54 protein-coding genes, 1 tRNA gene and 1 riboswitch (2 of these 56 running past the window's edge) are annotated in these 55,576 nt (G+C 72.1%); of the genes, 31 read left to right on the top strand and 24 right to left on the bottom strand.

Going from position 1 to position 55,576, the window contains the following annotated elements:
- On the top strand, positions 1-367 hold the 3' portion of the coding sequence (locus BTM25_RS17900; RefSeq protein ID WP_103564003.1) for a PPOX class F420-dependent oxidoreductase. 11 nt of this gene lie to the left of the window's left edge; only the last 367 of its 378 coding nucleotides appear in the window; its start codon lies beyond the left edge, outside the window; its stop codon occupies positions 365-367.
- Here BTM25_RS17900 and BTM25_RS17895 read toward each other — a convergent pair.
- From BTM25_RS17895 to BTM25_RS17885, 3 genes are read right to left on the bottom strand one after another with little or no spacing between them, the layout of a single operon-like run.
- On the bottom strand, positions 336-1,133 hold the full coding sequence (locus BTM25_RS17895) for an SGNH/GDSL hydrolase family protein (RefSeq protein ID WP_103564002.1): 798 nt from the start codon (positions 1,131-1,133) through the stop codon (positions 336-338). The genes BTM25_RS17900 and BTM25_RS17895 overlap by 32 nt on opposite strands.
- Positions 1,130-1,600, bottom strand: coding sequence for an Lrp/AsnC family transcriptional regulator (locus BTM25_RS17890; protein ID WP_103564001.1), 471 nt, complete (start codon positions 1,598-1,600; stop codon positions 1,130-1,132). Before BTM25_RS17890 ends, BTM25_RS17895 begins: the two co-directional genes overlap by 4 nt.
- The gene (locus BTM25_RS17885) at positions 1,597-2,517 is read right to left on the bottom strand and encodes a DMT family transporter (RefSeq protein WP_103564000.1); all 921 of its coding nucleotides are present in this window, start codon (positions 2,515-2,517) and stop codon (positions 1,597-1,599) included. The genes BTM25_RS17890 and BTM25_RS17885 overlap by 4 nt, the downstream gene beginning before the upstream one ends.
- Positions 2,518-2,776: 259 nt before the next feature.
- Between BTM25_RS17885 and BTM25_RS17880 the strand changes: the two genes are divergently transcribed.
- The 4 genes from BTM25_RS17880 (at position 2,777) to BTM25_RS17865 (ending at position 6,658) form a co-directional block, all read left to right on the top strand.
- Positions 2,777-3,880 carry a cytochrome P450 gene (locus tag BTM25_RS17880; RefSeq protein WP_103563999.1) on the top strand — a complete coding sequence of 368 codons (1,104 nt, stop codon included), beginning with the start codon at positions 2,777-2,779 and terminating at the stop codon, positions 3,878-3,880.
- 89 nt (positions 3,881-3,969) lie between these two features.
- On the top strand, positions 3,970-5,196 hold the full coding sequence (locus BTM25_RS30005) for a TetR/AcrR family transcriptional regulator (protein ID WP_205648135.1): 1,227 nt from the start codon (positions 3,970-3,972) through the stop codon (positions 5,194-5,196).
- An 87-nt stretch (positions 5,197-5,283) separates the two neighbouring features.
- Entirely contained in the window at positions 5,284-6,006 is a 723-nt protein-coding gene (locus tag BTM25_RS17870) for a maleylpyruvate isomerase family mycothiol-dependent enzyme (RefSeq protein WP_103563998.1), read from the top strand.
- A gap of 10 nt (positions 6,007-6,016) precedes the next feature.
- Entirely contained in the window at positions 6,017-6,658 is a 642-nt protein-coding gene (locus tag BTM25_RS17865) for an MBL fold metallo-hydrolase (protein WP_103563997.1), read from the top strand.
- 3 nt (positions 6,659-6,661) lie between these two features.
- On the opposite strand, the gene BTM25_RS17860 is transcribed toward BTM25_RS17865, so the two are convergent.
- Positions 6,662-7,540, bottom strand: coding sequence for a LysR family transcriptional regulator (locus BTM25_RS17860; RefSeq protein ID WP_103564705.1), 879 nt, complete (start codon positions 7,538-7,540; stop codon positions 6,662-6,664).
- An 83-nt stretch (positions 7,541-7,623) separates the two neighbouring features.
- On the opposite strand from BTM25_RS17860, the gene BTM25_RS17855 reads away from it, so the two are divergent.
- Positions 7,624-8,427 carry an SDR family NAD(P)-dependent oxidoreductase gene (locus BTM25_RS17855; RefSeq protein WP_103563996.1) on the top strand — a complete coding sequence of 268 codons (804 nt, stop codon included), beginning with the start codon at positions 7,624-7,626 and terminating at the stop codon, positions 8,425-8,427.
- 1 nt (position 8,428) lies between these two features.
- Here the strand turns inward: BTM25_RS17855 and BTM25_RS17850 are convergent, their stop codons facing one another.
- The 3 genes from BTM25_RS17850 to BTM25_RS17840 form a co-directional block, all read right to left on the bottom strand.
- The gene (locus tag BTM25_RS17850; protein WP_103563995.1) at positions 8,429-9,265 is read right to left on the bottom strand and encodes a phosphoribosylaminoimidazolesuccinocarboxamide synthase; all 837 of its coding nucleotides are present in this window, start codon (positions 9,263-9,265) and stop codon (positions 8,429-8,431) included.
- Between the two features lie 171 nt (positions 9,266-9,436).
- Positions 9,437-10,033, bottom strand: coding sequence for a restriction endonuclease (locus tag BTM25_RS17845; protein WP_168212147.1), 597 nt, complete (start codon positions 10,031-10,033; stop codon positions 9,437-9,439).
- A 95-nt stretch (positions 10,034-10,128) separates the two neighbouring features.
- Positions 10,129-11,019: a DMT family transporter gene (locus tag BTM25_RS17840; RefSeq protein ID WP_168212146.1), complete on the bottom strand. Its 891-nt coding sequence runs from the start codon at positions 11,017-11,019 to the stop codon at positions 10,129-10,131.
- 72 nt (positions 11,020-11,091) lie between these two features.
- Here BTM25_RS17840 and BTM25_RS17835 point away from each other — a divergent pair, with 72 nt between their 5' ends.
- On the top strand, positions 11,092-11,946 hold the full coding sequence (locus tag BTM25_RS17835) for a LysR family transcriptional regulator (RefSeq protein ID WP_103563992.1): 855 nt from the start codon (positions 11,092-11,094) through the stop codon (positions 11,944-11,946).
- Here BTM25_RS17835 and BTM25_RS17830 read toward each other — a convergent pair.
- Complete coding sequence (locus tag BTM25_RS17830) at positions 11,943-13,802, bottom strand: HAD-IIIC family phosphatase (RefSeq protein WP_103563991.1); 1,860 nt, start codon at positions 13,800-13,802, stop codon at positions 11,943-11,945. The genes BTM25_RS17835 and BTM25_RS17830 overlap by 4 nt on opposite strands.
- A 229-nt stretch (positions 13,803-14,031) precedes the next feature.
- Positions 14,032-14,152, top strand: a riboswitch (cyclic di-AMP (ydaO/yuaA leader).
- 1 nt (position 14,153) lies between these two features.
- On the opposite strand from BTM25_RS17830, the gene BTM25_RS17825 reads away from it, so the two are divergent.
- On the top strand, positions 14,154-15,233 hold the full coding sequence (locus BTM25_RS17825) for a CHAP domain-containing protein (protein WP_103563990.1): 1,080 nt from the start codon (positions 14,154-14,156) through the stop codon (positions 15,231-15,233).
- A 66-nt stretch (positions 15,234-15,299) separates the two neighbouring features.
- Here the strand turns inward: BTM25_RS17825 and BTM25_RS17820 are convergent, their stop codons facing one another.
- Complete coding sequence (locus tag BTM25_RS17820) at positions 15,300-16,568, bottom strand: acyltransferase family protein (RefSeq protein ID WP_168212145.1); 1,269 nt, start codon at positions 16,566-16,568, stop codon at positions 15,300-15,302.
- Positions 16,568-18,979 carry a glycosyltransferase gene (locus BTM25_RS17815; protein WP_205648134.1) on the bottom strand — a complete coding sequence of 804 codons (2,412 nt, stop codon included), beginning with the start codon at positions 18,977-18,979 and terminating at the stop codon, positions 16,568-16,570. Before BTM25_RS17815 ends, BTM25_RS17820 begins: the two co-directional genes overlap by 1 nt.
- 718 nt (positions 18,980-19,697) lie before the next feature.
- On the opposite strand from BTM25_RS17815, the gene BTM25_RS17810 reads away from it, so the two are divergent.
- The 4 genes from BTM25_RS17810 to BTM25_RS17795 all read left to right on the top strand — a co-directional run bounded on the left by BTM25_RS17810 (position 19,698) and on the right by BTM25_RS17795 (position 23,726).
- A complete protein-coding gene (locus BTM25_RS17810; protein WP_103563987.1) occupies positions 19,698-20,534 on the top strand; it encodes a M23 family metallopeptidase in 837 nt (278 codons plus the stop codon).
- Positions 20,535-20,590: 56 nt separating this feature from the next.
- Positions 20,591-21,355, top strand: coding sequence for a peptidoglycan-binding domain-containing protein (locus tag BTM25_RS17805; protein WP_235828459.1), 765 nt, complete (start codon positions 20,591-20,593; stop codon positions 21,353-21,355).
- A 164-nt stretch (positions 21,356-21,519) separates the two neighbouring features.
- On the top strand, positions 21,520-22,095 hold the full coding sequence (locus BTM25_RS29260) for a hypothetical protein (protein ID WP_146059072.1): 576 nt from the start codon (positions 21,520-21,522) through the stop codon (positions 22,093-22,095).
- 626 nt (positions 22,096-22,721) lie between these two features.
- Entirely contained in the window at positions 22,722-23,726 is a 1,005-nt protein-coding gene (locus tag BTM25_RS17795) for a hypothetical protein (RefSeq protein ID WP_103563984.1), read from the top strand.
- A 173-nt stretch (positions 23,727-23,899) separates the two neighbouring features.
- On the opposite strand, the gene BTM25_RS29740 is transcribed toward BTM25_RS17795, so the two are convergent.
- Positions 23,900-24,046 (bottom strand): hypothetical protein, encoded by a 147-nt coding sequence (locus BTM25_RS29740; RefSeq protein WP_168212144.1) that lies wholly within the window; start codon positions 24,044-24,046, stop codon positions 23,900-23,902.
- An 86-nt stretch (positions 24,047-24,132) separates the two neighbouring features.
- On the opposite strand from BTM25_RS29740, the gene BTM25_RS17790 reads away from it, so the two are divergent.
- Positions 24,133-24,363: a tyrosine-type recombinase/integrase gene (locus BTM25_RS17790; RefSeq protein WP_168212143.1), complete on the top strand. Its 231-nt coding sequence runs from the start codon at positions 24,133-24,135 to the stop codon at positions 24,361-24,363.
- A 63-nt stretch (positions 24,364-24,426) separates the two neighbouring features.
- Here BTM25_RS17790 and BTM25_RS17785 read toward each other — a convergent pair.
- A tRNA-Lys gene (locus tag BTM25_RS17785) sits at positions 24,427-24,499 on the bottom strand.
- Between the two features lie 451 nt (positions 24,500-24,950).
- Between BTM25_RS17785 and BTM25_RS29255 the strand changes: the two genes are divergently transcribed.
- From BTM25_RS29255 to BTM25_RS17770, 3 genes are read left to right on the top strand one after another with little or no spacing between them, the layout of a single operon-like run.
- Positions 24,951-25,844, top strand: coding sequence for a glycosyltransferase family protein (locus tag BTM25_RS29255; protein ID WP_146059071.1), 894 nt, complete (start codon positions 24,951-24,953; stop codon positions 25,842-25,844).
- Positions 25,841-26,971, top strand: a complete 1,131-nt coding sequence (locus BTM25_RS17775; RefSeq protein WP_103563981.1) for a hypothetical protein — start codon at positions 25,841-25,843, stop codon at positions 26,969-26,971. Before BTM25_RS29255 ends, BTM25_RS17775 begins: the two co-directional genes overlap by 4 nt.
- Positions 26,968-27,717, top strand: coding sequence for a TIGR04282 family arsenosugar biosynthesis glycosyltransferase (locus BTM25_RS17770; protein ID WP_328589651.1), 750 nt, complete (start codon positions 26,968-26,970; stop codon positions 27,715-27,717). The genes BTM25_RS17775 and BTM25_RS17770 overlap by 4 nt, the downstream gene beginning before the upstream one ends.
- Before the next feature lie 4 nt (positions 27,718-27,721).
- On the opposite strand, the gene BTM25_RS17765 is transcribed toward BTM25_RS17770, so the two are convergent.
- Entirely contained in the window at positions 27,722-28,930 is a 1,209-nt protein-coding gene (locus BTM25_RS17765) for a hypothetical protein (protein WP_103563980.1), read from the bottom strand.
- Between the two features lie 80 nt (positions 28,931-29,010).
- On the opposite strand from BTM25_RS17765, the gene BTM25_RS17760 reads away from it, so the two are divergent.
- Positions 29,011-29,580 (top strand): hemerythrin domain-containing protein, encoded by a 570-nt coding sequence (locus BTM25_RS17760; RefSeq protein ID WP_103563979.1) that lies wholly within the window; start codon positions 29,011-29,013, stop codon positions 29,578-29,580.
- Between the two features lie 48 nt (positions 29,581-29,628).
- Here the strand turns inward: BTM25_RS17760 and BTM25_RS17755 are convergent, their stop codons facing one another.
- The 6 genes from BTM25_RS17755 to qcrB form a co-directional block, all read right to left on the bottom strand.
- Positions 29,629-30,057, bottom strand: coding sequence for a ChaB family protein (locus BTM25_RS17755; protein ID WP_103563978.1), 429 nt, complete (start codon positions 30,055-30,057; stop codon positions 29,629-29,631).
- A 15-nt stretch (positions 30,058-30,072) separates the two neighbouring features.
- Complete coding sequence (nrfD, locus tag BTM25_RS17750) at positions 30,073-31,104, bottom strand: NrfD/PsrC family molybdoenzyme membrane anchor subunit (RefSeq protein WP_103563977.1); 1,032 nt, start codon at positions 31,102-31,104, stop codon at positions 30,073-30,075.
- Positions 31,101-31,892, bottom strand: a complete 792-nt coding sequence (locus BTM25_RS17745; protein WP_103564703.1) for a 4Fe-4S dicluster domain-containing protein — start codon at positions 31,890-31,892, stop codon at positions 31,101-31,103. Before BTM25_RS17745 ends, nrfD begins: the two co-directional genes overlap by 4 nt.
- 83 nt (positions 31,893-31,975) lie before the next feature.
- Positions 31,976-35,239, bottom strand: a complete 3,264-nt coding sequence (fdh, locus tag BTM25_RS17740; RefSeq protein ID WP_103563976.1) for a formate dehydrogenase — start codon at positions 35,237-35,239, stop codon at positions 31,976-31,978.
- Complete coding sequence (gene ctaD, locus BTM25_RS17735; protein WP_103563975.1) at positions 35,240-36,901, bottom strand: aa3-type cytochrome oxidase subunit I; 1,662 nt, start codon at positions 36,899-36,901, stop codon at positions 35,240-35,242.
- Positions 36,898-38,493, bottom strand: coding sequence for a cytochrome bc1 complex cytochrome b subunit (qcrB, locus tag BTM25_RS30000; RefSeq protein ID WP_103563974.1), 1,596 nt, complete (start codon positions 38,491-38,493; stop codon positions 36,898-36,900). Before qcrB ends, ctaD begins: the two co-directional genes overlap by 4 nt.
- 268 nt (positions 38,494-38,761) lie before the next feature.
- Between qcrB and BTM25_RS17725 the strand changes: the two genes are divergently transcribed.
- Positions 38,762-39,163, top strand: coding sequence for a four-helix bundle copper-binding protein (locus BTM25_RS17725; RefSeq protein ID WP_103564702.1), 402 nt, complete (start codon positions 38,762-38,764; stop codon positions 39,161-39,163).
- A 7-nt stretch (positions 39,164-39,170) separates the two neighbouring features.
- On the opposite strand, the gene BTM25_RS17720 is transcribed toward BTM25_RS17725, so the two are convergent.
- From BTM25_RS17720 to BTM25_RS17710, 3 genes are read right to left on the bottom strand one after another with little or no spacing between them, the layout of a single operon-like run.
- Positions 39,171-40,331 (bottom strand): hypothetical protein, encoded by a 1,161-nt coding sequence (locus tag BTM25_RS17720; RefSeq protein ID WP_103563973.1) that lies wholly within the window; start codon positions 40,329-40,331, stop codon positions 39,171-39,173.
- Positions 40,324-40,914 carry an RNA polymerase sigma factor gene (locus tag BTM25_RS17715; RefSeq protein WP_103563972.1) on the bottom strand — a complete coding sequence of 197 codons (591 nt, stop codon included), beginning with the start codon at positions 40,912-40,914 and terminating at the stop codon, positions 40,324-40,326. The genes BTM25_RS17720 and BTM25_RS17715 overlap by 8 nt, the downstream gene beginning before the upstream one ends.
- Positions 40,915-40,954: 40 nt before the next feature.
- Positions 40,955-41,311 (bottom strand): MmcQ/YjbR family DNA-binding protein, encoded by a 357-nt coding sequence (locus tag BTM25_RS17710; protein ID WP_103563971.1) that lies wholly within the window; start codon positions 41,309-41,311, stop codon positions 40,955-40,957.
- A gap of 167 nt (positions 41,312-41,478) precedes the next feature.
- Here BTM25_RS17710 and BTM25_RS17705 point away from each other — a divergent pair, with 167 nt between their 5' ends.
- The 4 genes from BTM25_RS17705 (at position 41,479) to BTM25_RS17690 (ending at position 46,129) form a co-directional block, all read left to right on the top strand.
- Positions 41,479-41,925, top strand: a complete 447-nt coding sequence (locus BTM25_RS17705) for a BP74-related protein (RefSeq protein ID WP_103563970.1) — start codon at positions 41,479-41,481, stop codon at positions 41,923-41,925.
- Positions 41,926-41,983: 58 nt separating this feature from the next.
- Complete coding sequence (locus BTM25_RS17700) at positions 41,984-43,180, top strand: sensor histidine kinase (protein WP_103563969.1); 1,197 nt, start codon at positions 41,984-41,986, stop codon at positions 43,178-43,180.
- Positions 43,177-43,845 carry a response regulator transcription factor gene (locus BTM25_RS17695; RefSeq protein ID WP_103563968.1) on the top strand — a complete coding sequence of 223 codons (669 nt, stop codon included), beginning with the start codon at positions 43,177-43,179 and terminating at the stop codon, positions 43,843-43,845. Before BTM25_RS17700 ends, BTM25_RS17695 begins: the two co-directional genes overlap by 4 nt.
- Positions 43,846-43,960: 115 nt before the next feature.
- Positions 43,961-46,129 carry an MMPL family transporter gene (locus BTM25_RS17690; protein WP_103563967.1) on the top strand — a complete coding sequence of 723 codons (2,169 nt, stop codon included), beginning with the start codon at positions 43,961-43,963 and terminating at the stop codon, positions 46,127-46,129.
- Positions 46,130-46,177: 48 nt separating this feature from the next.
- On the opposite strand, the gene BTM25_RS17685 is transcribed toward BTM25_RS17690, so the two are convergent.
- Complete coding sequence (locus BTM25_RS17685) at positions 46,178-47,842, bottom strand: MDR family MFS transporter (RefSeq protein WP_103563966.1); 1,665 nt, start codon at positions 47,840-47,842, stop codon at positions 46,178-46,180.
- A 318-nt stretch (positions 47,843-48,160) separates the two neighbouring features.
- Here BTM25_RS17685 and BTM25_RS17680 point away from each other — a divergent pair, with 318 nt between their 5' ends.
- Positions 48,161-48,751, top strand: coding sequence for an LOG family protein (locus BTM25_RS17680; protein ID WP_103563965.1), 591 nt, complete (start codon positions 48,161-48,163; stop codon positions 48,749-48,751).
- Between the two features lie 4 nt (positions 48,752-48,755).
- Here BTM25_RS17680 and BTM25_RS17675 read toward each other — a convergent pair whose 3' ends face one another.
- Entirely contained in the window at positions 48,756-49,061 is a 306-nt protein-coding gene (locus BTM25_RS17675; RefSeq protein ID WP_103563964.1) for a hypothetical protein, read from the bottom strand.
- Positions 49,062-49,140: 79 nt separating this feature from the next.
- Between BTM25_RS17675 and BTM25_RS17670 the strand changes: the two genes are divergently transcribed.
- The 8 genes from BTM25_RS17670 to BTM25_RS17635 all read left to right on the top strand — a co-directional run.
- On the top strand, positions 49,141-49,473 hold the full coding sequence (locus BTM25_RS17670) for a DivIVA domain protein (protein WP_103563963.1): 333 nt from the start codon (positions 49,141-49,143) through the stop codon (positions 49,471-49,473).
- A 50-nt stretch (positions 49,474-49,523) separates the two neighbouring features.
- Entirely contained in the window at positions 49,524-50,099 is a 576-nt protein-coding gene (locus BTM25_RS17665; RefSeq protein ID WP_205648133.1) for a DNA-3-methyladenine glycosylase I, read from the top strand.
- A 642-nt stretch (positions 50,100-50,741) separates the two neighbouring features.
- Complete coding sequence (locus BTM25_RS17660; RefSeq protein WP_103563961.1) at positions 50,742-50,909, top strand: DUF3117 domain-containing protein; 168 nt, start codon at positions 50,742-50,744, stop codon at positions 50,907-50,909.
- A gap of 95 nt (positions 50,910-51,004) precedes the next feature.
- Positions 51,005-52,450, top strand: coding sequence for a leucyl aminopeptidase (locus tag BTM25_RS17655; RefSeq protein WP_103563960.1), 1,446 nt, complete (start codon positions 51,005-51,007; stop codon positions 52,448-52,450).
- 50 nt (positions 52,451-52,500) lie between these two features.
- Positions 52,501-53,469: a GNAT family N-acetyltransferase gene (locus BTM25_RS17650; protein WP_103563959.1), complete on the top strand. Its 969-nt coding sequence runs from the start codon at positions 52,501-52,503 to the stop codon at positions 53,467-53,469.
- Positions 53,470-53,616: 147 nt separating this feature from the next.
- Positions 53,617-55,140 carry a molybdopterin-dependent oxidoreductase gene (locus BTM25_RS17645; protein ID WP_103563958.1) on the top strand — a complete coding sequence of 508 codons (1,524 nt, stop codon included), beginning with the start codon at positions 53,617-53,619 and terminating at the stop codon, positions 55,138-55,140.
- Between the two features lie 8 nt (positions 55,141-55,148).
- Positions 55,149-55,412, top strand: coding sequence for a hypothetical protein (locus BTM25_RS17640; RefSeq protein WP_103563957.1), 264 nt, complete (start codon positions 55,149-55,151; stop codon positions 55,410-55,412).
- Positions 55,409-55,576, top strand: the beginning of a protein-coding gene (locus BTM25_RS17635) for a sigma-70 family RNA polymerase sigma factor (protein WP_103563956.1). Its footprint extends 417 nt past the window's final position; only the first 168 of its 585 coding nucleotides appear in the window; the start codon lies at positions 55,409-55,411; its stop codon lies beyond the right edge, outside the window. Before BTM25_RS17640 ends, BTM25_RS17635 begins: the two co-directional genes overlap by 4 nt.

Genomic DNA, 55,576 nt, shown 5'->3' with positions numbered 1-55,576 from the left:
CGACGTCCGCCGTGTCCTCGACGGCACCGCGCTGGCCCACCTCGCGACCGTCCTGCCGGACGGCGCTCCGCACAGCGTCCCGCTCTGGGTCGGGACGCACGGCGATCACATCGTCATCCTCACCGGCCCGCAGTCGCAGAAGGCGCGCAACCTGCGCCTGGATCCCCGCGTCGCGCTGTCCCTCACGCCGCCGGACGACCCGTTCCGGCCCGTGCTCGTGCGCGGCCGGGTCGTCGAATGGCTCGACGGCGACGCGGGCTGGGAGATCGTCGACCGCATCGCAATGAAGTACATCGGCCGTCCCTACGGGCGGGACGAGGAACGCGTCGTCGCCCTCATCGAGCCGGAGCGGCAGAGCGCCGGCTGACGTGGTCCACGACGAGACGGGCCACGGCCGCCATTCCGTCCGCGTTCGGATGGAACGGGATCGGTCCGCCGGCGAACGGAACACCGACGGTCAGTCCGGTCACCCACGGGTCGGACGTGCCCGCCTCATGGCCCTCGCCCGCCACCGACGCCCGGACGAGATCCGCACCGGTCGTCCGCGCAGCCTCCGCGAACGCCGCCGCCAGGGCCGTGGCGGCGGCGCGGAACCGGCGCGTCTCGTCGGCGTCCAGCGGCAGGCCGACGTCGTGCGCGGCGAGAATCGGAAGGTAGTCGACCAGCACGATCCGCGCCTCGGGCGCGCGTTCCCCGACGGCGGCCACGACGCGCGCCAGCGCGCCGGCCACCGCGGCGCACCGGTCCGTCGTCGGAATCGGCGGGATCCGTTCGCGCAGCCTGCGCTTCGGGAGGCCGGGGCAGCGGCGCAGCGCGGCGTTCGCCAGGGCGCGTCCGGTCAGCGTCCCGAGGTATCCCGCGTCGTTGCCGCCCGCCGTGATCGTCACGAGCCGGGTGTCGGCGGTGACGGCGCCGATCTGGGCGGGGAGCGTCCCGGCGATCGTGCGTTGCGGATCGGTCAGCAGATGATCGGTCGTCGCGCCCGACGCGGTGACGTCCGCGAGCGGCAGCGCCAGCGCCCGCGCCACCAGGTGCGGGTAGTTGCGCGCCGAGCGCAGCGCGCCGCGATGCGCCACCGGACGGATCCCCGGCCCGGCGGCGAACGAACTGCCCAGCGCGACGTAGGCCGTCACGGGCGGTCCGGCGCCGGGTCGATGTGCGGGGCCCGGACGTGCTCGTAGACCATCGAGGTCTGGACGTCCGCGACCTCGCGGCGTTCGGTGAGCCGGTCGATGACGAACGCGTACAGGCCGTCGGGATCGGGCACCGCGACATGGATGAGGAAATCGCTCGAACCGCTGGTGACGAACAGCCCGATCGTCTCGGGGAGCGCCGCCGCCCATTCCCGGAAACCCTCGATCACCCTCCTGGACGGCGGACGGATCCGCACCGCGATCAGCGCCTGCACGGGCCGTCCGATCGCCGCCAGATCGAGTTCGGCGCGGTAGCCGCGAATGACGCCTCGCTCCCGCAGCGCGCGGACGCGTTCCAGCGCGGTCGACGGCGACACGCCCGCCGCCGCCGCGAGGTCCCGGTTCTTCGCCCGCGCGTCCTTCTGGAGAGCGCGCAGGAGCCTGCGGTCGGTCGCATCCACTTTCATATCCGGGACCCATCGTCGGACAAGACGTCAACGCGTGAGCGTAGCGTTCCGCCGGTGACGGCGACGGCGAGGCCGCCGAGCAGCAGCGCCAGCCCCGCGCCGGACGCGGCCGTCATCCGCTCGCCCAGCACGGTCAGGCCGAGGACGGCGGCGACCAGCGGCTCGGCCAGGCTCAACGTCCCCGCCGTGCTCGCCGGCACCCGCTCCAGGCCCGCGACGAACAGCAGGTAGGCCGCCGCCGTCGCGGCCACGCCGAGCCAGGCCAGCAGCGCCAAGGTCGGGCCGTCCAGCAGCGCGTGCGGACGGGCCGCGAGCGCCGGGCTGATCGCCAGCCCGCCCGCCAGCAGCGTCGCGCTGACGGCGGCGGACATCGGGACGCGCCGCTCGGTGAGCCGCTTGGCCGCCACGGTGTAGAGGCCGTAGCAGGCGCCGGAGACGATGCCGAGGACGATCCCGGCGGTGTCGACGCGTCCGGCGCCCGGCGCGAGCAGCAGCGCGCAGCCCGCGACGGCGCCGAGCGTGCCCGCCGTCCAGCCCGGGCCCGGCCGGTCGCCGCCGAGCAGCCGGGCGAGCGCGCCCGTCGCCACCGGCGCCGTGCCGAGCGCGATCGCCGTGGCGAGGGCGGCGCCCGTCCGGCTGACCGCGAACATGAATCCGGCCTGGTAGACGGCGGTGGCGAGGGCGGCGAGCAGCAGCCACGGCCACACGTCGCGCCTGGCGAGCGGCGAGAGACCGGCGCGCGAGCGCGCGGCGACGAGCGCGAGGATCAGGCCGCCGACCAGGATCCTCGCGGCGCCGAGCGCGACGGGGTCGGCGCCGGTGTCCGCCCAGACCTGCGCGGGACCCACGGTGCCCCACAGGACGGCGGCGGCCAGCACGAGCGCGGCGCCTTTCGGCCGGGCGTCAGGTCGTCTCATGCCCGCGACCCTAGGAAAGGACCGACGATAATGCGACGGACGATGAATTGTGTTCGGCCGCCCCGGTCGTTATGGCAAGGCTGCCAAATATCGTTCGGCCATCCCGTCGTATCGCCGAACTTTTAGCAGTTCTGCTCCGATGGCCGGACGGGCGGTCCACGATGTGGACTAGGGGTACTCAACATACGACTTCACTGACATCCTGAGGGCGAGTCAGAACCAGCCATTCGGTAGTCGCCAATCCTCATGAGGAGCGTCGGTGCCCGACCAGCCGAACGTCGATCTGACGGACCACGAGCAGTTCCGCCGGCTGCGGCGGACCGACCCCGTCCACTGGAACCCCGGGACCGGCGCCTGGTCGATCACCCGCCACGCCGACATCCGCGCGGTGGCCGCCGACCACGACACGTTCGCCTCGGCCGCCGAGGGCGGCGGCGGGCCGGACGGGCTGCGGCGCCTGGTCGTCCCGTACTTCCGGCCGTTCGAGGCGGCGGAGCTGGCCGCCGAGACGCGCGGGATGATCGACGCCCTCATCGACGTCCTGCCGGACGGGGAGCCGTTCGACTTCGTCTCCGCCCTCGCCGCCCGGCTGCCGCTGCTGGTACTCGGCCGCCTGGTCGGCGCGCCCGCCGAGGACTGCGAGGACCTGCTCGCCTGGACGAACGCGCTCGCCGCCGAGGACGCCGCTCCAGAGCCCGCCGCGCATGCCCGCGACGCGCTGTGCGGCTACTTCCGCGACCTGGAGGACGACCGCCGCCGGTCGCCGCGTGAGGACATCGTCACCGCGCTCACCAGGGCGGAGGTCGACGGCGTCCCGCTGGCCCGCGACGAGCTGGACGCCTACTATCCGCGTCTGCTCGTCGCCGGGCACGAGACGACGCGCAACCTGCTCGCCGGCGGCATGGTCGCGCTGCACCGCCACCCGGACGAATGGACGGCCGTCGTCCGCGACCCGTCCCGCGTCCCCGCCGTGGTCGAGGAGATGGTCCGCTGGACGTCGCCGGTCCTGTCGATGGGCCGCACGGCCATCTGCGACGTCGAGCTGCACGGCCGCCGCATCCGCGCCGGCCAGCGGGTCGTCCTCTGGTTCTGCTCCGGCAACCGCGACGAGACCGTCTTCGCCGACCCCGACCGCTTCGTCGGCGACCGCGCACCGAACGACCACCTGGGCTTCGGCTGGGGCGCCCACGCCTGCCTGGGCGCCCCGCTGGCCCGGCTCCAGACCCGCCTGTTCCTGGAGTACCTGGTCGAACGCGGCCTGCGCGTAGAACCCGTCGCCGCCCCGACCCGCTCGCCGTCCGGCACGATCGAACACCTCCCGTCCCGCCTGCTCAAAGAACCCCAACCGGCCGCACGCCCCTGACGTGACTCGCGCCCGCGCTCCCGCCTCCCGCTGAAAACTATAACAGCTCCAGAAGTGAAGTCGTTCCGAACTTCGGCTACGATCGGAGCATGACCGAGGTTCCCGCGGGTCGCCGCGAGCGTAAGAAGGCCCTGACCAGGCAGAACATCGCCGACGCGGCGCTGGCGTTGTTCCGCGAACGCGGCTTCGACCGGGTGAGCGTCCGCGAGGTCGCCGAGGCGGCGGACGTGTCGATGAGCGGGCTGTTCCAGCACTTCCCGAGCAAGGAGTCGCTGGTCTTCGGCCGCGAGGAGGATCAGCGGGACGGGCTGGTCGCCGCCGTCCGCGACCGCCCGGAGGGAACGGACGTCCTCACCGCGCTCCGGGCCTGGCTGCTCGCGCAACCGATGTACGCCGGGACCGGTGACGCCGAACGGCGCGCCGTGCTCGACCTCGTGTCCGGCACCGCGTCGCTGCGAGAGCACGCCGCGCTGATGTGGACGGCGCGGGAAGAGGCGCTCGCCGCCGCCGTCGCCGAGGCGGGACCGGAGGTCCCCGGAGCCGGGGTCGCCGCCCGTGCCCTGTCCCGGTTCGTCCTGGACCGGGCGGTTCCATGGGACGGCGATGCGCCGCTCGGCGCCGTCGAGGCGACGTTCGCCCTGCTCGCCGAGGGCTGGGAGAACAGACATACGGAGCCAGCACGCCCGTCCCGGGCGGCCGTCCCGGGCCCTGACACGGCCGAACCCGGGCCGCCGGGCCTGCGCGAACGTAAGAAGGCCGCGACGCGCCGGTCCCTCGCCGAGACCGCGCGGCGGCTGTTCGCCGAACGCGGCTTCGAGGACGTGGGCGTGCGCGAGGTAGCAGAGGAGGCGGGCACCTCGGTCGCGACGCTGTTCTCCTACTATCCCGACGGCAAGGTGAGTCTGGTCTTCGGGGAAGAGAAGCAGGTCGCGGAGTTGGTCGCCGCCGTTCGCGACCGTCCCGGCGACCGGACGGTCCTGGACGCGCTGCGCGGCTTCCTGATCGACCGGTGTCCAGGCGAAGTCGATCCGTCCCCGCTCGTCCGGGAACTCGCGCAGATGGTGCGCGAGACCCCGGAGCTGCGCGCCTACCGGCGGCGCCTGTGGACGTCGGGACAGGCCGAGCTGGCCGGGGCCGTGGCGGCGGCGGCCGGACTCGAACCCGGCGACGTCGAGGCGGGGACGCTCGCCCGCTGCGTCCTGCAGATCCCGGATCTCACCTTCGCAGAGCAGGACCCGCGCGCCGCCGTGGACATGGTCTTCGGTCTCCTGCGCGTGGGCTGGCCGGCCTGCCTGGAGGCGCCGCACGGTCGTTGATCAACGAGCAGGGGTCCCGCGGAGCGGCGTCGGACGTGCCCGCTACCTTGGCGGGACCGGCCCGTCCATCGTGCACCAGGAGAACACATGGCACCCGAACCCGTACCGCCGTCCCGGTCCCTGGCATGGCTCCGGACGGGCACCGACCATCTGTCCGCGCACGTCGCCAAGATCCCCGAGGACCGGCTGGACGGCCTCATCGCCCTGCCCGGCTGGACGGCCGCGCACCTCCTGACGCACCTCGCGCGCAACGCCGACGCCCTCGGCAACCTGGTCGAATGGGCGACGACCGGCGTGGAGACGCCGATGTACCCGGGCGGCCCGGCGCAGCGCGCCGCCGACATCGAGAGCGGCGTGCACCGGGAGCCGCGCGCGATCCTGGCGGACTTCGCCGACTCGGCCGTCCGGCTGTCGGCCCGGCTGGACGCCCTGCCGGACGAGGCGTGGACGCGCACCGTCCACACCCCGCAGGGCGACGCGATGCCCGCCGCGGTGATCCCGTGGCTGCGCGTCCGGGAAGTGTGGATCCACGCGATCGACCTGAACACGGGCGCGACGTTCGCCGACCTCCCCGGCGACCTCGCGACGACGCTGCTGGACGACGTCGTCTCCCGGCTCGCCGCGCAGCCCGACTGCCCGGCGCTGATCCTGCGTCCGGGTACGGGAACGGCGCTCGTCACCCGTCCGGACGCCGCCGACGCGGCCGAGGTGGCGGGCACGACCGCCGCGCTGCTCGGCTGGCTGACCGGACGGACGACCGGTGCCGGCCTCGGCCCGGAACCGCTGCCGGACCTGCCCACCTGGCTCTGAGGAGGACTCGGTGAACATCACCCATTTCGGCCATGCCTGCGTGCTGGTGGAGCTGGACGGCGGCGGCCGCCTGCTCCTGGACCCCGGCACCTACTCCGGCGGATTCGAGGAGGTCACGGGGCTCGACGCCGTCCTGTTCACGCACGAGCACCCCGACCATCTGGACCTCGGCCGCCTTCCGGCGCTGCTCGAGGCCAACCCCGGCGCCCGCGTGATCGCCGACCCGGGGACGAGCGCGCGGCTCGGCGAGGCGGCCATCGAACACGAGACGGTGACCGACGGCGCCACCGTGTCCGTCGCGGACGCCCCGGTCCGGGTCGTCGGCGGCGACCACGCCGTCATCCACCCGGACCTGCCCTGCCCGCACAACAACGGCTACCTCATCGACGGCGTCCTGTACCACCCGGGTGACGCCTTCGCGCCGCCGCCCGCCCCGGCCCGCGTGCTCCTGCTGCCGACCGGCGCCCCGTGGATGAAGGCCGCCGAGGGCATCGACTATCTGCGCGCCGTCGCCCCCGAGATCGCGATCCCGATCCACCAGGGCGGACTCGCCGAGGTCCACCGGCAACTGCACTACCAGCTCTTCCGCAACCTCGGCCCGGACACCGCGGACGTCCGCGTCCTGGACGAAGGAGCCGCCACCGCGATCTGACCGTCAGGGGGCCAGGGAGCGGACGACGTCGGCGAAGGCCCGGATGAGGGGGGTGTCGGCGTCTTCGGGCCAGGCGAGGGCCACGCGCAGGGGCTCGGCGTCCAGGAGCGGTATCCAGGCCAGGTCCGGACGGGTGTAGTAGTGGGCCATGCTCGCCGGGGCGAAGCAGATCGCGGCGCCGTCCGCGACCTGTTCGAGCATCTCCTCGACGTTGTCGTTGGTGGGGCCCCAGCGGGGCTCGCGGCCGTCGGGGCGGGGGTTGATCGCCCACCAGTCCACCCAGGCGCGCGGCGCGCGTTCGGTCCACATCAGCGGCTCATCGCCGAGTTCGGTGACGGACACGCCCTCCCGGCCGGCGAGGCGGTGGGTCGCGGCGCAGCCCACGATGCGCGGTTCGGTGTGGACGATCTCGGCGTGCAGGCCGGTGAGGTCGGCGGGCAGCCAGACGAACGCGACGTCCACCCGGCCCTCGCGCAGCGCGTCCGCCTCGCCGGACCAGTCGAACCGTTTCGGGCGCACGCGCACGTCCGGGTGCAGCCGCGCGAACTCGGCGCGGGCCCGGGTGGTCAGTTCGCCCGCGCCGGTCGCCTCGAAGCCGAGGCGCAGGACGCCCGTCCGGCCGGTCCGGTGGCGTTCGGCGGCGGCCGTGACCCGCTCCGCCTGGCGGACGGTGCGGCGTGCCTCGGCGATCACGTCGCGGCCCGCGGCGGTGGGCGTGACGCCGCCCGCGTGCCGGTCGAACAGGCGGACGCCGAGTTCGGACTCCAGTTTCCGGAGCGCGTAGGACAGGGCGGGCTGGCTGACGAACAGCGTCGCGGCGGCGCGGCCGAGATTGCCCTCGTCCGCGATGGCGGTCAGGTAGCGAAGCACGCGCAGCTCCATCCCGTCGATCATAAAGGGCGTTTATCGAACGACCGGAAAACGGTCTTGGACGCCGCACCGGCGTTCCTGGGATAACGGACGGCATGGAAAACCGCGTATGGCTCATCACGGGGGCGTCGTCGGGGTTCGGCCGCGCGATCGCGCGCGCCGCGCAGGCGGCGGGGGACACGGTCGTCGGAGCGGTCCGGGATCCGGCGGCGCTGGACGATCTGGAGACCGTCCGGCTGGACGTCACCGATCCGGCCGCCGTCGAGGCCGCCGTCGCCGAGGTCGTGGCACGGCACGGACGGATCGACGTCCTCGTCAACAACGCGGGCCGCAGCCAGATCGGGGCGGTCGAGGAGACCACCGACGCCGAGCTGCGCGCCCTCATGGAGCTGCACTTCTTCGGCCCGGCGGCGCTCGTCCGGGCCGTCCTGCCGCACATGCGGGCTCGGGGGAGCGGCGCGATCGTGCAGATGAGCAGCATGGGCGGGCAGCTCTCGTTCGCCGGGTTCGGCGCGTACTCGGCGACGAAGTGCGCTCTGGAGGGCTTCTCGGAGGCGCTCGCGGAGGAGGTCGCGCCGCACGGGATCAAGGTGCTGATCGTGGAGCCCGGCGCGTTCCGGACGTCGCTGTTCGGTGGACGCCTCTACCGATCGGCCCCGATGCCCGAGTACGCGGACACCGTCGGGAAGACGCGCGAGATGGCCGCCACGTCCGACGGGAAGCAGCCCGGCGACCCGGCCAAGGCCGCCGCCGCGATCCTCGCCGCGCTGGACGGCGACACGCCGCTGCGCCTGCCGCTCGGCGACGACGCCGTGGACGCGCTGGTCGCCCACGCCGACGCCGTCCGCGCCGAACTGCGCGCGTGGGAGCCGGTGGCGCGGGCGACGGCGTTCGACTGACTCAGGACTCCCAGCGCCGCCCGGTCAGGGTCTCGAACACCTCGACGTAGCGGGCGCGGGTCGCGGCGACGACGTCCGCGGGGATCTCCGGGCCGGGCGGCGTGCGGTCCCAGCCGGTGACGGTGGACGACCAGTCACGGACGAACTGCTTGTCCAGCGAGTGCTGGGAACGTCCCGGCTGCCAGTCGTCCGCCGGCCAGAACCGGGAGGAGTCGGGCGTCAGCACCTCGTCGGCCAGGACGAGCGTGCCGTCGGGGGCGCGGCCGAACTCCAGCTTGGTGTCGGCGATGATGATGCCCCGCTCCGCCGCGATCGCCGCGCCGCGCCGGTAGACGTCGAGGGTGACCTCGCGGAGGCGTTCGGCGGTCTCGGCGCCGATCTCCTCGACCACGTCGGCGTAGGTGATGAACTCGTCGTGCCCGACGGTCGCCTTCGTGGTCGGGGTGAAGATCGGCTCGGGCAGCCTCGACGCCTCGACAAGGCCGGACGGGAGCCGGACGCCCGACACCGTCCCCGTCTTCTCGTACTCCTGGAGACCGAGACCGGCGAGATGACCGCGGGCGATCCACTCGACGGGCAGCATCTCCAGGCGGCGGCAGCGGATCGCGCGCCCGGCCCACTCGTCCGGCACGTCCGTCGCGGAGATCACGTGGTTGGGGATGACGTCGGCGAGCCGGTCGAACCACCACAGCGAGAGCTGCGTGAGGATCTTGCCCTTGTCGGGGACCGCGGTGGGCAGCACCACGTCGTAGACGCTCACCCGGTCGGACGCGACCAGAATCAGGTCATCGCCGTCCGCGTACACGTCCCGGACCTTGCCCGAGTGGACCAGCTCCACTGTTCACCCCTGCTCGCTCGTCGATCTGAGCCAACGTTAGCGCTAGGGCCGCCCGCCCCCGCGGCCCGCCTCCGGGCGCGCGGCGGCTCGGGCTGTTTCGCGGTGGCGGGACGGCCTCGCCCATTTCGCCAATGATTCCGGTGTGAAGAGCGCGCTGCCCGTTCCCGCATTTCACAGGTCGAACGGGCGGCCGTTCATCCAGCGGGCCAGGTCGGCGCGGTTCATCAGGAGGATTCGCCCGGCGGCCTCGTCGACGGCGGGCGCGGTGAAGTCGGCGTTCGTCACGAGAACGCCGACGCGTCCCGCGTAAGTGCCGTGGATCGCGCCGATCAGATTGCGGACGCGGTCGGAGCCGACCTTTTTCTGCTGGCGTTTGCACTGGACGGCGATGCGCCGTCCGTCGGGGGCGGTGGCGAGGACGTCCACGCCCCGGTCGCCCGCGCGGCCGACGACCTCGACGGATCTGAATCCGTCGCGGCGGAGCAGGTCGGCGGTGAGGAACTCGAAATCGGTGCCGCTCATGACGTCCACGCGGTCCAGGTGGGCGATTTCGAGCAGCCGTTCCCGGCGCAGCCGCGCCTCCCGGCGGCGGATGAGGACGAGGGAACCGCCGCCCAGGCCGGCGACCGCCGCCGCGACGACGATCGTGAGGAAGAGCCGCCAGTGCGTCATGGCGAGGAAGACGCCGAACGCCGTGACGAGTCCCGCGCCCGTCCAGAGTGACGCGAACGCTGCGGTGGACCGGCCGGGACGGGAGGGCGCTGACACCGAGGGACCTCCAGGGGGAAGGCGATCCCCTCGATTTTTCAAGGTCATCACGGGATGGGTCGGCCGGTTCGGAAAAGTGACCGCTAACGGACGAGTCAGTGCCTTGTCCGGGCGGTTCTCCGGCCGTCCGAAATTGCGGCGCGCGCGGCCGGGCGGCGGGACACGGCGACGACGGCGGCGAGCACGAGCGCCAAACCGGCGGGTGTGCCGCGCCCGATCGGTTCGCCGCGGAAGACCGTTCCCCAGAGGAGCCCGAAGAACGGCACGAGGAACGTGACGCTCAGCGCTCCCGTCGCGCCGATCCGCTCGACGAGCCGGAAGAACGCCGCGAATCCGAGGGCCGTGCAGACGAGCCCGAGCGCGACGACCGAGGCCGCGACGCCGAGTCCGGGCGCGTGCCGGGGCGGGAAGCAGACCGCCGGCGGGGCCAGACAGAGCGCCGCCCCGAGCTGCTGCCCGGCCGCCGTGCCAAGCGGATCCGTGTTCCGGAACTGTGCCTCCGCGTACACGCCGCCGAGCGCGTACGCCAGGGAAGCGAGCAGGCTCGCCGCGACGGCCAGGAGGAACCCCGCGTCCACCCGCTGCGGCCCGAGGCCGACCAGCACGGCGACGCCCGCGATCCCGAGCACGATCCCCGCCCCCTCGCGCACGGACGGCGCCCGCCGCTCCCGCGCGGCCGTCACGAGCACCGAGAACAGCGGCGTCGTCGCGTTGAGCAGGGCCGCGAGCGAAGCGGTGAGCCGCAGTTCGGCCGCGCCGATGAGCGTGAACGGCACGGCGGCCGTCAGCGCGCCGAGCAGCAGGAATTTCCGGGACGGACGCGGAGGCCGCCGCAAGACCGCGCACGCGAGCGCCAACGCGAGACCCGCGAGCACGACACGCGCCTCGATCATCCCCACCGGCCCGAGCACCGGCACCGCCTGCCGCATGAAAAGGAATGACGCGCCCCACACCGCTGCCACGAAAATCATCAGAACAACACTCATGCACCCGGTGATAAGGCACCCTGAAATCATGAGGCAAACAAAAGAGCTTCATTTGCGCCATGAGGCGCGCTCATGAACCTGGCCCAGTTGCGCGCGTTGCGTGCCTTGGACGAGGCGGGCAGCGTCACCGGCGCCGCCGATCTGCTCGGCGTCACGCAGTCGGCGGTCAGCCACGCCCTGACCTCGCTGGAGACCGAACTCGGCACGCGCCTCGCCGTCCGCGACCGCGCCGGCTGCCGCCTGACCGACGCGGGCCGCCGCGCCCTGCCGCACGCGACGGCGGCGTTGCGGCACGTCGCGCGGCTGGCGGAGGAGACGGCGGCGGCGTCCGGCGTGGTGCGCGGACGGCTCCGCGTCGGCACCCTCCCGAGCGCCGCCCGGGTGCTGGCCCCGCTCGTCCGCGCGTACCGCGACCTGCATCCGGACGTCGAGACGATCTTGCTGGAGGGCACCGACGACGAGGTGAGCGCCTGGCTGGCCGCCGCCGTCGTCGATCTCGGCGTCGTGACCGCGCCGGCCGGGACGATCGCCGTGCCGCTGGCCGCGGACGCGTTCGTCGCCGTCATGCATTCCGCGCATCCGCTGGCGACAGAGGCGAAAATCAGCCTGGACGACCTGGCGGACGATCCGTTCCTGATTTCCGACGGCGGATGCGAAACGCTCGTCCGCCGCCTGCACCGCGAGCGCGGTGTGCCTTACAAGCCCGTTCACCGAGTACGGGAAATGGCGACGCTGCTGGCCCTCGTCCGCGAGGACATCGGCGTTTCCCTGGTGCCCTCGCTCGCGCTCCCGGAAAGGCCGGACGGAATAGCGCAGGTCCCGCTCGCCCCGACGGCTCCGCGCATCCTGCATCTGGCGGCGCACGACCGTCCGGGCCCCGCCGCGCGCGCGTTCCTGCGCACGGTGCGGCGGGGCGCGGGCGGCTAGCGGCCGGTCCCCGCGAGCAGATCGTCCAGCCGCAGGTGGGACGGTGTGTCCGCGATGTCCGCGAGGTCGTGGACGAACACCGACGCGCCGTCCTCCTCCCCGGCGGCCGTGAACCCGTTCCGCTGGTAGAAGTCGCGCACCCGCGTGTTCTTCGGCGACGGACGGTACGTCCCGCGCACCCGCTCCGCCCCGGCGGCGGACGCGTAGCGCAGCACCGCCGACAGGCACGCCTGCTCGATGCCGCGCGAGAACACCCGGCAGCTCAGCAGGAAGTTCTCGACCGACAGCACCGGCCCGTCCCAGCGGAGGAAGATCGCTCCGACCACGCCGTTGGAGCCGAAGCGATCCTCGGACCGCACGGACAGCACCCGCGCGTCCGGGTCGTCGAGCCGCGCCCGCACGTCGGCGGGCTGCAACCGCTCGGTCGTCAGGTTGAACTGGTTGGTGCGCAGCGTGATCTGCGAGAGGCGCGGGACGCCGGCGTCGTCGGCCGGCTCCAGCCGCACCTGGACGTCCAGTTCGTCCAGATAGTCCTGGAGGGAATCGAACGTGTCGAGGAAGTCCTTGCGGGCCAGGTCCTCGCGGTAGCGGCCGGAGCGCTGCCGGTCCTCGGCGGTCAGCTCCCGCACGTCGAACCAGCCGTCGGCGAGCAGCCGCCCGAGGTGCAGCGCGGGCTCGGTGTCCAGCGCGACGACCGCGACGCCCGGCAGCGCGTGCCGCACGAGCCCGCACTCGAACGAGCTGTCGTCCACGAACACGAACGCGTCCGTGCTGAGATTCAGATCCTTGGCCAGCTCGGCGAGATTGTCATGCTTCGGACGCCAGTTCGCCACGACGCGCACGAAATCATCTTCGCGCAGCGCCATCTCCGGATGGTCGCGCAGCACCTCCCGGACGGTCTCGGCGTCGTTCTTGCTGACGGCCGCGAGCAGCACGCCCTGCCCGGCGATCTGCTTCACCGCGTGCTGGAACGCCTGGAACGCCTTGCCCCGGTAGCCGCCCGCGACCTCGATGCCCTCGATGCCGTCGTCGCCGAGCACGCCGCCCCACAGCGTCCCGTCCAGGTCCACGACCAGGGCCTTCTTGGTGCGTCCCGTCAGGTTGCGGGCGAGGTGGCCGACCTCGCGGGCGTAGCGGGCGAGCAGGTCGGGCGACAGGTGCAGGCCCGTGTAGACGCCGAGCCGCGCGTCGTCGGCCGCGATCCCCTCGGCGAGCAGCGGGTCCACGTCGATGGTGACCACGCGGTCGTGCGTCTGGGCGAGGCGCAGGAGCTCCGAGCAGGCCGTCCGCCACGCGATGCCGAGGCGTGCGCGCGACCGGTAGTCCACGAGCTGCGCCGTGAACCGCGACGGCAGCGGCGGCGTGTTCAGGACGAGCGTCGCGCGCGTGGTCTCGGTGAACCGCTGCGCCAGCGACTCGATCAGCCGGACCTTGGCGCGCAGGGCGTCCTCGACGTCGGCGGCCGTCCACGGCGACGGCAGCTCGTCGAACACGATCTCCGGGTCCAGCAGGCACAGGACGACGTCCGGGTCGGCCGCGTAGATCGGGCTCTCCGGGTCGGACAGCTCAAAGACATAGCCATCGAAATCACCCGTGGTGAACCGGCCGAGCAGCCCGTGCCGGGCCAGTTCGGCGGCGACGGCCGGGACGAGCGGCCCGAGCGTCCCGTGCCCGGTGACGGCGACCGACAGCACCGGGACGTCCGGATGCTCGGCCAGCACGGCGACGGGGTCGAGCCGGGCCAGCACCTGTCCGGCGCGGCGCAGCGTGTCGGGGTCGGCTCCGGCCAGGAGCCCGCGGACGGCCGGGTACTCGGCGGCGAGCCGTCCCGCCCGGTGCAGTTCGGTGACGCTCATACCGGTCCTTTCGGTGTGCCGGTCCCACTCGTCACCGATCATCGGCGGGTCCGCTAAAGCCGACCTAGAGTGCCGCGAAGGCGGCAAGCGGGGCGCTGAGCTGCGACAACACGGCCGCAGGGCATTGCGATCAGCGGGAACGTCCTCTACCTTGCTCCATTACGGCCCGTGACACGCTCCTCTCCCGGGGGAGCGCGGGCCGACCGCCGAGTCCCGGCCGGGCGCCCGCCCCCCACGTCCGCCGGGAACCGGGGAACCACCTGTTCCCGGGGTGAATCCGCCGCGCGCGGTAGGGCCTGCTCCTGGTCCGAACCCGTCAGCTAACCCGGTAGGCGGCGCCGAGGAGAGCCGATGACCGATCACATAGGCGAGAAACTGCTCAAGGTCGCCAAGAAGGAACTCGGGTACCACGAGAAGTCCGGCGGCTACACCAAGTACGGAGACTGGTACAGAAGCAATGTCGGCGGTGGGGACGACTACTTCAGCACCGCGCCCTGGTGCGACATGTTCATCGCGTGGGCGGCGCACGAGGCCGGGGTCGTGGACCGGGTCGGCCAGTTCGCGTCCACGATCGAGCACGCGACCTGGTTCAAGGAGCAGGGCGCGTGGGGGACGCGGCCGGAGCCCGGCGCGATCGTTTTCTACTCGTTCAGCGGGTCCCGGAGCATCGACGGGATCAGCCATGTGGGGATCGTGGAGAGCGTGAAGGGACGGACTCTCCACACCATCGAGGGCAACACCGACGGCATCTACCTCAAACGCAAGACCCGCGACTTCAGCGACGTCGTGGGCTACGGGTACCCGGCGAAGGTGAAGGACGGCGCGTACATTGCGCGGCACTCCCGTCCGGAGCCCGCCGCAGCGACGGTCGCGACCGTGCAGCGGAACGTTCCGAAACACGACGAGCCCCTCATCTCCCAGGACGGCCTGCTCGGCGGCCTGCTCGCGGTCGCGGTGTGCGGGACGGTCGCGCTGGCGGCGGGCCGTGCGCTGGCGGCGCGCGTCCCGGCCGAGGCGCCGATCCGGGTGCGGCGGCGCGGCAGGCACCACCGCGCGCTGCTGCCGATGCTCGCCGCCGCGGCCAACGCGGACGCCGCGATGCCGGACGTCGCCGAGGCCGTCGAAGTCGAAGAGCCGTCGAAGCGGCGCAAACGGGGCAAGCACCACCGTCCGGCGCGTCCGCTGGGCCTGGTCGGACGCCGGCGCGGCCGGCACCACCGCGTGACGCTCCCGGCTGACATCACCCCGGCCGACCTGGACTTCGCCGAGTCCGTGACGGCAGTCATGCCCGCCGTGACGGCGGCGGTCGCCGCCGAGGCCGAGGACCGCGAGTTCTGGAACCGCGTCTCGCACTTCGCCGACGACGCCGACCTGGCGTTCTGGGACGGCGTCCACGCCGAACTCGGCTCGGCCCAGCCCAGCCGTCAGTAGGCAGACGGGAAACGGCGCGCGTCCGGTCACCGTGACCGGACGCGCGCCGTTCCCCGCGCAGTGGGATCAGCGGTCGTAAGGAGCGGGCTGGTTGATGGCGGGGTAGAAGTCGCGGCTTCCCCGGGTCGGATGGCGAAGGCGCCGGAGCAGCGCCGAGGGGTATTCGATGAGCCAGTAGCTGAGCGTCGCGGCGGGCAGCACGGCGGCGAGCAGGATGACGAACGTCACCGGGAACGCGGACTGGCTCGTCGGGATCAGCCCCGCCCGGCCCAGCGTGATCATGATCGGTTCGTGCCACATGTACACGCTGTAGCTGACGAGCCCGATCGCGGTGAGCACCCGCGAGCGCAGGAGCCGGTGCCACGCGTTGTCGCCCGACCCGTGGACGGTCGTGTAGATCAGCGCCGTCCACAGCACCGCGCAGATCGGGTGGTAGAAGATCGCGAACGGGCCTTCCGGCGTGGTGGCCAGGTACGTCAGCAGCACCAGCGCGGCCGGGACGGCCAGCCGCAGCAACCGCGCGGCGGACGGCCCGAGCCGTCCCCGGTCGCCGAGCCCGACCATCACGACGGCCAGGAGCATCCCGGCGCCGAACGCGTGGAAGCGCGCCTGCGGCCCGAAGTAGGCGGGCCATTCGGTGACCGGGATGTGCAGGCCATAGCGCGCGACGGCGAGCCAGAGCACGGGCCCGACGTACAGCGCCAGGCAGCCGGCGGCGCAGATCATGATCCGCCGTGAGCGGTCCTCGACCCGCGCGCACGACCGCGCGGCCAGCGGGCCGAGCAGGACGAGCGCGCCATAGAACATGATCTCCAGCGACATCGACCAGGACGGGCCGATCGTGTAGAAGATCCGCTTCTGGTCGAAGACCTGGGTGAACGTCAGGTGCTCCAGCAGGTCGCGCCAGTCGCCGGGCAGCCGCGGGTTCCGCGTCGCCCAGATGAACAGGATCGCGCACCAGTACAGCGGCAGGATCCGGACGGCCCGCCGGAACAGGAACGACTTCGCGGGCTGGGAGTTCGTCCTGTCGATCGCGGCACGGGCGTACGACAGCGTCAGCAGATACGCCGACAGGACGAAGAAGAGGTCGACCACCTCGAACGACAGCATCGCGGCCAGCAGGCGGTTGTGCACAGGCGGGTGGGCGCCGTCCGGCCCGTAGCGGGTGTAGTGCTGCCAGACGTGGAACAGGATGGTGCTGATCGCGGCCAGCCCGCGGTAGCCCTCCAGCTCCCGGACCCGTCCGCCGCTCGGCGCGCCCTCGGGCGGGTGCTTGGGGAGTTCGGGCGCGCGCGCCGAGGGCACCGGACGCGCGACGCCGTTCAGCGCCGCCACTAGTCGTCGCTCCGCGCCGTCCGCGGGGTGACCCGCCACTGCCGGACGCCCAGCAGTTCCTTCAAATGGGCGTTGCGCGCGACCTGGTTCTTGAAGTGGCCGTAGAACAGTGCCGACATGACCAGGTACAGGAAGAACCAGGACCGTCGTTTCTTCACGACGGGCGCGGCGAGGCGGTACGCGAACGCCGCTTGGATCGGTCCTGTCGCGACGGTGAACAGGGTCGCCAGCAGGAACAGCGGCACGGCCCAGTTGAGACGGTCGACGCCCCCGACCCGCCACACCGAATAGATCAGGATCGGCAGCATCTGGAGCGTCAGCCACGGCTGCACCTCGCGCCAGCCGAGCAACATGAAGAACCCGAACCGCTGGCGCGCGGTGAACCGGCGGGAGAACAGCAGTGAGCGCAGGTATTTGCGGGATACCTGCGACCACCCCTGCGCCCACCGCGACCGCTGGTGCCAGAGCGCGCGCAGCGTCGTCGGCGCGAGTTCGCGGGAGACCAGCTCGCGGTCCGAGGCGATCTTCGCGCCCGACTGGAGGGCGCGCATCGTGGAGTCGATGTCCTCGGTGAGCATCGCGCCGTGCATGCGGGTGGACGCGAGAAGTTCCGTCCGCCAGAAGCCGTTCGAGCCGCCGAACAGCCCGAACTGGAACATCCGCGCGCGGCCCGGGTGGCTCACCGCGTAGATCGCCTCGAACTCGACGGCGACCATCCGCGCCACCCACGAGCTGTGGCCGTTGCGCGGCGCGCAGTGCCCCTGGACGATGTCGTAACCGTTGGACAGCCAGTTCCACGCCAGCCGGAACGCGGCCGGGTGCGGGTGGTGGTCGGCGTCGAAGATCCCGACGAACTCGCCCCTGACCTGCGTGATCGCCGCGTTGAGGTTCTGCGCCTTGGACGTGCTGCCCGGCACCGGCAGCAGCACGAGCCGGGGGTCGCGGCGGGCGATCTCGCGCAGCGCGTCTTCGACGGGCAGCGGACGCGGCGTGTTGTAGGCGAGCACGATGTCCAGTTGGCCCGGATAGTCCACACGCAGGAACGACTCGACCGTGTCCACGATCGTCGCGGCCTCGTTCGGCAGGTACGCGCAGATGATCGCGCTCGCCGGCGGGTACGGCGCGCCGGGCGCGGCCGGACGGGGCACCGAGTCCAGCGAGTACAGGCACTCCAGGACGACCAGGGCCGCCGCGAGGACGAGCGCCCCGGACACGACCCAGTACATGAGCGGCCCGGCGTCCCACCCGATCTGCTCCAGCAGGACGTAGCCGGCGAGCGGCACGCCGACGCCGAGCAGCAGCATCAGCACCGGCGACAGGACGGGCATCAACGCCCCCGCGAACGCCTGCAACGGTCTTCGCCGGTCCGGGTCGCCGCGCATCCACGGCTCGTACCGGACGGGCTGCAGGTCGCGGTGGCGCGCCGCCTCGGCCGCGGCGTTCGCGGCCCGCTCCAAGATGGCGGCGTGGTCGCCGCTCCCGGCGAGCGGCGCCCACCCGATCAGCGGCGTGAGCAGGACGTTCTCGTTCGCGACGACGAACCGCGTCCCCGCGACCGCGTCGGCGAACTCGCGCAGGTCGTGCTCGGCGGTGTGCGCGTCCACGCCGGGCAGCAGCATGAGGAGCTGCCCGCCCTCGTGCCAGCCGAACCGGTCGCTGGCGCGGCCGAGGCGTTCGGCGACGCTCGCCATCCGCTCGGCGACCTCGCGGCGCGCCCGGGAGCCGAGCCGCGCCTCCAGCGCCTCCATCTCGGCGACCTGGACGACCGCGACGACGCCGCTGCGCGGGCCCGGTTCGGGGCGCTGCAGCTCGCGGTCGACCTCGTCCAGGAAGTGCTGGCGCGAGTACAGGCCGGTGCCGAGGTCCATCGGCAGGTGCTCGACCGGGACCGGCACCCGGCGCAGCTTGGCCTCGACGCGGGCGAGCAGTTCGCCCGGGTCGGACGTGTCGTGGACGCAGTCGTCGGCGCCGCTGCGCAGCTCGGCGACGACGCCCTCCGGGCCGGGCACGGCGGTGACGACGACGAGCGGCGCGGCGCGTCCGGCCGGGACCTGGCGGACCTCGCGGACGAGTTCGTCGCCGCCGTCCTCGCCCGCGAGCGCCACGACGGCGTCCGGGGCGGCCATCTGGACCTGGCGGCGGACGTCGCCCGGCACGGCGTGCTGGACGTGGTGGCCGCCTTCGAGCAGCGCCTCGCACACGCGGTCGAGCCGCGGCCCCGGCGGGCCGACGGCCAGGACCTGGGCGCTGGTGTGGGGGGCCGTCCGGATCCGCGAGCGGGGGGACGGCGGCGGATCCGGAACGGCCCGGATCTTCGGGGGCGGGACGGGCGGGACCGGTTGGACCGGTTCAACGGGCGGTGCTGCGACGGGGGCGGGCAGGAACGGTGAATCGGGCTGGGCGGGGGGCACGGTGAAACTCCTTCGCTGCTGGGAGAAGGCGGCGAATAGTCCGCCATCGTTCCCGACCCGTCCGGAGAAGGCATCATGCTTCATTGAGTCATTTGCTCTGCCGCTTCACCTGGCGGTAACAATCCCGCACGTTCCGTCACGGAAATCGGAGGGCGTGCGCCGCTTTCCGGCCCGTCCGTCACGCAGCGTGATCTTCGCGGTGGTCGCGCAGGTCGCGTCGCATGCGCGCGACGTCCGCGCCGCCCGCCGGACGGTCTCGGTCCGGCGGACGCCGGTTCGTCCGGCAGGACCCGCGCGCCGAAACTGCTCCCGTCCGCCGCGTTGGAGCCGCGCGCCGACGCCCGGCCGGGCTGCGGCTCACCGAGCCGGCGGACGGCCTCGGTATCGAGCGCTCCGACCCGATCCATTGCTCGGCAGCAAGGACCGCCTGCTCGGCGAGGCGGTGGAAGCCGGTTCCGCGCGGCGCACACGCTGGTCCGCGTCGCGGAACTTTCCGAAGCCGCCGAACTCGTCCTGCGGAACGCGCTCTTGCCCGCGTTGCGCGGCGCGTTTTGTGGAAGTTTCTCGTCCGGCCAGGTCAGCCGTCCTGCCGGTATGGGCTGAATACCTTTTGTTACGGCATTATTAATTCGTCCGGCTCTGCTCGCGGCGGCCCGTCCATGTGATAGTTGGGCCGATCAATGGCTGTCCGCGCGTCTCCCCTTGTGGAGGTTCAGAAATGCGACGAGTCATCCGGGCTTTCGCCGTCCTCGCGGCCGGAGTCCTGGCGTCCGCCGGCCTCGCGGCCCCGGCGGTCGCGGCACCCGACTTCCAGGTCCCGTTCACCTGTGGAACGGTCGTCACGGCGGCGACGTTCTCCGGCCACAACCCGCCCTATTCCGTCGACTTCCAAAAGGACGGCATCACGGGAATGCCGGTGCTGGCCTCGGCGGGCGGCACCGTGACCCGCGTCGCCGACGAGGGCTCCACCAGCTACGGCAAATGGATCGAACTCGACCACGGAGGCGGCTACCGGACCCGGTACGCGCACCTGTCCGCGCAGCAGGTCTCGGTGGGGCAGCAGGTGTCCCTCGGACAGCAGATCGGCAAGGCGGGCGCCACCGGCAACGTGACCGGTCCGCATCTGCACTACGAGCAGCGGCTCAACGGGACGACGCAGAAGGCCGTCCTCGACGGACGGGCCGTCCCGTACTACGGCCACACCGACTTCACCAGCCACAATGCGTGCGGCGGCAACCCGTACACCGCCGCCGAGGTGTGCGGCTCCGGTTACTCGGTCATTGATTCGTACGGTCTGACGGGCGGACGGGTCTACCTGCTGTACGCGTCGTCCACGGCACGGAACTGCGTGGTGACGCTCAAGTCGTCCAACGTCGGCACCCCGTCCGCAGTGTCGGCGCACCTCCAGGTGGAGGGCGGTACGACGGTCACCGATTCGGGCAGCTTCGCCTACTACGCGGGCCCGGTGTCGCGGGCGGCCGGCGGCCTGTGCGTGAAGTGGGGCGGATCGGTCGGATCGTCGTCGTACACCAGCCCGTTCGAGCACTGCGGCTGAGCGCCATGCGGAAACGACTAGCGGGCGTCGTCCTGCTCGCCCTCCTGGGAACGACCGTGGCTTCACCCGCCTCCGCGGCCCTGCCCTCGGTGGACATGGAGGCGGTCGTCAAAGCGGCACAGATCGACCCGCGCCGCGCCGACGACACCCTCACGCCCGGCGCAAAAGCCAGCGTGCTCCTTGTCGAACAGGCCTTGGACGCCCGGAACCTCCTGGACCCGGCCTACGTGGACGGCTACTTCGGCACGAAGACCATCGACGCCTACGCCGCCTACCAGCGATCACTCGGCTACACCGGCTTGGACGCGTCCGGCCTACCGGGCCGCACATCCCTGCGGACGCTAGGCGACGGCCGGTTCACGGTCGTCCGCGAACTGACCCCCGGCGCCCGGACGACCTACCGCGGCGCCACGGTCAACACGCGCACGAAGACGATGCTGGCCGAGGCAGAACGCCGCCTGAGCCGCGAGTTCGTGATCACCCAGGGCTCCTACAACCCCGGCGGCGACACGTCCTCGGCGGGCACGCACGACGGCGGCGGAGTCGTGGACCTCTCCGTCTCCGGAATGACCACCGCAACACGGACCACAGTGGTGCGAACGTTGCGCGAGGTCGGCTTCGCAGCCTGGCTCCGCACCCCGTCACAGGGCGATTGGGGCTACCACATCCACGCGGTGGCGATCTCCGACACCGACCAGTCCCCGCAAGCCCAGCACCAGGCGGGCGACTACTACCTCGGCCTGAACGGCCTGGCCGACCGAGCCCCCGACGACGGCCCACCCGTCCCGAAACTGACCTGGGAGGAATACCAACGCGCCTAAGGCCCGCACAGCGACGGGTGGCCGATGTCGCCACGCGGGAGCCATGTGGTGCATTATCTCTGGCTCAAGGGAAGCGTGGCCGTCTCGGGCAGCAGAAACGTCGACGTCGGGAACACCATATTCGTCAACTGGCGCGGGCCCCGCGGCGATCGCAGCGAGGAGCGATGATGAAGCGCAAGGTGATCGCGCCTGTCGCTGCCGTCGTCGCTGGGGCCTGCGTGGCGGGTGGCGGTCTCGTGAAGTACGACGACTGGCGAAATGAGCACAAGATCACCGTCGGAAACCCGGTGACGCTGACCGGAGGGACCGCCGCGGGTGGTCAGTCTTGGACGCTCCAAGCCGGCGTCGAGCGCAACCGTTTTCTCCGCCATCAGGAGAGACTCTGTCTTTCGTTGATGGCCGGTCGGCGGCAGACCGGCGGAGGGTGCGAATACGACGCCAGGCCGTCCGGGAGTTTCTGGGACTTCTCCCAGGGCCCCGGCTCGTCGTTCTTCCTCCTGGGCCCGGTCCCCGCCAACGCGACCTCGGTGCGGATCGTCTACCCGCACCGCGTCGACAGGACGGTCACGACCCGGCCGCTGCCCGCTCTGCACGGCGTTCCGACCGGACGTTACTTCGTCATCGACGCGGACCCGACCGGCTCGATCGCCGCGGACGGTGACGGAGCCGGCCGCGGCGATTGGTGGACCGTGACGCCGCTCGACTCATCCGGCCACGCGGTTCCGTTCACCGTGTTCTGATCCCGGCGTGCCACGTGTTCAAGCCTCCAGTTCGCGGCGGCGAGGGCTCGAACACGTGCGTGACGGCCGCCTGGTGATCCGTGCTGGATCGATCCGGCGGCATCATGCGTGTGCGCCGGGGGAATGCGGGGTGCGCCGTCAGGGACTTGAACCCCGAACCCGCAAATTAATTGAGGGGGATTCTGGCTCTTGGCGCCTGGTTCGGCCTAGTGATGCTCGAACGGTGTTTGTGCAGCTAAGGACCGTGATCGGCTCTCTTCTCTTCCGGTTCGGTGGAGGCCGTTGAAGCTGCGTTCTACCCCGTCGATGGGGATCTGGTGGAGGCCCAGCGGGGCGGCGAGGTGCCAGGGCTGCTCGCGCGGGAGCGGGTTGCCGGGTACGTGACTTCTTCTTGCTTCGGCATGGGGTCGCGTCGGCTCATACGCGGGTAGGCGAATCGCGTAGGGCGGGAGTGCGGGACACCGTAAGGATCACGGGCGATGTTGTCCGGGTTACGACGTTCAAGCGAATCCGGATCGGGTGGCCGAGGCCGCAGCGAGCCCAGATCGAACGCCCTGACGCCCCTGGGTGCCCTTCCGTGGGGCGACGCAGATCACCGACTTCGCGAAAGAAGAGGTACTCAGATCATGACGGAATTTCCCGGAAACGCCGAGACCGCCAGGTGGCCCCAGGAGGGGAGCGTCGAGTTCTTCGCCTACTATCACCTGGTTCCTCTTCACCAGGAGGGTCCGAGTAAATACCTCGTACTGGACGCCACCGGCATTGGCAGCAAGGTCATCGCGTTCGATATCCACGGAAACAACAACCAAATCTTCATGTTCGATCCGATGGACGATCTCGACGGCCGGGACGCGTCACCCGCGACGCGTCCCGGTGAGCCTTATCCGATGTGCATTCGCAGTATGGCCGGTAAGGACGCCTACCTGCAGAAGACGTCCGATCACGAAGTCAAGGTCGTCGCTACGAGCCCTGCCGAAGCCACTCGATGGGCGATCATTCCCAGCGAAGGCGGCCAGCGTGACCACTTCTACCTGGCCGTCTATCAAGACCAGGATCTCGTCCTGTGCCTCGACCGACTGGAGCAACACTCTGAACTGCGACTGAAGAACAAGAAGGACACCAACTACACCAAGTACATGCTGTGGTGCCGGCCAACCCTGCCGATGCCCTACCTTGAGGTCGACTGCTCGATCGGCAAGTTCGGGGAGTTGGGTGCGACATGGTGGAGGGAGGCGAAACTTTGGCCGCCGACCGGCAGGAGGCTGGCACTGCCGCAAGGCACTAAGGTCGGCGTGGTCTTCCATGAGCAGTGGCACTCCAGTTACTGGTTCCTGGGGTGGAAGTACGGTTTCAAAGGAAAGATCTGGAAGGTCCCCGGCTGGGCCTGGATTTACGATCTGTACAACTCGGGGCTGTGGGACGACGATTGCAAATGCTTCCGGGGAAAGACCGGTGGCAGGGATGTATCCGGGAAACAGGGAGGCTTTCCCCGAAAGGAAAGTATTTACCATTCTTTCCGGTATATCCCGCCTGGTGATGACCCTTCAGGAGCATTGGCGACGTCGTACACTAATGACGCCCCGACCCAGTGCAACAGCAGTATGACTCTCAACGGCTTGATTTTCTGGTAGCGCCCGGCGCTTCGCTGGTCTCGGTGGAGGAGCGCTGAAACCGGGCATGAGCGTCCTGGAGATCGGTACGGGGCACCGGTTACAACGCGGTTCTCGTCGCCGCAGCGGGACGGGTCGGTGCTGGACCTGACGTGCGGGGGCTGCCTGGGCGCGCACGCCCAGGCAGCCGTTGATCAGGTGTTGAGGACCAGGTCCAGGCCGGCGAGCTGGTCGCGCGGGAAGGTGCGTCGGGCGGTCGGTTCGGGCGCCGCACGGCCCTTTGAAGTCGGGAACAGATAGGTGATCTTCTGCCAGGCTTCGGGGTGGGCCCACCGCCACACCCGGTGATGGAAGATCGGGTCGTTCCCTAGTTCGCCGATGAGGCGGAGGGCGGCTGGGCCTGTGCGTGGATCAATCCGATTCCGTGGTGGGGGACGTGGTAAAGGCGTGCAAGAAAGCGAAGATCAAGGCCACACCCCGCCAGCTCCGCTACGCCCTGGCCACGTTCCTCGTCGGAGACGAAGTGGGCCTCAAGATGGTCCAGCTCATCCTGGCCCACAGCAAGATCGCAACGACCCTCGACATGTACACCGACGGGTCCGAGCAAGGGCGAGACGCCGCACGTGAGGCGCTGGCCCGCCGCAACAACGCGGCTTAGTCCCCCCTGGTGGGGTTTTGATGGGGCTCGAAGCCGCCCTCATGGGAGTCTGTGCAGTTCGGGTGCGCCGTCAGGGACTTGAACCCCGAACCCGCGGATTAAGAGTCCGCTGCTCTGCCAATTGAGCTAACGGCGCGTGCCGACGGGGTCGTGGTGACCGGCCTGTCGGCTGTTCCAGGGTACCAGGCGTGTCGGGGTGCTTGTGGGGGTCGGGGGGCTCGTGGGGTGCGGGGGTGGGGGATCGGGGCTGTGGGTCGGGGTTCGGGGGGTATGGGGGGCGGGTTTTATGGGGTGGCGTGTTATCGGTCGGGTGGAGGGGGGATTTGTGTTCGTGTCTTTTTGGTGGGCGGATTTTGCCCTCTTTACAGTGTGGTGGGGCGGGCTTAGCGTGGGCGGACGTTCGCTGCGGGAAAGCGTGGTGGCGCGAATTTCGGACGGTCTGCGACTGGGAGGTGCGTCATGGGGGCGGCCGTCGTGCGGGGCGCGGGCCGGGGGTGTGGGCGCGGGTCGGGGCTGCTTCGCCTAGCGGAGGGAGCAGGCCGCTGACCTCGGATGTTCCGGACCTTCCGGCTGCGCTGCGGCACATCGTGGACGAGCGCGGACGCGACACCGGCTTCGCCTTCGTCCGGGAGCCCGTGCGGTCTGAGCATCGGACCGTGTTCTGTGCGCTCGCCGCTCGGCACCGCATGGTCGGGCTCTGTAGTTGTGGTCCCTTTCCGCTTTATCATGAGGGGTTTCGGGATATCTGGGTCGATGAGCGCCGTGCCCCGGAGGACGGCTGGCGCAGTGATTTCGTTGCGGTCTGCGCGGCTTGGTGCCACTGTTTTCGGGAGCCTGGGCGGTTTCTTCCGCCGAATCGTCCGCGCCTGCTGTTCAGTAATTCGGACTTCACCGATATCGACCGGGTCCGGGCGCTGGGTGCGCCGGATGGTCCGCCGGGCAAGCGCTGGGATGTCCTGTATGTCTGCCAGCCTGGCCACCGTGCTGCGGTCGCCAAGGACTGGGAGCTGGCCAAGGCGTGCCTGCGCAGGTTGTGCGCCGAGCTGGGGTTGCGCGTTCTCGTGGTGGGACGCGCGGACGTGCCCGATCTTCCGGGGCTTGAGGTAAGCGCGCCGGTGCCGTGGGCGGATTACCTCGGTCTGGTTGCGCGGTCGCGGATGGTGCTCGTCCCGCATCGGCTCGATGCTTCGCCGCGTGCCCTGCCGGAGGCGCTGGCGCTGGACGTGCCCGTCCTCGTGCGGGCGGGCCTGCTCGGCGGGTGGAAGTACGTCGGTCCCGCCACCGGCGCCTTCTTCGAAGACGACGGCGATGTCGGCGATGCGGCGGCGCGGCTGCTCGGGCAGGACGTGGCCCCGGCGGCGTGGCTCGCCGCGCACTACGGGCGGGAGCGCGCCGAGCGGCGGCTGGCGGACTTCCTGCGCACGCTCGACGCGGACCTGCCGGACGAGCGCGTCCGCGTCGCGGGGCGGCTCGGACCATGACCACCGACCTCGGGCTCCTGCTCGCCAACCCGGCCTGCCCGGCCGGTCTGCTCGCCAAGGCCGCGCACGGCGGGCCGCGGTCGCGCACGGCCGCGGCGGCGCATCCCCGCGCCGTCCCGTGGCTTGGCGGTCTCGCCCTCGATCAGGAGCCGGGCGTCCGGACGGCCGTCGCGGGCAACCGGGCCTGCGAGCCGGGCACGCTTCGTGCGCTCGCCGAGGACACCGATCCGCTGGTCCGCGCCGCCGTCGCGGGGCGGATTCCGCCGGGGCACGCGCGGCTCGCCGGTGATCCGGTGGCGGCGGTCCGTGCGGCGGCGGCCGTGAATCCCGTGCTCTGCCTCGCACTGTTGGACGACGTGGACCGCGCCGTCCGCGACACCGCGTTGCAGCACCCCGACTACCCGCCCGAGCGGCTTACCGCAAGTCCGGACGACGACCTGTGGACAAGAGTCGTGGTCGCGTCCCATCCGGCGACGCCGTCCCCGGTCCGCGCCGTGCTGGCCGACGATCCCGCCGCCGAGGTCCGCATGGCCGTGGCCCGCAACCCCGCGACGGCCGGACCTGTGCTCGCCCTGCTCGCCGGGGATCCCGAGGCCGCCGCCACGGCGCTGCGCAACCCGGCGTTTCCGGCGGCGCGCCGCGCGCGGTGCGCGGCGGGCGCCGACCACGACCGGCGTGCCGCCATCGCCCGCAACCCCGCCTGCCAGCCACGGCTGCTCGCACTGTTCGCGGTGGACGCCGACGCGTCCGTCCGCACGGCCGCCGCCGGTCATCCCCGGACGCCCGCGCCCGCGCTGACGGCGCTCGCCGACGATCCGGACGAAGCGGTCGTCGCGGCGGCGGCCCGCAACCCCGGCGCCCCCGCCGGCCTGCTGCGCGCCCTCGCACGGCGCGGACGGCGCCGGGCCGTCGCGTGGAACCCGGCCTGCCCCGCCGCGCTGCTCGCCGACCTCGCCGGGCACGACGACGACCGCGTCCGCGAGGCCGTCGCCCGGCATCCGCGCACGGCCGCCGCGACGCGCCGGACGCTGGCCGGCGACCCGTGCCGCGCCGTCCGGGACGCCCTGGCCCTGACCTGCCCGGACCCGGCCGTCCTCACCAGGCTCGCCCGGGGGGCGGTCTGGTGATCGAGCACTCGCACCGGACGTGGCGGATCCCGCGCCCCCGCGAGGAGCCGCTGGCCCGCGCCGAGCGCACCGGGCCGCGCCGTCCGTCCCGGCTGCCCGGCGACGCGGCGGGCCTGCTGATCCTCGCCAAGAGCCCGCAGCCGGGACGCGTCAAGACCCGGCTCTGCCCGCCCTGCACGCCGGGCGAGGCGTCCGCGCTCGCCGAGGCGATGCTGGTCGACACGCTGCGCGCGGCGCGGGCGGCCCGGCCCGCGTGGGCGTGCCTGGTGCTGGACGGTCCGCCCGGCCCGTGGCTGCCCGCCGGGATGGAGGTCGTCCCGCAGCGCGGCGGCGGGCTCGGCGAGCGGCTGGAGGGCGCGTTCGCCGACGCGGGGACGCCCGCGCTGCTCATCGCCTACGACACGCCGCAGGTCACCCCGGCGCTGCTCGGCGCGTCCCTCGCCGCGCTCGCCACGGCGGACGCGGTGCTCGGCCCGGCCGACGACGGCGGCTACTGGGCGATCGGGCTGCGGCGGCACGTCCCGGGCGTGTGCGCGGGGGTGCCGATGAGCCGTGCGTCCACGCTCCTGTCGCAGCGCCGCCGTCTCACCGCGCTCGGCCTGACGGTCGCGGACCTGCCCGCGCTGCGCGACGTGGACCGCATGGACGACGCCCGCGCCGTCGCCCGTGCCGCCCCCGCCACCCGGTTCGCGACCGCGCTCGGCGAGGTGGAGCAGGCCATCGCGTCCCGCCGGACGGGTCGCTGATCGGTCAGAGCGGGATCGGTTCGCGCAGGTCCGCGACGGGGTGCGGACCCTCGGTCTGGTCGCGGTACTCGCCGCCGAACTCCTCGCGGTGCTCGTCGATGACGCGTTCGCTCGGCGGCTTGCGTCCGCCCATGACGGCGTCCTGCATCCGCTCGAACCGTTCGTGCGCCTCCTGGACGTAGCCCGCGCCGATCGTGTTGAGATCGACCTGCGTCGCGAGCAGATGACGCAGGTAGTCCTTGTTCGGCTCGAAGGTCACCGGCTTGGGCATTTCCGGCGCGACGATGCTCTCCGGATCGCGTCCGTCGTACTGCCGCAGGAGGTCGCAAGCGATCTGCAAATGCGCCAGCTCCATGTCGAGATGCAGTTCCCAGAGAGCCTTCACCTTGGGATCGGTCTCGGTCTCCATGAACGAGTGGTACAGGTAGCACTCGTTGTACTCGTGGTTGACGAGCCGTTCCCACCACGTCTCGCCGGGGTCGATGAGCGACCCGTAGTGCGTGACGTGCTCCTCCTCGATCATCGCGATCTCCTGGTAGAGCTGGCGCGCGATCGGTTCCATGTAAAGGGGGCCGGTGTTCATGTAGAAGTTCATCGTCTGTTGCTCGGACGCCACCAGCGTCAGCGCGTGCAGTTTCGAGACGAAGTCGGCGGCGTTCCGGTCGTACGGATCGCGGACGTTGTCGGCCGGGTGGCGGTGTTCGGCCAGCGTGGGACGTCCGGGCATGACCTCGGTGAGCCCGCCGGTGATCTTCTCGGCCCGGCGGTGCTCGATCATCTCGTACAGGTTGGAGTACCGGTACAGATGGTCGAAGTCCTCCAGCACGCCGAATTCGTACGCCTGCTTGAGATAGGGGTCGGGTTCCATTCGCGCGATCCAGGCGGTGAGGTCCACCGCGACCTGCTCATAGGAGATCGTCGTCTCCAGCACCGACGCCTGCTCCGGCAGCAGCCAGTTGACGGCCTTCTGCTGCTGTTGCTCGATGTACCGCACCTCGGCGAGTTTCCGCTTCACGTCCATGTCCGGGCAGAACCGCGAGAACTGGTGACTGAACAGGACGGCCTCGACCTCGATCCCGTTCATCGTGATGATCCGGCACTTGGTGTACGGGTCGGTCGTGTCCGGGTCGACCGGCTCGACGTTCAACTCCGGCCAGTTCCGCACCTGGCGGTCGAGCGGGATGCCGCGATGTTCGAGCGGATTGAAGGTCATGGTCGTCCTTTCGGGTCGGGGTCGGCCGCGCCTACCCGGATGCCCGAATGCGAACCTTCACGCGGGGTAGGGCGCCGGGCATGAAATCGACCGCAACGGAAGCGCCGGCGACCGGCGACGTCATCGACCTGCTGCGGCGGCAGCACGGCCAGATCCGGGACCTGTTCGCGCTGGTGGCCGAGCGGGAGGGGGACGAGCGCAGAACGGCGTTCGAACGGCTCGTCCGCCTGCTCGCCGTCCACGAGACGGCCGAGGAGGAGATCGTCCATCCGCTGGCGCGGCGGTCGCTGCGCGGCGGCGACGGCATCGTGGACGACCGGCTGGCCGAGGAGCGCGCGGCCAAGGAGATGCTCGCCGATCTGGACGGCATGGACGTCGGTGACCCGGCGTTCCTCCCCAAACTGGACGAGCTGCGCATCGCCGTCCTGACCCACGCCCGCGCCGAGGAACGCTACGAGTTCGACCGTCTCGGCGCCGAGTTCACCCCCGAGCAGCGCCGCTCGCTGGCGTCGGCGGTCGCGATGGCCGAGGCGACCGCGCCGACGCACCCGCACCCCGGCATCGAGAGCGCCAAGAAGAACCTGCTGCTCGGCCCGCCGACCGCGATGGTCGACCGGATCCGGGACGTCATCCGGGGCCGCGCCAAATAAGAAAGCGAACGGCCCGGTGCGGAGAACGCACCGGGCCGTTCGCGTCGTTCACTTCGAGCGGGCCTTGGCGGTCTGCCGCCGGTTGGCCTTCTCGATCGCCTTCACGAGTTCCAGCTTGCTCATGGACGAGCGTCCGGGCACGTCCAGCTTCTTCGCGATGTCGTACAGGTGCTCCTTGGACGCGTTCATGTCGACGCCCTGCGCGTCATAACGCCGCGTCGTCCGGCCGCCCGCCGACTGCGGGTCGGACGGTCCCTTCGCGCCCCCGGCCTTCGGCTGCCAATGGTCGCCGACCTTCTCGTGCGTGTGCTTCAGCGCTCCGTACGCGACGCGGTTGGCGCGCTGGCCCGCGCCGTACTCGGACACGGCCGAGTCGTGGGCCTCGGCGAACGTCCGCTGCGCCTTGTCGTCGGACCGCTGGATGGTCGAGGGCAGCTCGCTCTTCTTGACCTTGCCGTCGCGCGTCGTCATGGGCATCGGAATGCGCTCCTTTCAGTCGCTACTCTCGCCACTACCCGGCGCACGGCGGGAAAACATCCGCTCCCGCTGCGGGACGACGGTGTACTTCGGGTCGTCCGCCGACGCCACGCCGGCGTAGAACACGCCGAACCGGGTGCAGGCGGACGCGGCCAGTAGAGCCGCGCCGCTGAGGACGGCCGCCGTCCGGCTTCGTCCGCCGAGCGCGGCACCGCCGACGGCGCCGGCGACCGACAGCACCTTCGCGGCGCGCATGAGGCGGCCCGCGCGGCCCTTCCCGTACGGCTCGGCGACCATGCCGAGCCGGCGTTCCATGAGCGTCAGCGCGGTCGTCTCGACCGCCGTGCCGAGCAGCGCGGCCGTGCGGACGGGCGCGGTCTCGGCCGTCGGCGCGGCGGCGAGCGCGAGCCCGGACGCGGCCGCCACCGCCGATCCGGCGAAGACGAACGGCAGCTCGCGGTAGCCGTCGTGCCAGGCGGGGACGGCCGTGTTCGCGGCGAGGACGGCCGTGTACGTCGCGACGGCCGGGCCGAGCAGCGCCGCCGCGACGGTCGCGGACCGTCCGAGGCGCGGGAACAGGCCGGTGACGTCCAGGACGGCCGCCGCGCCCGCAGCAGGCCCATACGCACCGAGCAGCCAGGAACCGACGCTCATCGGTGAGGTCGGGCGCAGCACGCGGAGCATGTTGTAGAAGCGGGCCGGACGGCCGAGGTCGTGGATCAGCGCGGCGGCCGACCCGGCGATGGCGACGGTCGAGGAGATCTTCAGCGCGCGGGCGGCGCCGGGCCGTCCGGTGAAGTGCGCTCCAGCGGCGAGCACGGACCCGGCGCCCGCGAGCCCGCCGAGGAAGAAGTAGCCCGCGATGTCCCGGGCCTCCCAGGTGGGACGGTTGATGATCGGTTTGCCGTAGTAGGAGGTGAATTCGGCGTCCGGGACCATCGGCCGCTCGCCCCGGCGCTTCCGGCGCCGCAGGCCCGCGCCGACCAGGGCGTCCCGGCCCGGACGCACGCCCCGGACGCCCTGCTTCGTGACGTCGGACGTGCTCACCGGCGTCCTCCCGTCCGGCCGTGGGCGGCGAAGACGGCCGCGACCCCGCCGAGCAGCGCGGCGGCGGCGACCCCGGCGTGCCGCCACATCGCTGGCAGGTCGCGGGTCGTGACGACGGGGTCCGGCGGCAGGCCGTAGACCTCGGGCTCGTCCAGGAGCAGGAAGAACGCGCCGTCGCCGCCGACGCCGTCGTCCGGGTCGTCCCCGTACAGGCGCGCGTCGGCCACGCCGATGTCGTGCAGCGCCTCGACGCGGGCGGCGGCGCGCTCGCGCAGCTCGTCCAGCGGGCCGTACTGGATGGAGTCGGTGGGGCACGCTTTTGCGCACGCCGGTTCCTGTCCCGCACCGATCCGGTCGTAACAGAGCGTGCACTTCCAGACGCGGCCGTCCTCCTTGCGCTGGTCGATGACGCCGTACGGGCAGGCGGGGACGCAATATCCGCAGCCGTTGCAGACGTCCTCCTGCACGACGACCGTGCCGAACTCGGTGCGGACCAGGGCGCCGGTCGGGCAGACGTCCAGGCACGCGGCGTGCGTGCAGTGCTTGCAGACGTCCGACGCCATCAGCCAGCGCAGGTCGCCGCGCTCGCCCGCCTCGGCGTTCCCGACGGGCTTGCGCTGCTCGATGAACGCGACGTGCCGCCAGGTGTCGGCGCCGAGGCCCTGCGTGTTGTCGTAGGACATCCCGGTGAGTTCGAGGCCGTCTTCCGGAACGGCGTTCCACTCCTTGCACGCCACCTCGCACGCCTTGCAGCCGATGCACACCGAGGTGTCGGTGAAGAAGCCCATCCGGGGCGGGTGGTCGCGGTGGCCCGCGTCCCCGGCCGGATCGGGTTCGGCGCCGGCGAGCAGGTTGCGCCCGATCAGCGAGGTCATCCGCGCACCTCCATGCCCGTTTCGTCGGTGATGCCCGCGCGTTCGCGGTAGTCGGCGAGGAAGCGCGGGACGGCGGGGCCGCGCGGACGGCGTCCCGGACGGATGTCCGCGCTCAACGCCTTCACCTCCTGGATGTGCACGTTCGGATCCAGCGCGATGGATGACAGGTCGTTGGCCGAGTCGCCCGTCGTATAACCGTTCGGTCCCCAGTGGTACGGGACGCCGATCTGGTGCACGACCTTGTCCCCGATCCGCAGCGGCGTCATCCGCTCGGTGACGAGCACCTTGGCCTCCACGACGCCGCGTGCCGTGACCAGGTGCGCCCATCCGTTGTGGGCGAGGCCCCGTTCTTCGGCCAGCTCGGGCGACACCTCGCAGAAGAACGCGGGCTGGAGTTCGGCCAGATACGGGGACCAGCGCGACATTCCGCCCGCCGTGAAGTGCTCGGTGAGGCGGTAGGTCGTGATGACGTACGGGAACACGTCCGCGCCCGGCTCGTCGCCGCTCGGGTGGTAGCGGTTGCCCGGACGGGAGAACACCTGCCGGACCGGGCTGCGCTGCTGGTTCGCGTACAGCGGGTTGGGGATCGGAGAGTCCTGCGGTTCGTAGTGCGTCGGCATCGGGCCGTCCACCAGGCCTGCCGGGGCGTAGAGCCAGCCCTTGCCGTCCGCCTGCATGATGAACGGGTCGACGCCGGAGATCGCGTCCACGCCCTGCGCGTCGCGCGGCGGACGGTAGGACGGGTCCCGGTCGGGGACGAAGTCGGGGACGTCGTGGCCCGTCCATTTCTTCTTTCCCGCGTCCCACCAGACCAGGGCCTTGCGGTCGCTCCACGGCTCGCCGTCCGGCGCGGCGGACGCGCGGTTGTAGAGGATGCGGCGGTTCATCGGCCACGCCCACGCCCACTCGTGCGCCGTCCAGTCCTGCTCGGTGTGCGGCTTGCGGCGCGCGGCCTGGTTGACGCCGTCGGCATAAACGCCGCTGTAGATCCAGCAGCCGCAGGCGGTCGAACCGTCGTCCTTCAATTCCAGATAACCCGACAGCGGACGGCCGCCGACGTGCGAGCCGCTGATCTCGGCGAGGACGGCCTCGGCGTTCGGCTCCTCGATCGTGCCTTCGGTCGGGTAGTCCCAGGTGAGATCCTGGAGCGGCCTGTCCCGTGGATCGGTGGATTCCGCGAGGCGTTCGCGGAGCCTTCGGCCCAGGTGGTAGATGAACCACAGGTCGCTGCGCGCGTCGCCCCTCGGCTCGACGGCCTGGAAATGCCACTGGAGCCAGCGGTTGGTGTTGGTGAACGAGCCCGCCTTCTCGGTGTGGGCGGCGGCCGGGAAGAAGAACACCTCGGTCCCGATGTCCTCGGTGCGCAGTTCCCCGGTCTCGATCTCGGGGCCGTCCTTCCACCAGGTCGCGGACTCGATGAGCGAGAAATCGCGGACGACGAGCCAGTCGAGGTTCGCCATCGCCGTCCGCTGCATCCGCCCGTTCGCCGACCCGACCGCCGGGTTCTCGCCGAGCAGGAAATAGCCCTTGCAGACGCCGTCGAGCTGCGCCATGACCGTCTCGTAGGTGCTGTGCGAGCCGGTCAGGCGCGGGATGTGGCCGAAGAGGTAGTCGTTCTCCGCGGTGGCGTTCTCCCCGAAATACGCTTTGAGCAGGCTCACCACGTAGGCGCGCATGTTCGCCCAGTAGCCGTGCTCGGTCTTGGTGGCCTGGACGAAATCGTCCAGCGTCTCGTGGGAATGGGCGTGCGGCATCGGGATGTAGCCGGGCAGCAGGTTGAACAGCGTCGGGATGTCGCTGGACCCCTGGATCGAGGCGTGCCCCCGCAGCGCCTGGATCCCGCCGCCCGGACGGCCGATGTTGCCGAGCAGGAGTTGCAGCACGGACGCCGCGCGGATGAACTGCGCGCCGGTGCTGTGCTGCGTCCAGCCGACGGCGTAGACGAAAGCGCTCGTCCGGTCGCGTCCGGAGTTCTCGACCAGCGCCCGGCACACGTCGAGGAACGTCTCGCGCGGGATGCCGCAGGTCTTCTCCACCATTTCCGGCGTGTACCGGGCGTAATGGCGCTTGAGGATCTGGAAGACGCAGCGCGGGTGCTCCAACGACGGGTCGCGGCGCGGTTCCCCGGTGATTCCCGCGCCGCCCGATCCGTGCGACTCCGCGGTGCCCGCCGGGGCGGCGGGGCCGCCGCGCCGGACGCGTTCCCGGTACAGCTCGTCGCGCTCCCCGGACGCCGCCTGCACCTGGCCGCCCTCGTACTGCCAGGTCGTCAGGTCGTAATGGCGCTTCTCCTCGTCCAGGCCGGAGAAGACGCCGTCCAGGTCCTCGGTGTCGCGGAACTCCTCGCCGACGATCGTGCTCGCGTTGGTGTACTCCAACACGTATTCGCGGAAGTCCGCGCCGTTCTGCAGGACGTGGTTGATGATGCCGCCGAGGAACGCGATGTCGGTGCCCGCGCGCAGGGGGACGTGCAGGTCGGCGAGGGCGCTCGTCCGCGTGAACCGGGGATCGACGTGGATGACCTTCGCGCCGCGCGCCTTGGCCTCCATCACCCACTGGAAGCCGACCGGATGGCACTCGGCGAAATTCGAGCCCTCGATGACGATGCAGTCGGAGTTCTGGAGGTCCTGCATGAACGTCGTCGCGCCGCCGCGCCCGAACGACGTCCCGAGCCCCGCGACGGTCGAACTGTGGCAGACCCGCGCCTGGTTCTCGATCTGGACGATCCCGAGCGCGGTGAACAGCTTCTTGATGAGGTAGTTCTCTTCGTTGTCCAGCGTCGCGCCACCGAGGCTGGCGATGCCGAGCGTGCGGTTCACGGCCGTGCCGTCGACCTCGTCCTGCCAGCCTTCGCGGCGCGTTCTCAGGACGCGGTCGACGACCATGTCCAGGGCCGTGTCCAGGTCCAGCCGCTCCCATTCCGTCCCGTGCGGACGGCGGTAGAGGACTTCGTGGCGGCGGGCGTCCCCGGTCGTCAACTGAAGCGTCGCCGCGCCTTTCGGGCACAGCCGGCCCCGGCTCACCGGGGAGTCGGGGTCGCCTTCGATCTGGACGACCCGGTCGTCCTTCACATAGACGTTCTGCGCGCAGCCGACCGCGCAATAGGGGCAGACGGACTTCACGACCTTGTCGGCCGTGTCGGTTCGCGGCGCGAGGTTCTTCGTCGCCGGGGACATCGCAGCGGCGCCCCGGCCGAGCGGGTCGTCCCCGGTGATCTGCCGGTAGACCGGCCAGTCCCGGATCCATGTGCGCACACCCATTCAGTGACCTTTCTTGTCCGGTGCGTACTGCGGCCAGTGCAGGTCGAACGCCGGACGGACGGAGCGGATCCGGGGCAGTTCGGTGAAGTTGTGCCGGGGCGGCGGGCACGTCGTCGCCCATTCCAGGGAGCCGCCGGTGCCCCACGGGTCGTCCACGCCGACCTTTCCGGACCTGCGGTGGGTGATGAGGACGTTCCACAGGAACGCGAACGTGGAGGCGCCGAGCACGAACGAGCCGACGGACGAGATGAGGTTCAGCGTCGTGAACTGGTCGGCGTAGTCCGCGTACCGGCGCGGCATCCCCTCGGCGCCGAGCCAGTGCTGCACGAGGAACGTCGTGTGGAAGCCGGCGAACAGGGTCCAGAAGTGGATCCGCCCCCAGGTGTTGTTCAGCTTCTTCCCGGTCATCTTCGGCCACCAGAAGTAGAAGCCGCCGAACATCGCGAACACGACCGTCCCGAACAGGACGTAGTGGAAGTGCGCGACGACGAAGTAGGAGTCGGTGACCTGGAAGTCCAGCGGGGGAGAGGCGAGGATCACGCCGGTCAGCCCGCCGAACAGGAACGTCACGAGGAACCCGACGGCGAACAGCATCGGCGGCTCGAAGGTGAGCTGGCCCCGCCACATCGTCCCGACCCAGTTGAAGAACTTGATGCCGGTCGGGATCGCGATGAGGAAGGACATGAACGAGAAGAAGGGCAGCACGACGCGTCCGGTGGCGAACATGTGGTGCGCCCACACCGTCAACGACAGGCCGGTGATGGAGATGGTCGCCATCACCATGCCGATGTAGCCGAACAGCGGTTTCCGGGAGAACACCGGGATGATCTCGGTGACGATCCCGAAGAACGGCAGCGCGACGATGTAGACCTCGGGGTGGCCGAAGAACCAGAACAGGTGCTGCCACATCAGCGCGCCGCCGTGGCTCGCGTCGTAGACGTGCATCCCGAGCCGCCGGTCGCCCTCCAGCGCGAGCAGCGCGGCCGTCAGCACCGGGAAGGCGATCATCGCCATCAGGCTGGTGAGCAGCGTGTTCCACGTGAAGATCGGCATCCGGAACATCGTCATGCCGGGGGCGCGCAGCACCGCGATCGTCGTCGTGAGATTGACGGCCGTGAGCGTCGTGCTGAGGCCCGAGAGGACTAGTCCCATCGCCCACAAATCGCCGCCGTGGCCGGGCGAATACGTCACGTCGGAGAGGGGCGTGTAGGCGAACCAGCCGAACGCGGCCGGGCCGTTCGGGGTGAAGAAGCCGCCCAGCACCATCAGCGCGCCGAACAGGTAGAGGTAATAGCTGACGGCGTTGAGCCGGGGGAAGGCGACGTCCGGGGCGCCGATCTGGAGCGGCACCAGCACGTTCGCGAAACCGGAGAACAACGGCGTCGCGAACAGCAGCAGCATGATCGTGCCGTGCATCGTGAAAAGCTGGTTGTACTCCTGGTTCGAGACGATCTGGAGCCCGGGCTTCAGCAGTTCCGCGCGCATGAACATCGCCATCACGCCCGCGATGAGGAACATGGTGAACGACGTCGTCAGATACAGGTAGCCGACGACCTTGTGGTCGGTCGTGGCGAGAACGTCACCGATCCGCGTGCCCATGCGGTGGCGGGCGAGGGCCTCTTCGGCGGTGGTGTCGGGCCTCGGGTCGTCGATCGCGGTCATGATCCGTCCGTCCGCCCGTCGTGGTCGCCCTGGCCGCCGCCGGAGACCTCGCTGTTGTAGTCCAGGTAGAAGCGGTTGGCGCGGGTGCGGAGCTGCGCCCTGATCCGGCCGGGCGTCGGCAGCGGGACGAGGTGGTGCGGGCGCTCGGCGACCAGTTCGCGCGGCTGCCGGACGCCCGTCAGCGCCCGTTCGGCGGGCGACGCCGGTTCATGCTGTTCGTGGTAGCCGCCGCGCGGGCTGACCCAGACGCGTCCGCTCTCGACGCCCGACCGCGCGATCTCGGCGTCCCGGCGCTGGAGGCTCAGGCAGATCCGCCGGGTGACGACGAACGCGAGCGCGGGGAACACGAAGAAGCCGCAGCGGAAGAACCACGTCGTGTCCTCCAGCGGGATGCCGAACGTGTACGCGAGGACGTCGTTGCCGCCCGCCGCCCACAGGTTGCCGTACCAGGCGATCACGGCCGCGCCGATGGCCGTCCGGGTCGCGGCGTTGCGCGGACGGTCCAGCAGGTGGTGGTAGCGCCCGTCGCCCGTCGCCCAGCGCTCGAAGAACGGGTACAGCGCGATGAGTGTCAGGAACACGCCGGGCAGCACGACGGCCGGTACGAAGATGTTCCACGAGATCGTGTGGCCCCACAGGGTCGTGCTCAGCCGCGGGGTGATGCGCAGCGCGCCCTCCAGGAACCCGACGTACCAGTCGGGCTGCGCGGCGGTGGAGTCCTGGCTCGGGTCGTACGGCCCGTACAGCCACACCGGGTTGATCTGGAACAGCGTCGCGAGCAGCGCGAGGACCCCGAACGTGAACAGGAAGTAGGCGGCGCTCTGCGCGGCGAAGTGCGGGAACGTCGGCTCGCCGTCCACCTTGCCCTCGACGCGGCCCTCGCCGGGCCACTGCGTGTGCGTCTGGTGCCAGAGGATCATCAGGTGCGCGGTGACCAGCGCGAGGATCAGGCCCGGGACGAGCAGGATGTGCAGCGCGAACAGGCGCGGGATGATGTCCTCGCCGGGGAACTGGCCGCCGAAGACGAAGAACGCCAGGTACGTCCCGACGACCGGGATGGACAGGACGATGCCGTCCATCGTCCGCAGGCCCGTCCCCGAAAGCAGGTCGTCGGGCAGCGAGTAGCCCGCGAAGCCCTCCGCGAGCGCCAGCGTGAACAGCGTGACGCCGATCAGCCAGTTGATCTCGCGCGGCTTGCGGAACGCGCCGGTGAAGAAGATCCGCAGCAGGTGCGCGCAGATCGCCGCGACGAACACCACCGCCGCCCAGTGGTGGATCTGGCGCATGAGCAACCCGCCGCGCACGTCGAACGAGACGTGCAGCGTGGACGCGTACGCCTCGCTCATCGTGATGCCGCGCAGCGCCGTGTACGAGCCGTCGTAGACGACCTGGGCGTTCGTCGGCTTGAAGAAGAAGGTGAGGAACGTTCCGGTCAGCAGCAGGACCACGAACGAGTAGAGGGCGATCTCGCCGAGCAGGAACGACCAGTGCTTGGGGAAGACCTTGCGGAGGTTGGTCGCGGCGAAGCGGGCCGCGCCGAGGCGGTCGTCCAGCGCCCGCGCCGTCCCGGCCGCGAGCCGTCCGCCGCTCACCGCCGCGCCACCGCGCGGGGAACGCCTGCGGGCATTCCGGTCTCCTTCCCTCGCCCCGGGGACGCGGACCCTCTCACCCGCTGCTCCGCGCCGAAACACACCGCCCGGCCGATGCGGGCCGTTCGAGGGGTGAATTCCCAGCTCAGAGGCCGTCAACCGGCTGCCGGGCCAAAGATCGTCCAGGGCCCGGGCGGGTCGCCGTTAGTCCGCTCGCGGCCGGGTAGGGGCGACGGCGGCCATGTCCGGCACGGACCTTGAGGAGGAGACGATGCCGGTTCGTGAAATGCTCGACGACTACCCGGCCGCCGTCCACATGGACCGCGCGGCGCTCGCCGAGGCGGTCGAACTGCTCGGCGAGTGCGCCCAGGCGTGCACGGCGTGCGCGGACGCCTGCCTGGCCGAGGACAGCGTCCTGGACCTGACGGTGTGCATCCGCTCCAACCTGGACTGCGCGGACATCTGCGAAGTCACCGCGCGCATCCTGTCGCGGAACACCGGCTACGACTCCAACGTCACCCGCGTGCAGCTCATGGCGTGCGTCCAGGCGTGCGTCGCGGCCCGCGACGAGTGCGACCAGCACGCCGCCATGCACGAGCACTGCCGCGTCTGCGCCGACGTCTGCCGCAAGTGCGTGACGGCGTGCCAGTCCCTCCTCGACAAGGTCGACTGACCGCCCCTCAGCCGCCGGGCGGCTCGTCCGGCGGCTGCCACGTCGGGTCCCAGAAATCGCGCGGCAGCAGGCTCCGGGCGGGCGCGTCCGTCCACTCCGCCCGCTTCACGACCTCGAAGTACTGCCGGGTGCCCGGCCGCAGCGCGGCGTTGCCGGTGCCGGGCGTCACGACGACGCCCTGGTCGGCGGTGAGCCTGCCGGTCTCGGGGTCGATGAACAACTGCCACTCGACGGTGCCGTCCTTGCGCGTGGTCTGCCGCATCGCGACCGCGCGGGCCGTGCGTCCGGACGCGTCCGTCGCCCGGACCAGGCGCACGCCCTTGAGGCTCGCGAGGACGCGGTAGATCGCGACGCGCACCTCGTCCCGGACGGGCATCGCGGCGAGCAGGGACGGCGCGTGGGTGAACAGGTAGAGGTCCGGGTCGTCCAGCCGCCTGTGGTCGAACTTCGTCGCGTAGTTCAGCAGCCACGCCCGCAGGCGCGCGGGATCGGCGGGGAGCCGCCGCGCGTCGTCGACGCCGAAGTCCAGCTCGGCGCCCTCGGAACCGTCCGGCCCGCGCCGCGGCTCGGGGGCGGGGAGGCCGAGCGCGCCGGCGTCCGGCCGCAGGTCCGCCCGCCACGCGGCGGCGTCGGCCGGCGTCGCCGGACGCACGGACACGGTGTCGCCCTGCCAGGACGCTCTGGTGATCGGCCGTCCGCGGGCGGTCGGGCCGAGTTCGCCGGGCCTCTTCGCGCTGAGCTCGTAGGCGTCCTGCGTGTACTCGACGGTGTAGCGGACGCCCGGACGGTACGGCGACCGCACCACGGCGGTGTTGCCGATCACCGAGTGGACGTGGAAGAACCGTCCGTCGGCGGCGTGCCGGGACCGGCCGTCCGCCGCCGTCAGCAGGAAGTCGGCGGCGGGGCCGCCGATCCCGGCGAGCGGCTCGGGACGGTACAGCGGCCGGTTCCGCCAGGCGACGAAGCCCCAGCCTGCCGCGACGAGCGACGCGGCCGTCAGGCCCGCGACGAGGGCGAGCCGCCGGCGCGGCATCCGCGCGGGCGGCAGCGTGCGGCCCCGGCCGTGCCGCGTCTCGTGCAGGAGGCGGCGGCGCGCGGCGGCGGTCGTGACGGGCGACGGCGGACGCTCGGGCGCGTGCGCGTCGGCGACCAGCTTCAGGTCATCCATGATCGTCTCCTTCCGGAGCGGCGCCGAGCGCGGCCCGGACCTGGCGGCGGGCGCGGTTCAACCGGGAGCACACCGTGCCGTAGGCGATGCCGAGGGCGGCGGCGACCTCGGGATAGCTGAGGTCGGCGAGCGCCACCAGGAGCAGGACGTCCCGGTCGCCGTGCGCGAGTTTTCCGAGCGCCGGGGCGAGACCCGCGCCGGCGGCGGTCACGATGTCGGTGACCCGCTCGTCGTGGTTCTCGGTGTCGGCCGCGTGCAGGCGTGCCAGGGCGCGGTAGCGGCGCATCTCGTCGCGGCGGTGGCGGCTGACCAGGCGGGTCGCTATGCCGTACAGCCACGGGCGCGCGGACGCGCGGCCGTCGAACGAGGCGCGCTTGCGGAACGCGACGAGAAAGGTCTCGGCGGCGATGTCGTCGGCGGCGTCGGCGCCCAGCCGCCGGTCCACATAGCGGTGGATCTCGGCGTAGTGGCGGTCGAAGACGGCGGCGAAGCGTTCGGGGTGCCCGCGGGACGCGTCGATGATCTCGGCGTCGGTCGGTGCACGGCCGGGCGGGTGCGTCGTCGTGGCGCGGGCGGTGGTCACGCCTCTGATCGCCCGGTGGGGGCGAGACCCTTCTCGGGCGTCAGGGGGTGTCGAGGCGGGCGGTGAGGCGTTTGGGGGCGACCAGGCGGTAGCTGTCCTCGATGAGTTCGGCGAGTTCGTCCCAGTCCTGGGGGACGTCCAGGGCGACGCCGATCCAGCCCTTCGGGCCCACGTACGGGGGGACGTGGAAGCGTTCGGGGTTCTCGGCCACCAGGGCCTGCTGGACGCCGGGGCCCGCCTTCAGGGTGAGGCGGGTGCCGTCCTCGCTGGTCATCGCGAAGAGTTTGTCGCGCACGCGGAAGGACGGCGCGGTGTGGCCGCCGAACGGCTTCTCGGCCGCCTCGGGCAGCGCCAGGCAGATCTCGCGCAGGGTCGCGAAGACGTCGCTCTCGTCCATGCCCCGCACTCTACGAGCCGCGTGTGACAGAACCGGGCTGACGGGGCTGGTTATGGGTTGCGAGCTTGTCAGATACATGGCGTTATCACGAACAATCCGTGGTCGTGTGATTACAGTGCGTCTCGACGGTCGTGATCGCGGCCGTCGGACGACAAGGAGGCGCACGAATGCGACACGTCATCACCAAGCTCGGGGCCCTCGCGGCGGTGGCCGCGCTCGCCGTCACGGGGACGCCCGCCGCGCAGGCCGCGCAGCACCGCGCCGAGGACGCCGCGTACTTCGAGTTCACCGACATCACGCGCGAGACGGGCGTCGTCAAGCTGACCGACCCCGGGCAGATCGCGCACGCCCGCGCCCTGCTGGCGGGGGAGACGTCCGACCAGCCGCACATCTACGGACGGCTCGTCAAGCGGTCCGCGCCGTACAACCCGCGCTGGAGCTTCCACTACGACCCGGCGACGGTCCAGTTCTTCAACGCCGCGATCGAGGTCTGCGACGCCACGATGCCCTACGTCGAGGACCACCTGGACGAGGCGGGCGGCGCGTTCCTGCCCGGCGGCCTCTGGTGCCCGTGGACATCGCGGCTCGTCAAGGAGGTGACACTCCGGGCGTGACCCGGAGCGGCCCCCCGGCCGGGCTCCGGGACGGGGGGCTCGCGGGTACCTTTCGGGTATGTCCGTCGTTGGGGTCGCCGAGCCGTCCGGGCTGCTCCGGCTGAAGGCGGCGCTGCGGGCGCGTCCGCTGACGGCCGACGCGCTGCTCGCCGGGGCGGTGCTCGCGCTGACGCTCGTCCGGCCGATCGCCATGCCCCGCGAGGCCGGCGGGCTGACGGCGCACGGCGTGCTGCTCGGCACGGTGATCTGCGCGGCGCTGGTCGTGCGGCGCGTGTGGCCGGTGCTGACGCTCGTCGTCACGACGTCCGGGATGGCGTGCTACCTGGCCAACGGCGGGCTCAAGAGCCCGCTCATGATCACCACGATGATCGCGCTCTACACGATCGCGCTGTACCGCGGGCGCAAGGCCGGGGTGGTCGCGGCGGCGGCCGTGTCCGCCGTGCTCGCCGGGACGAGCGCGGTGTTCGGCAACCCGTGGTGGCTCGGCCCGGAGATCGTCGCGCTGCTCGCCCAGAGCGCGCTGGCCGCCGCGCTCGGCGACGCCGTCCGGCACGGCCGCGCGTACGTCGCCGCGATCAAGGAGCGGGCGCGGCGCGCGGAGGAGACGCGCGAGCAGGAGGCGCGGCGGCGGGTCATCGACGAGCGGCTGCGCATCGCGCGCGAGCTGCACGACGTCCTCGCCCACCACGTCTCGCTGATCAACGTGCAGGCCGGGGTCGCCGCGCACGTCCTGGAGAACGACCCGGCGCAGGCCCGCGAGTCCCTGGCGCACATCCGGCGGGCCGCGCGGGCGTCGCTGGACGAGGTCCGCGCCACGATCGGCCTGCTCCGCCAGCCCGACGCCGAGGCGCCGGACGCGCCCGAGGAGCCGTCGCCCGGCCTCGCGCGGCTGCCCGATCTCGTCGCGAGCTTCACCGCCGCCGGGATGGTCGTCGACCAGAGCGTCACCGGCGTGCCCGCCGACCTGCCGTCGGCGGTGGACCTGTCGGCGTTCCGGATCGTCCAGGAGGCGCTGACGAACGTCGGCAAGCACGCCGCCCGTCCGTACGCGGATCTGCGGCTCGACTACCGGACGGACGAGCTGCGCGTCACCGTCACCAGCCCGTCGAGCCCGGGGGAGCCGGGCGAGGCGGGCCACGGCATGGTCGGGATGCGCGAGCGCGCCCACGCCCTCGGCGGGACGTTCACCGCCGGACGCGCCGACGGGCGGTTCCGGGTCGCCGCGACGCTGCCGCACGGCGGGAGCGGCCGGTGACCGTCCGCGTCCTGCTGGCCGACGACCAGGCGCTCGTCCGGGCGGGCTTTCGCGTCCTCGTGGACTCCGCGCCGGACCTGGAGGTCGTCGGGGAGGCCGCGGACGGGCTGGCGGCCGTCGAACTCGCCCGGGACGCCGACGTCGTGCTGATGGACGTCCGCATGCCAGGCTCCGACGGCATCACCGCGACCCGCCGCATCACGACGGCGTTCCCAGCCGTGCGCGTCCTCGTCCTCACGACCTTCGAGATCGACGAATACGTGTTCGCCGCGCTGCGCTCGGGCGCCAGCGGGTTCCTCGGCAAGGGCGTCGAGCCCGTCGAACTCCAGCAGGCGATCCGGCTGGTGGCGCGCGGCGACTCGCTGCTGTCCCCGGCCGCGACCCGCGCGGTGATCGGCCGGTTCCTGCGCGGCCCGGCCGAGGACGCGGCGGCGTCCGGCGAGCGGCTCGGCGCGCTGACCGACCGGGAGCGGGAGATTCTGGTGCTCGTCGCGGCGGGCCTGTCCAACGACGACATCGCCGGACGGCTCGGGATCAGCCCCGCCACCGCCAAGACCCACGTCAACCGGACGCAGACCAAGCTCGGCGCGCACGACCGGGCGCAGCTCGTGATGATCGCCTACGAGACGGGGCTCGTCCGGCCCGGTTCCGTCCCTCCGGCGTAGGCGGCTACCGCGCTCGCGGTAGTGCGAAGACCGTGCGTCAGGTGGACCGTTCGTCCCGCGCGTCCCCCGAAGCTGGAAGGGAACCCCTGGATATCCTGAAAAAGGAGACGCCTTCGTGTCCGCCCTCGCCCGCTGGTGCCTCCGGCACCGGGTCCTCGTGGTGCTGCTGTGGGTCGCGGCGCTCGTGGGCCTCGGCACCGCCTCCCAACTGGCCGGTACCAAGACCAACGACAGTTTCTCGCTCCCCGGCACCGAGTCCACCAAGGCCATGAACCTGCTGCTGCGGTCGATGCCCGCGCAGTCCGGCGCGTCGGCCAGCGTCGTGTGGCAGGCGGACGGCGACGTCCGCTCGCCCGATGTCGCGAACCACATGAAGTCCGCGCTCGCCGGCCTCGCCCGGATGGACGGCATCGCGGGCATGACCAGCCCGTACACCCCGCAGGGCGCACGGCAGATCAGTGCGGACGGGCACGTCGCCTACGCGTCCTTCACGTTCGCGCAGCAGGCGCAGAACCTCGACGACGCCGCCGTCCAGAAGTTCGTGGACGCCGCGCGGGCCGCACGTGCCGACGGCCTGCGCGTCGAGGCGGGCGGCAACGCCGTGAGCGCGGTCGAGCGCGGCTCGCCGGGCAGCAGCGAGATCGTCGGCATCGTCGCCGCCGCCGTCGTGCTGTTCATCGCCTTCGGGTCGCTGATGGCGATGCTGCTGCCGATCGGGACGGCCATCGCGGGCGTCGGCACCGGCCTGATGACCGTCACGCTGCTCACGCACGTGCTGGACATCGGGCAGATCGGGCCGATCCTCGGCGCGCTCATCGGGCTCGGCGTCGGCATCGACTACGCGCTGTTCATCGTCACGCGGCACCGCGCGAACCTCAAGGCGGGCATGGACGTGCGGGAGTCCGTCGTCAAGGCCGTCGAGACGTCCGGACGGGCCGTGCTGTTCGCGGGCGGCACCGTCGTGATCGCGCTGCTCGGGCTGTTCGTGCTCGGGATGAGCTTCCTCAACGGGATGGCGGTCGCGTCGGCGACGACGGTCGTCTGCACGGTCCTCGCGTCGGTGACGCTGCTGCCCGCGCTGCTCGGCCTGCTCGGACGGCGGGTGCTGAGCCGCCGCGAACGGCGCCGTCCGGCCGGGCACGGGACCGGACGGGGCGTGTGGGCGCGCTGGGCCGGGGTCGTGGAGCGGCGGCCGGTCGTGCTGTCGGTCCTCGCGGTCGCGCTCATCGCCGTGCTGTCGCTGCCGGTGCTGTCGCTCCGGCTGGGGTCGTCGGACGCGGGCAACGACCCGGCGTCGTCCACCACGCGCAAGGCCTACGACATGCTCGCCGACGGGTTCGGCCCCGGTTTCAACGGACCGCTCCAGCTCGTCGCGGAGACCCCGGCGCCGTCCGACCGGGCGGCGCTGGAGGGGCTGGCGGCGAAGCTGGAGGGGAACAAGGACGTCGCGGCGGTGAACGTGCTGCCCGCCAAGCCGGGCGCGGCGCTCGGGATCGTCCAGGTGGTGCCGAAGACGTCGCCGCAGTCCAAGGACACCGCCGACCTCATCACGCACCTGCGCGACCACGAGATCCCGGCCGCCGAGCGCGGGACGACCCTCCAGGTCTACGTCGGCGGCCCGACCGCGATCTTCGACGACTTCGCCGGCGTGATCACCGGCAAGCTGCCGCTGTTCCTCGGCGTGATCGTCGCGCTCGGGTTCGTGCTGCTGCTCGTCGCGTTCCGCAGCGTGCTCGTGCCGCTCACGGCCGCCGTCATGAACGTCATCGCGGCGGCGGCGTCGTTCGGGGTGGTCGTCGCGTTCTTCCAGTACGGCTGGGGGTCGGACCCGCTCGGGCTCGGCGCGGCCGGGCCGGTCGAGGCGTTCCTGCCGGTGATCATGCTGTCGATCCTGTTCGGCCTGTCGATGGACTACCAGGTGTTCCTGGTCAGCCGGATGCACGAGGAATGGGTCCACACGCGCGACAACCGGCGGGCCATCGCGGTCGGCCAGGCCGAGACCGGACGCGTCATCACCGCCGCCGCCACGATCATGATCGCGGTGTTCACCGCGTTCGCGTTCGGCGGGCAGCGCGTCATCGGCGAGTTCGGGATCGGGCTCGCGGCGGCCGTCGCGCTGGACGCGTTCATCCTGCGGACGGTGCTCGTCCCGGCCGTGATGCACCTGTTCGGCCGCGCGAACTGGTGGCTGCCGGGCTGGCTGGACCGGATCCTGCCGCGCGTCTCGGTGGAGGGGCCGTCCGAGGCGGACGAGCCGGAACGCCTCCGGCCCGTCGGGGTCTGACGGCGCGGAGGGCCGGGAGCCGCCCGCTCCCGGCCCTCCGCCGCGCGGTCAGACGTCCTTGTCCTTGGCGAACGCGGCGGCGCTGGTGCGCAGCGGCGTCTCCTTCACCAGGACCGACAGGACGAGCGCGATCACCAGCACGACCGCGCCGACCAGGAACGCCCCGGTCAGCGCGCCCGTGAACCCGACCTTGAACGGGTGGGCGAGCGCGGGGTCGAGGCGGCCGAGGAACGACATGTCGTTGAGGACGTCCGAGCGTCCGGCCGTGGCGGCCCGCAGCGTCTCGATCTGGTCGGGGTGGGCGCGGGCGGCGGCCTGGAACGCGGCCGTGCCGCGCGCGTCGGCGAACGCCGTCGAGATGCGGTCGGCGACCGTCGAGTAGACGATCGACAGGAACACCGCGACGCCGAGCGTGCCGCCCATCTGCCGGAAGAACGTCGTGGACGACGTCGCCACGCCGATGTCGCGCGGCGGGACGGCGTTCTGCATCGCGAGGACGATCGTCTGCATGTTCAGCCCGAGGCCCGCGCCGACGACGAACATCCCGGCGTTCACGTACGCCATCGCGGTGTCGGCCTCCAGCCGGGACAGCATCAGCATCCCGACGACGAACAGCGCCGACCCGATGACCGGGAAGACCTTGTACCGGCCCGTCCGCGCCGTGATCTGGCCCGCCGTCATCGAGAAGACGATGATCCCGAGCATCAGCGGCAGCGTCAGCAGCCCCGCCTTGGTGGGGGAATAGCCCTTGACGAGCTGGAGGTAGAGCGGGATCAGCGTGATGCCGCCGAACATCCCGATGCCGAGGATCGCCGACTGCGTGACGCCGAGCGCGAACGTCCGGTTCCGGAACAGCCGGAACGGGAGCAGCGCGTCGTCGCCCGCGCGGTGCTCGGAGAACAGGAACGCGACGATCCCGGCGACGCCGAGGCCGTAGCAGGCGAGCGAGCCCGTGGCCGCCCAGCCCCACTCCCGGCCGCGCTCGGCGACCAGCAGCAGCGGCACCAGCGCGACGACCAGCGACACCGCGCCCGCGTAGTCGATCCGGTGCGCCCGCGCCTCGTGCTCCAGGTGCAGGACCTTGGCGACGACGATGAGCGCGGCGATGCCGACCGGGACGTTCAGCAGGAAGATCCAGCGCCAGCCGGCGACGCCGAGCAGCTCGTCCTGTCCGGCGAGCGCGCCGCCGACGACGGGGCCGAGCACGCTGGACGTGCCGAACACCGCCATGAAGTAGCCCTGGTACTTGGCGCGCTGGCGCGGCGGGATGATGTCGCCGGTGATCGCGAGCGCGAGCGACATCAGGCCGCCCGCGCCGATGCCCTGGAACGCGCGGAACGCGGCGAGCATGTACATCGAGGTCGAGAGCGTGCAGAGCGCCGACCCGAGGATGAACACCGAGATCGCGAAGAGGAAGAACGGCTTGCGTCCGTACTGGTCGGACAGCTTGCCGTAGAGCGGCGTCGCGATCGTGGACGTGATGAGGAACGCGGTCGTCACCCACGCCTGCGCGGTGAGGCCGTCCAGGCTCTCGCCGATGCGGTAGATCGCCGTCGACACGACGGTCTGGTCGAGGGCGGCGAGGAACATGCCGAGCAGCAGCCCGGACAGGATCACGAGGATCTGGCGGTGGGAGTACCCGGTGCGCTCGGGCGCGGTCTGCGCCGCGCCGGGTTGGACGGGTTCCGCCGGCGGGGCGGTGTCGGTCGTCATGGGACGCGTCCTCTCGATGCGCCGCCGGGACCGGCGGGCAGGGCGGTTGGGTCGAGCGGGGAGGGGGCCGCGCGCGGTGCTCCGGGCGGCCGGACGGTCGGGGGGTCCGGGGCCGGCCGGGGCGTGCGGCGAGACGGCCTTTTCTAGCATAAACGTGTATGACACAGACAACTAATTAAGCAGGGCGTGCCCGTCCGGTCCAGGAGCACTTGGGTCACCTCTGAGTGAGAGCGGATTCACCGACCGTGGCGGCGGGACCGGCCGCTGGCCCGGGGTCGCGGCGCGTGATATCCCAGGGGGCGAGAGGAAGGGGACCCGATGGGGCTTGCGATCTGCGTGTTCTGCGCGTCCAGCAGCAAGATCGATCCGCGGCATGTGGAGCTGGCCGGACGGGTCGGCGCCGAGATCGCGCGGCGCGGGCACAGCCTCGTCAGCGGCGGCGGCACCGTGTCGTGCATGGGCGCGGTCGCGCGCGGCGCCCGCGACGGCGGCGCCCGGACGGTCGGCGTGATCCCCGAGGGCCTGCTGGCGTACGAGATCGCCGACCAGGCCAGCGAGGAACTGATCGTCACGCCGGACATGCGCAGCCGCAAGGGCGAGATGGACCGGCGCAGCGACGCGTTCCTCGTCCTGCCCGGCGGCATCGGGACGCTGGAGGAGCTGTTCGAGATCTGGACGGCCCGCACGCTCGGCATGCACGAGAAGCAGCTCGTCATCCTCGACCCGACCGGCGTCTACGACCCGCTGCGCGAGCTGATGGTGCGCCTCACCGACGAGGGCTTCGCCCGGCCGAAGATCTTCGACGCGATCGGCTGGACGGCGTCGCTGGACGAGGCGTTCGACCTGCTGGAGCGCTCGCCCGTCCGGATCGAGCCGACCCCCGAGGACTACGTCGAGGCCGAGCCTTGATCGCTCAGGCCAGGCCGCGCACGGTGTAGGCGGGCGGCCGGGTCCCGAGCACGGACGCGACCATGTCCAGGACGTCCCGGACGTCCTGCGCCCCCGGATCGGGCACCCGGAAGTACCGGACGCCGAGCCACGCGTACACCGCGACCTCGGCGAGCAGTTCGGGGCCGTCCGGCGCGGGCGTGACGACGACGGGCGCGCCCGCCGCCACGAGTTCCCGGACGAGCCCGGCGGGCGGGCGCTCGCCCGCGTCCGCCGCGCCCGCGGGCGCCGGCGCCGCGGACGGGAGCAGGCGGTCGTCGTGCGGTTCCATGCCCTTGATCGTCGCACAGGGCGGCACGCGGCGTGTGGCACGATCGTCGGTGCAGGAGCCGACAGATCGGAGCGTCGCAGTGATCGTGGTCATCGTCCTGGCCTGCGCGGTCGTGCTGGGAGCGGTCGTCGTGCTCGCCGCCGGGCGGGGCGGGGAGCTGGCGCCGCCGCAGCCCGACCACGCCCGGCTGCCCTACCCGGAGGACTACCCCGTCACCGGCGCGGAGGTCGCCGCGACCCGGCTGCCGCGCTCGATGTTCGGCTACCACCCGGCCGCGACCGAGCAGGCCCTGGACCGGTACGCGGCGGCGCTGACGGAGCGCGACGCGCGGCTGGAGTCGCTCCAGGGCCAGGTGACCGAGCTGCGGACGCGCCTCAAGGAGGACGACCAGCCGTACGCGCTGGACGACTGATCCGGCCCCGCGCCGACGATTCCGTCGGTGGCGTGCGGTAGAACGTGCCCGTGAGTATCGCGGTCGTGGGTCTGGACGGGTTGGCGCGGTGTCCGTGGGGATTGTCGGCGCCCGATTATGTGGCATACCACGATGAGGAGTGGGGCCGGCCGGTTCGCGACGACCGGGGATTGTACGAGCGGATGTGCCTGGAGGCTTTCCAGTCCGGGCTTTCCTGGTTGACGATTCTCCGCAAGCGCGAGGGTTTCCGGGCGGCTTTCGCGGGCTTCGATCCCGAGCGGGTGGCCGGGTTCGGGCCCGCCGACGAGGCCCGGCTGATGGCGGACGCGGGGATCGTCCGGAACCGCGCCAAGATCCGGGCGGCCGTCGCCAACGCCCGCGCCGCCCTGGACCTGCCCGGCGGGCTCGGCGCGTTCCTCTGGCCCTACGCCGACCCGGACGCGCCCGCGCCGGAGACCACGGCGGACGTCCCGGCGACCACCCCGGCGTCCACGGCGCTGGCCAAGGAACTGAAGAAGAACGGGTTCCGGTTCGTCGGCCCGACGACCGCCTACGCGCTGATGCAGGCGTGCGGGCTGGTCGACGACCACCTGACCGGCTGCCACCGGCGCGGCGCGTACCGCTGAGCGACGGTTCCCGGCCGCGCCGGCCGGGCAGGGGACACGTCACGGGAACCTCGGGAGACTCATGCGACTCGTCCGCGCCGCCGCGTCCAGCCGCGCCGCGCGCCCCGCCGTCCGGGCACGGCGGTCTTGTCCGGCCGTCCGGCCACGCCCGCGCACGCGTCCGGCCGCCCGCCGCGTCCGGCCCGCCCGCGCCGGGGTTCCGTGCGGGTGGGAGTGGGGCCGCTGGGACGGCGGTGATCGGCGCCGGACGGCGCCCGCGGTGCGTCTCACCTGCGGCGGACGGAGTCAGGGGACGGGTTTCGGTCACTGTCGCCGGGCGCATCCGGACGGGGCGGAACCCGGACCCGCCGGACGGCGATACGGTCGTGCGGCCCTTTCGCGCGGGCGGACGGCGATTCCGCGCCGCCTTTTCCCGAAACCGTGCGGGTTCCGGCATGCCGGTGAAGATGATCGCCGCACTGAACGAACAGCGGCGAAGGCCCCCGCATGTGGGCAGTCTTCCTATCTGGCGGCTGATCGTTACCACTTCGCGCCCGGAAGACGAGATAATGGGCTTACTGAAGACGCGGATGCGAGACAGGCGGCCACGCGGCCTACGGTGCCCCGAGGACCCGCGGCCCTAGGCAGGAAGGGGATGCACGCATGGCGGCGATGAAGCCGCGGACGGGAGACGGTCCGCTCGAAGTGACCAAGGAGGGCCGCGGAATCGTCATGCGGGTCCCCCTGGAGGGTGGCGGGCGCCTCGTCGTCGAGCTCTCCGCCGACGAGGCCAAGGACCTGGGCGAGGCGCTCGCGCAGGTCGTGGGCTGACGGCGCGGCACAGCGCGCGGTGACGGCCCCGGCGGCGCGTTCCGGCCGGGGCCCTCGTCATGTCCGGCTCCATCTTCCACACAGGGAGTTCACCGATGCCCATCGAGACGCGGGTCGAGGCCCGGGGCGGGCTGCTGTCGCAGGCCGACGCGGATCTGTTCGCCGTGCCCGTCCCGGCCGGGGCCGTCGCGCCGGACGCCGAGATCGCCGCGTTCCTGCCGTTCACGCTGGACGAGCTGCTGGCGCTGCACAAGGCCAAGGGCGAGCCGGGCGAGGTGATCGCGACGCCCGTCCGGATCGGCGACCGCGTCCGTGAGCTGCTGCTCTACGGCGTCGGCGCGGCGACTCCCGCGGACCTGCGCCGGGCGGGCGCGGCGCTGGCCCGCCGCGCGCGGGGCCGGGCGTCGCTGGCGGCCGGGGTCCCGGCGGGCGATCTGGCGGCGTTCGTCGAGGGCGCGCTGCTGGCGTCCTACGGGTTCTCGATCGGCAAGCCGCCGTCCCGGCCCGCTGCCCCGACGATCGTCGTGCTGACGGAGGCGGGTCCGGATGCGGCGGCGGACGCGATCGCGCTCGGCACCGTCCGCGCCCGCGCGACGGCCCTCGCCCGCGACCTCGCGAACACGCCGTCGGGCGAGAAGGGGCCGTCGTGGCTGGCGGCCCGCGCGACGGAGATCGGCGCGGAGTCCGGGCTGACGGTCCGGGTCCGGGACGAGAAGGAGCTGGCCGCGGGCGGTTTCGGCGGCCTGGTCGCGGTCGGCGGGGGTTCGGCGCGTCCGCCGCGCCTGGTCGAGCTGTCCTACGACCCGGGCGACGCCGATCGGCACGTCGTGCTCGTCGGCAAGGGCATCACGTTCGACACCGGCGGGCTGTCGCTCAAGCCCGGCCCGGCGATGACGACGATGAAGACGGACATGGCGGGCAGCGCGGTCGTGCTGGGCGTGCTGAGCGCGCTGCGCGACCTCGGGGTCCGGACGCGGGTGACGGGCCTGCTCGCGATCGCCGAGAACATGCCGTCCGGGTCGGCGATGCGCCCCGGCGACGTGATCACCCACTTCGGCGGCACGACGTCGGAGGTGCTCAACACCGACGCCGAGGGACGGCTCGTCCTCGCCGACGCGCTCGCCTACGCCGACGCCGAGCTGGACCCGGACGCGCTGATCGACGTCGCGACGCTCACCGGCGCCGCGAAGGTCGCGCTCGGCCTGAAGTACGGGGCGCTGTTCGCCAGCGACGACGCGCTGGCGGACGCGCTGGTCGCGGCCGGGGACACGGCGGGCGAGCCGCTGTGGCGGCTGCCGCTGGACGAGGAGTACCGGCCCGCGATCGAGTCCGACGTCGCCGACATCGCGAACATCGGCCGCCCCGGTTTCGGCGCGGGCGCCACCACCGCCGCGCTGTTCCTGCGCGAGTTCACCGGCGGCCGGACCTGGGCGCACCTGGACGTCGCGGGGCCGGGACGGTCCGGCTCCGACGACGGGGAGATCAGCAAGGGCGCGACCGGCTACGCGGTGCGGCTGCTGCTGTCCTACCTGGCCGCCTGACGGAAAAAACCCGGTGCGTTCCCGGCACCGGGTTCTTAGGGTGGGCCGCCATGACCAGGCTAGAAACGGTGGACCCGTCCGACGACCGGCAGTACGCGGAGTTCTACGCGGCGTACGCCGCCGCCTATCAGGGGACGCTCGTCCCGTTGTGGACGGCACGGGAAAAACGCGTCCATCTACAACCAGATCCGTACGAACCGTATACGGCGCTGTTCGCCCGCGACGACGACGGACGGCCCGTCGGCGGCGGGAGCCTCACGCTGCCGCAGCGCGACAACCTGGAGTTCGCCTACGCGGAGATGTGGACGGTCCCGGACCGCCGCCGCGAGGGCCACGCGACGGCGGTGCTCGACGCGCTGGAGGACATCGCCCGCCGCGCCGGCCGCTCGACCGTGTTCGTGGAGGCCACGTCGCCGCTGGACGACGACCGCGCGGCCCCGGTCGCGTTCCTGGAGGCGCGCGGCTACACCTTCGACATGCGCGACGCCGTCCGCGAGCTGCCGCTGCCCGCCGAGCTGCCCGCGCCGTCGGCCGACCCGGCGTACCGGCTGGAGAGCTGGCACGGCCGCGTTCCCGACGACCGGCTGGAGCAGTACGCGGCGCTGCGGCGGCTGATCGTGTCGGAGGCCCCGCAGGGCGACGCCGGGCTGGAGGACCAGTTCTGGGACGCCGGGCGGGTGCGGTCCGAGCAGGCCCGGCGGCAGCGGCAGGGCCGCGACTTCTGGATCACGGTCGCGGTCGCGCCGGACGGGACGCTCGCCGGGCACACCGACCTCGTCCTGCCGGAGGGCTCGGTCGAGGCGTTCCAGTGGGACACGCTCGTGCTGCGCGAGCACCGCGGGCACGGCCTCGGGCTGGCGATGAAGCTCGCGAACATGCGCGCCGCCGCCGCCGAGCTGGCGGGACGGCGCGCGATCGTCACCTACAACGCCGCCGCCAACGCCCACATGATCGCCGTGAACGAGGCGATGGGCTACCGGCAGGTGGCGTGGGTCGGCGAGTACATCAAGAAGATCTAGCGAGCCGGGCGGCCGGGCCGTCCGGCAGCGCCCTCGCGCACGTGGTGCGGCTCCCCGGCGCCCCTCGTCCGCCGCGGATTTCTCACGTGACCGAAACGTGATGCGGAGCCGACCAATCCGGGGAGCGCGCGGCTCCGAATCCCGTGCATGACCAACGAGGAGCGCACGCCCGGCCGCGTCGCGGCCCTGGCCACGGGACTCGTCGCCGGGGCCGCCGGGCTCGGCGCCGCGCAGCTCGCCGCCGCGTTCGTCCGGCCGCAGTCCGCGCCGCTCATCGCGCTCGGCGGCGCCGGGATCGACCGGACGCCCGAATGGCTCAAGCACTGGGCCATCCGGCAGTTCGGGACGCACGACAAGCAGGTCCTGCTCGGCTCGATGCTCGTCGGCGCGGGGATCGTGGCGGCGCTGCTCGGGCTGCTGGCGCGGACGCGTCCCCGGCTCGCCGGGGCGCTGCTCGGCGCGCTCGCGGTCGCGGGCGCCGCCGCCGCGCTGACCCGCCCGGACGCCGGGCCGGTGGACGCGCTGCCCGTCCTGCTCGGCGCGGTGGCGGCCGCCGGAGTCGTCGCCGTCCTGCTCCCGGCCGCGGCGCGCGGGACGTCGGGCGACCGCCGGTCCTTCCTCGCGCTCGCGGGCGGCGCCGCCGCGCTCGCGGCCGGGAGCACGCTGCTCGGACGGTCGATCGCGGGCCGCAAGAGCGTCGCCAAGGCCCGTGCCGCGACCCGGCTGCCCGCCCCCGCCCGGCCCGCGCCGCCGCTGCCCAGGGCCGCCGACCTGCGGATCCCCGGCCTCACCCCGTTCACGACCCCGAACCGGGACTTCTACCGCGTGGACACCGCGCTCGTCGTCCCGCAGGTCGACCCGGCCGACTGGACGCTGCGGATCCACGGTCTCGTGGACCGTCCGCTGGAGATCACCTTCGACGAATTGCTGCGGCGGCCCCTGCTCGAAACGGACGTCACGCTGACCTGCGTCTCCAACGAGGTCGGCGGCGAGTACGCGGGCAACGCGCGCTGGGTCGGCGCGTCCCTGGCCGAACTGCTGCGCGAGGCGCGCGTGCGGTCCGGCGCGGACCAGGTGTTCAGCCGGTCCTCCGACGGGTTCACCGTCAGCACCCCGCTCGACGCGCTCATGGACGGCCGGGACGCGCTGCTCGCCGTCGCGATGAACGGCGCGCCCCTGCCCGTCGAGCACGGCTTCCCCGCCCGCATGGTCGTCCCCGGGCTGTACGGCTACGTCTCGGCGACCAAGTGGGTCGTGGACCTCAAGGTGTCCCGGTTCACCGACGACCGGGCGTACTGGACCGAGCGCGGCTGGGCCGACCACGGGACCGTCCGGACGATGGCGCGGATCGACCTGCCCCGCCCGTCCGCCGACGTGAAGGCGGGCCGGATCGCCGTCGCGGGCGTCGCGTGGGCGCAGCACCGGGGGATCACGGCCGTCCAGGTCCGCGTGGACGGCGGCCCCTGGCGGACGGCGCAGCTCGCGCCCGTCCCCAACACCGATACCTGGCGGCAGTGGGTCCTCGAATGGGACGCCGTCCCCGGGCGGCACCGCATCGAGGCCCGCGCCGTGGACGGCACCGGAGCCGTCCAGACCGGGAACCGCGCCGACCCGTTCCCCAGCGGGGCGACGGGCTGGCACCAGACCACCGTCACCGTTCACCGAAACTAGGAGACAGAATGAAGTACGGAATCGTCGCGCTGGTCCTCGGCCTGTCCGTCAGCCTCACGGCCTGCGGCAGCGACGACGGCGACGCCAAGACGGGCAGCACCATGAGCCCGAGCCATTCGCCGATGATGGACCACTCGATGACCCCGATGAAGAGCGGCGACCCCATGAAGAGCGGGGATCCGATGAAGAGCCACGAGCCCATGAAGAGCGGGGACCCGATGAAGAGCCACGAGCCGATGGAGGGCCACAGCATGGAGCCCGGCGGCAAGTGAGACCGTCGCCCGCCGCGTCCCCGCGCCGCCCCGGCGGCGCGGGGGACCCGGCCGCGCTCCTCGCGCGCACCGCGCGCGGGGATGAGGACGCGTTCGCCCGGCTCTACGACGTCGTCTCCGGGCCGGTCTACGGGCTCGTCCTGCGGGTCGTGCGCGACCCCGCG

Source organism: Actinomadura rubteroloni (genome assembly GCF_002911665.1).
GTDB lineage: Bacteria > Actinomycetota > Actinomycetes > Streptosporangiales > Streptosporangiaceae > Spirillospora > Spirillospora rubteroloni.
The sequence above is the reverse complement of the archived record's forward strand: the minus strand, read 5'-3'. Positions and strand labels throughout refer to the sequence as shown.

Excerpts from the sequence above, each read along its gene's own strand:
- BTM25_RS17890 (WP_103564001.1), bottom strand. The coding sequence starts at position 1,600 with ATGAAAGTGGATGCGACCGACCGCAGGCTCCTGCGCGCTCTCCAGAAG.
- BTM25_RS17885 (WP_103564000.1), bottom strand. The coding sequence starts at position 2,517 with ATGAGACGACCTGACGCCCGGCCGAAAGGCGCCGCGCTCGTGCTGGCC.
- BTM25_RS30005 (WP_205648135.1), top strand. The coding sequence starts at position 3,970 with ATGACCGAGGTTCCCGCGGGTCGCCGCGAGCGTAAGAAGGCCCTGACC.
- BTM25_RS17870 (WP_103563998.1), top strand. The coding sequence starts at position 5,284 with ATGGCACCCGAACCCGTACCGCCGTCCCGGTCCCTGGCATGGCTCCGG.
- BTM25_RS17860 (WP_103564705.1), bottom strand. The coding sequence starts at position 7,540 with ATGGAGCTGCGCGTGCTTCGCTACCTGACCGCCATCGCGGACGAGGGC.
- BTM25_RS17855 (WP_103563996.1), top strand. The coding sequence starts at position 7,624 with ATGGAAAACCGCGTATGGCTCATCACGGGGGCGTCGTCGGGGTTCGGC.
- BTM25_RS17840 (WP_168212146.1), bottom strand. The coding sequence starts at position 11,019 with ATGAGTGTTGTTCTGATGATTTTCGTGGCAGCGGTGTGGGGCGCGTCA.
- BTM25_RS17835 (WP_103563992.1), top strand. The coding sequence starts at position 11,092 with ATGAACCTGGCCCAGTTGCGCGCGTTGCGTGCCTTGGACGAGGCGGGC.
- BTM25_RS17830 (WP_103563991.1), bottom strand. The coding sequence starts at position 13,802 with ATGAGCGTCACCGAACTGCACCGGGCGGGACGGCTCGCCGCCGAGTAC.
- BTM25_RS17825 (WP_103563990.1), top strand. The coding sequence starts at position 14,154 with ATGACCGATCACATAGGCGAGAAACTGCTCAAGGTCGCCAAGAAGGAA.
- BTM25_RS17810 (WP_103563987.1), top strand. The coding sequence starts at position 19,698 with ATGCGACGAGTCATCCGGGCTTTCGCCGTCCTCGCGGCCGGAGTCCTG.
- BTM25_RS29260 (WP_146059072.1), top strand. The coding sequence starts at position 21,520 with ATGATGAAGCGCAAGGTGATCGCGCCTGTCGCTGCCGTCGTCGCTGGG.
- BTM25_RS17795 (WP_103563984.1), top strand. The coding sequence starts at position 22,722 with ATGACGGAATTTCCCGGAAACGCCGAGACCGCCAGGTGGCCCCAGGAG.
- BTM25_RS17775 (WP_103563981.1), top strand. The coding sequence starts at position 25,841 with ATGACCACCGACCTCGGGCTCCTGCTCGCCAACCCGGCCTGCCCGGCC.
- BTM25_RS17765 (WP_103563980.1), bottom strand. The coding sequence starts at position 28,930 with ATGACCTTCAATCCGCTCGAACATCGCGGCATCCCGCTCGACCGCCAG.
- BTM25_RS17760 (WP_103563979.1), top strand. The coding sequence starts at position 29,011 with ATGAAATCGACCGCAACGGAAGCGCCGGCGACCGGCGACGTCATCGAC.
- BTM25_RS17755 (WP_103563978.1), bottom strand. The coding sequence starts at position 30,057 with ATGCCCATGACGACGCGCGACGGCAAGGTCAAGAAGAGCGAGCTGCCC.
- BTM25_RS17745 (WP_103564703.1), bottom strand. The coding sequence starts at position 31,892 with ATGGGCTTCTTCACCGACACCTCGGTGTGCATCGGCTGCAAGGCGTGC.
- fdh (WP_103563976.1), bottom strand. The coding sequence starts at position 35,239 with ATGGGTGTGCGCACATGGATCCGGGACTGGCCGGTCTACCGGCAGATC.
- ctaD (WP_103563975.1), bottom strand. The coding sequence starts at position 36,901 with ATGACCGCGATCGACGACCCGAGGCCCGACACCACCGCCGAAGAGGCC.
- BTM25_RS17725 (WP_103564702.1), top strand. The coding sequence starts at position 38,762 with ATGCCGGTTCGTGAAATGCTCGACGACTACCCGGCCGCCGTCCACATG.
- BTM25_RS17720 (WP_103563973.1), bottom strand. The coding sequence starts at position 40,331 with ATGGATGACCTGAAGCTGGTCGCCGACGCGCACGCGCCCGAGCGTCCG.
- BTM25_RS17710 (WP_103563971.1), bottom strand. The coding sequence starts at position 41,311 with ATGGACGAGAGCGACGTCTTCGCGACCCTGCGCGAGATCTGCCTGGCG.
- BTM25_RS17705 (WP_103563970.1), top strand. The coding sequence starts at position 41,479 with ATGCGACACGTCATCACCAAGCTCGGGGCCCTCGCGGCGGTGGCCGCG.
- BTM25_RS17700 (WP_103563969.1), top strand. The coding sequence starts at position 41,984 with ATGTCCGTCGTTGGGGTCGCCGAGCCGTCCGGGCTGCTCCGGCTGAAG.
- BTM25_RS17685 (WP_103563966.1), bottom strand. The coding sequence starts at position 47,842 with ATGACGACCGACACCGCCCCGCCGGCGGAACCCGTCCAACCCGGCGCG.
- BTM25_RS17680 (WP_103563965.1), top strand. The coding sequence starts at position 48,161 with ATGGGGCTTGCGATCTGCGTGTTCTGCGCGTCCAGCAGCAAGATCGAT.
- BTM25_RS17675 (WP_103563964.1), bottom strand. The coding sequence starts at position 49,061 with ATGGAACCGCACGACGACCGCCTGCTCCCGTCCGCGGCGCCGGCGCCC.
- BTM25_RS17660 (WP_103563961.1), top strand. The coding sequence starts at position 50,742 with ATGGCGGCGATGAAGCCGCGGACGGGAGACGGTCCGCTCGAAGTGACC.
- BTM25_RS17655 (WP_103563960.1), top strand. The coding sequence starts at position 51,005 with ATGCCCATCGAGACGCGGGTCGAGGCCCGGGGCGGGCTGCTGTCGCAG.
- BTM25_RS17650 (WP_103563959.1), top strand. The coding sequence starts at position 52,501 with ATGACCAGGCTAGAAACGGTGGACCCGTCCGACGACCGGCAGTACGCG.
- BTM25_RS17645 (WP_103563958.1), top strand. The coding sequence starts at position 53,617 with ATGACCAACGAGGAGCGCACGCCCGGCCGCGTCGCGGCCCTGGCCACG.
- BTM25_RS17640 (WP_103563957.1), top strand. The coding sequence starts at position 55,149 with ATGAAGTACGGAATCGTCGCGCTGGTCCTCGGCCTGTCCGTCAGCCTC.